This is a genomic window from Streptomyces sp. NPDC025793 (genome assembly GCF_055558375.1).
Map to the genome: position 1 here is coordinate 1 of NZ_JBVHMR010000001.1, position 55,529 is coordinate 55,529.

General features: G+C 71.0%; 54 protein-coding genes, 3 tRNA genes and 1 pseudogene (1 of these 58 running past the window's edge). 35 read left to right on the forward strand and 23 right to left on the reverse strand.

The genetic code is table 11. From position 1 onward, the window contains the following. Positions 1–96: 96 nt before the first annotated feature. Both ACZ4MF_RS00005 and ACZ4MF_RS00010 read right to left on the reverse strand, forming a co-directional pair. Positions 97–2,037 (reverse strand): amylo-alpha-1,6-glucosidase, encoded by a 1,941-nt coding sequence (locus ACZ4MF_RS00005; RefSeq protein WP_467488220.1) that lies wholly within the window; start codon positions 2,035–2,037, stop codon positions 97–99. Continuing rightward, positions 2,034–3,524 (reverse strand): MGH1-like glycoside hydrolase domain-containing protein, encoded by a 1,491-nt coding sequence (locus tag ACZ4MF_RS00010; protein ID WP_467488223.1) that lies wholly within the window; start codon positions 3,522–3,524, stop codon positions 2,034–2,036. The genes ACZ4MF_RS00005 and ACZ4MF_RS00010 overlap by 4 nt, the downstream gene beginning before the upstream one ends. A 132-nt stretch (positions 3,525–3,656) precedes the next feature. On the opposite strand from ACZ4MF_RS00010, the gene ACZ4MF_RS00015 reads away from it, so the two are divergent. After that, a complete protein-coding gene (locus ACZ4MF_RS00015; RefSeq protein WP_467488226.1) occupies positions 3,657–4,892 on the forward strand; it encodes an ROK family protein in 1,236 nt (411 codons plus the stop codon). A 452-nt stretch (positions 4,893–5,344) separates the two neighbouring features. After that, complete coding sequence (gene ppdK, locus ACZ4MF_RS00020; protein WP_467488229.1) at positions 5,345–8,065, forward strand: pyruvate, phosphate dikinase; 2,721 nt, start codon at positions 5,345–5,347, stop codon at positions 8,063–8,065. 426 nt (positions 8,066–8,491) lie between these two features. Here the strand turns inward: ppdK and ACZ4MF_RS00025 are convergent, their stop codons facing one another. After that, entirely contained in the window at positions 8,492–8,674 is a 183-nt protein-coding gene (locus ACZ4MF_RS00025; RefSeq protein WP_467488233.1) for a hypothetical protein, read from the reverse strand. 912 nt (positions 8,675–9,586) lie between these two features. Between ACZ4MF_RS00025 and ACZ4MF_RS00030 the strand changes: the two genes are divergently transcribed. Further along, positions 9,587–10,033: a winged helix-turn-helix domain-containing protein gene (locus ACZ4MF_RS00030; protein ID WP_467488236.1), complete on the forward strand. Its 447-nt coding sequence runs from the start codon at positions 9,587–9,589 to the stop codon at positions 10,031–10,033. 11 nt (positions 10,034–10,044) lie between these two features. Then, on the forward strand, positions 10,045–10,605 hold the full coding sequence (locus ACZ4MF_RS00035; protein WP_467488238.1) for an HD domain-containing protein: 561 nt from the start codon (positions 10,045–10,047) through the stop codon (positions 10,603–10,605). On the opposite strand, the gene ACZ4MF_RS00040 is transcribed toward ACZ4MF_RS00035, so the two are convergent. Both ACZ4MF_RS00040 and ACZ4MF_RS00045 read right to left on the reverse strand, forming a co-directional pair. Then, positions 10,602–11,075, reverse strand: coding sequence for an NUDIX domain-containing protein (locus ACZ4MF_RS00040; RefSeq protein ID WP_467488240.1), 474 nt, complete (start codon positions 11,073–11,075; stop codon positions 10,602–10,604). The two genes, ACZ4MF_RS00035 and ACZ4MF_RS00040, sit on opposite strands and share 4 nt — an antisense overlap. After that, on the reverse strand, positions 11,075–11,842 hold the full coding sequence (locus ACZ4MF_RS00045; RefSeq protein WP_467488242.1) for a helix-turn-helix domain-containing protein: 768 nt from the start codon (positions 11,840–11,842) through the stop codon (positions 11,075–11,077). The genes ACZ4MF_RS00040 and ACZ4MF_RS00045 overlap by 1 nt, the downstream gene beginning before the upstream one ends. Before the next feature lie 517 nt (positions 11,843–12,359). Here ACZ4MF_RS00045 and ACZ4MF_RS00050 point away from each other — a divergent pair. From ACZ4MF_RS00050 to ACZ4MF_RS00135, 18 genes are all read left to right on the forward strand, one after another. Continuing rightward, positions 12,360–12,524 carry a hypothetical protein gene (locus ACZ4MF_RS00050; RefSeq protein ID WP_467488245.1) on the forward strand — a complete coding sequence of 55 codons (165 nt, stop codon included), beginning with the start codon at positions 12,360–12,362 and terminating at the stop codon, positions 12,522–12,524. A gap of 19 nt (positions 12,525–12,543) precedes the next feature. Then, the gene (locus tag ACZ4MF_RS00055) at positions 12,544–13,002 is read left to right on the forward strand and encodes a protein kilB (protein WP_467488247.1); all 459 of its coding nucleotides are present in this window, start codon (positions 12,544–12,546) and stop codon (positions 13,000–13,002) included. 105 nt (positions 13,003–13,107) lie between these two features. Next, a complete protein-coding gene (locus ACZ4MF_RS00060) occupies positions 13,108–13,377 on the forward strand; it encodes a DUF6284 family protein (protein ID WP_467488250.1) in 270 nt (89 codons plus the stop codon). Beyond that, positions 13,374–13,640, forward strand: coding sequence for a hypothetical protein (locus ACZ4MF_RS00065; protein WP_467488253.1), 267 nt, complete (start codon positions 13,374–13,376; stop codon positions 13,638–13,640). Before ACZ4MF_RS00060 ends, ACZ4MF_RS00065 begins: the two co-directional genes overlap by 4 nt. Then, complete coding sequence (locus ACZ4MF_RS00070) at positions 13,640–13,879, forward strand: hypothetical protein (RefSeq protein WP_467488256.1); 240 nt, start codon at positions 13,640–13,642, stop codon at positions 13,877–13,879. Before ACZ4MF_RS00065 ends, ACZ4MF_RS00070 begins: the two co-directional genes overlap by 1 nt. Next, on the forward strand, positions 13,867–14,523 hold the full coding sequence (locus tag ACZ4MF_RS00075) for a GGDEF domain-containing protein (protein WP_467488258.1): 657 nt from the start codon (positions 13,867–13,869) through the stop codon (positions 14,521–14,523). The genes ACZ4MF_RS00070 and ACZ4MF_RS00075 overlap by 13 nt, the downstream gene beginning before the upstream one ends. Continuing rightward, positions 14,520–15,494 carry a DUF2637 domain-containing protein gene (locus ACZ4MF_RS00080; protein ID WP_467488261.1) on the forward strand — a complete coding sequence of 325 codons (975 nt, stop codon included), beginning with the start codon at positions 14,520–14,522 and terminating at the stop codon, positions 15,492–15,494. The genes ACZ4MF_RS00075 and ACZ4MF_RS00080 overlap by 4 nt, the downstream gene beginning before the upstream one ends. Then, positions 15,494–15,841, forward strand: coding sequence for an RRQRL motif-containing zinc-binding protein (locus tag ACZ4MF_RS00085; RefSeq protein ID WP_467488265.1), 348 nt, complete (start codon positions 15,494–15,496; stop codon positions 15,839–15,841). The genes ACZ4MF_RS00080 and ACZ4MF_RS00085 overlap by 1 nt, the downstream gene beginning before the upstream one ends. Beyond that, positions 15,825–16,202, forward strand: coding sequence for a DUF6251 family protein (locus ACZ4MF_RS00090; RefSeq protein WP_467488268.1), 378 nt, complete (start codon positions 15,825–15,827; stop codon positions 16,200–16,202). The genes ACZ4MF_RS00085 and ACZ4MF_RS00090 overlap by 17 nt, the downstream gene beginning before the upstream one ends. A 78-nt stretch (positions 16,203–16,280) precedes the next feature. Beyond that, positions 16,281–16,478: a DUF6257 family protein gene (locus ACZ4MF_RS00095; protein WP_402072270.1), complete on the forward strand. Its 198-nt coding sequence runs from the start codon at positions 16,281–16,283 to the stop codon at positions 16,476–16,478. Positions 16,479–16,567: 89 nt separating this feature from the next. After that, positions 16,568–18,649 (forward strand): cell division protein FtsK, encoded by a 2,082-nt coding sequence (locus tag ACZ4MF_RS00100; protein WP_467488270.1) that lies wholly within the window; start codon positions 16,568–16,570, stop codon positions 18,647–18,649. Positions 18,650–18,799: 150 nt separating this feature from the next. Then, complete coding sequence (locus ACZ4MF_RS00105; RefSeq protein WP_467488273.1) at positions 18,800–19,072, forward strand: hypothetical protein; 273 nt, start codon at positions 18,800–18,802, stop codon at positions 19,070–19,072. Then, on the forward strand, positions 19,063–19,251 hold the full coding sequence (locus ACZ4MF_RS00110) for a hypothetical protein (RefSeq protein ID WP_467488275.1): 189 nt from the start codon (positions 19,063–19,065) through the stop codon (positions 19,249–19,251). The genes ACZ4MF_RS00105 and ACZ4MF_RS00110 overlap by 10 nt, the downstream gene beginning before the upstream one ends. A gap of 28 nt (positions 19,252–19,279) precedes the next feature. After that, positions 19,280–19,444, forward strand: a complete 165-nt coding sequence (locus tag ACZ4MF_RS00115) for a hypothetical protein (protein WP_467488278.1) — start codon at positions 19,280–19,282, stop codon at positions 19,442–19,444. An 85-nt stretch (positions 19,445–19,529) separates the two neighbouring features. Beyond that, entirely contained in the window at positions 19,530–20,396 is an 867-nt protein-coding gene (locus ACZ4MF_RS00120) for a bifunctional DNA primase/polymerase (RefSeq protein WP_467488280.1), read from the forward strand. 2 nt (positions 20,397–20,398) lie between these two features. Beyond that, positions 20,399–21,871 (forward strand): ATP-binding protein, encoded by a 1,473-nt coding sequence (locus ACZ4MF_RS00125; protein ID WP_467488282.1) that lies wholly within the window; start codon positions 20,399–20,401, stop codon positions 21,869–21,871. Between the two features lie 461 nt (positions 21,872–22,332). Then, complete coding sequence (locus tag ACZ4MF_RS00130) at positions 22,333–22,521, forward strand: helix-turn-helix domain-containing protein (RefSeq protein ID WP_467488285.1); 189 nt, start codon at positions 22,333–22,335, stop codon at positions 22,519–22,521. 63 nt (positions 22,522–22,584) lie between these two features. Continuing rightward, positions 22,585–23,820 (forward strand): tyrosine-type recombinase/integrase, encoded by a 1,236-nt coding sequence (locus tag ACZ4MF_RS00135; RefSeq protein ID WP_467488287.1) that lies wholly within the window; start codon positions 22,585–22,587, stop codon positions 23,818–23,820. Between the two features lie 105 nt (positions 23,821–23,925). Here the strand turns inward: ACZ4MF_RS00135 and ACZ4MF_RS00140 are convergent, their stop codons facing one another. Next, entirely contained in the window at positions 23,926–24,480 is a 555-nt protein-coding gene (locus ACZ4MF_RS00140) for a DUF4232 domain-containing protein (protein ID WP_467488289.1), read from the reverse strand. Positions 24,481–24,763: 283 nt separating this feature from the next. Here ACZ4MF_RS00140 and ACZ4MF_RS00145 point away from each other — a divergent pair, with 283 nt between their 5' ends. The 3 genes from ACZ4MF_RS00145 to ACZ4MF_RS00155 are packed head-to-tail and all read left to right on the forward strand — an operon-like array spanning position 24,764 to position 27,742. Further along, positions 24,764–26,017: an ABC transporter substrate-binding protein gene (locus ACZ4MF_RS00145; protein ID WP_467488291.1), complete on the forward strand. Its 1,254-nt coding sequence runs from the start codon at positions 24,764–24,766 to the stop codon at positions 26,015–26,017. Then, positions 26,014–26,916, forward strand: a complete 903-nt coding sequence (locus tag ACZ4MF_RS00150) for a carbohydrate ABC transporter permease (protein ID WP_467488293.1) — start codon at positions 26,014–26,016, stop codon at positions 26,914–26,916. The genes ACZ4MF_RS00145 and ACZ4MF_RS00150 overlap by 4 nt, the downstream gene beginning before the upstream one ends. Beyond that, positions 26,909–27,742 (forward strand): carbohydrate ABC transporter permease, encoded by an 834-nt coding sequence (locus ACZ4MF_RS00155; protein WP_467488295.1) that lies wholly within the window; start codon positions 26,909–26,911, stop codon positions 27,740–27,742. The genes ACZ4MF_RS00150 and ACZ4MF_RS00155 overlap by 8 nt, the downstream gene beginning before the upstream one ends. Positions 27,743–27,971: 229 nt before the next feature. On the opposite strand, the gene ACZ4MF_RS00160 is transcribed toward ACZ4MF_RS00155, so the two are convergent. The 7 genes from ACZ4MF_RS00160 to ACZ4MF_RS00190 all read right to left on the reverse strand — a co-directional run bounded on the left by ACZ4MF_RS00160 (position 27,972) and on the right by ACZ4MF_RS00190 (position 34,806). Further along, entirely contained in the window at positions 27,972–28,739 is a 768-nt protein-coding gene (locus tag ACZ4MF_RS00160; RefSeq protein ID WP_467488297.1) for an SDR family NAD(P)-dependent oxidoreductase, read from the reverse strand. Between the two features lie 83 nt (positions 28,740–28,822). After that, positions 28,823–29,407 carry a TetR/AcrR family transcriptional regulator gene (locus ACZ4MF_RS00165; protein WP_467488299.1) on the reverse strand — a complete coding sequence of 195 codons (585 nt, stop codon included), beginning with the start codon at positions 29,405–29,407 and terminating at the stop codon, positions 28,823–28,825. 61 nt (positions 29,408–29,468) lie between these two features. Then, positions 29,469–29,819, reverse strand: a complete 351-nt coding sequence (gene nirD, locus ACZ4MF_RS00170; RefSeq protein WP_467488302.1) for a nitrite reductase small subunit NirD — start codon at positions 29,817–29,819, stop codon at positions 29,469–29,471. Then, a complete protein-coding gene (gene nirB, locus ACZ4MF_RS00175) occupies positions 29,816–32,431 on the reverse strand; it encodes a nitrite reductase large subunit NirB (RefSeq protein ID WP_467488304.1) in 2,616 nt (871 codons plus the stop codon). The genes nirD and nirB overlap by 4 nt, the downstream gene beginning before the upstream one ends. A gap of 129 nt (positions 32,432–32,560) precedes the next feature. Beyond that, on the reverse strand, positions 32,561–33,238 hold the full coding sequence (locus tag ACZ4MF_RS00180; RefSeq protein WP_467488307.1) for a class F sortase: 678 nt from the start codon (positions 33,236–33,238) through the stop codon (positions 32,561–32,563). A gap of 121 nt (positions 33,239–33,359) precedes the next feature. Continuing rightward, positions 33,360–33,872, reverse strand: coding sequence for a hypothetical protein (locus ACZ4MF_RS00185; protein WP_467488309.1), 513 nt, complete (start codon positions 33,870–33,872; stop codon positions 33,360–33,362). Positions 33,873–34,071: 199 nt separating this feature from the next. Next, positions 34,072–34,806: a TetR/AcrR family transcriptional regulator C-terminal domain-containing protein gene (locus ACZ4MF_RS00190; protein WP_467488311.1), complete on the reverse strand. Its 735-nt coding sequence runs from the start codon at positions 34,804–34,806 to the stop codon at positions 34,072–34,074. A gap of 163 nt (positions 34,807–34,969) precedes the next feature. Here ACZ4MF_RS00190 and ACZ4MF_RS00195 point away from each other — a divergent pair, with 163 nt between their 5' ends. After that, positions 34,970–36,520, forward strand: coding sequence for an MFS transporter (locus tag ACZ4MF_RS00195; RefSeq protein WP_467488313.1), 1,551 nt, complete (start codon positions 34,970–34,972; stop codon positions 36,518–36,520). Positions 36,521–36,656: 136 nt separating this feature from the next. Further along, positions 36,657–37,082, forward strand: coding sequence for a gamma-glutamylcyclotransferase family protein (locus ACZ4MF_RS00200; protein ID WP_467489444.1), 426 nt, complete (start codon positions 36,657–36,659; stop codon positions 37,080–37,082). Here ACZ4MF_RS00200 and ACZ4MF_RS00205 read toward each other — a convergent pair whose 3' ends face one another. From ACZ4MF_RS00205 to ACZ4MF_RS00215, 3 genes are all read right to left on the reverse strand, one after another. Then, complete coding sequence (locus tag ACZ4MF_RS00205; RefSeq protein ID WP_467489446.1) at positions 37,083–37,610, reverse strand: transposase; 528 nt, start codon at positions 37,608–37,610, stop codon at positions 37,083–37,085. A 2-nt stretch (positions 37,611–37,612) separates the two neighbouring features. Further along, the gene (locus tag ACZ4MF_RS00210; RefSeq protein WP_467488316.1) at positions 37,613–38,038 is read right to left on the reverse strand and encodes a helix-turn-helix domain-containing protein; all 426 of its coding nucleotides are present in this window, start codon (positions 38,036–38,038) and stop codon (positions 37,613–37,615) included. Positions 38,039–38,155: 117 nt separating this feature from the next. Continuing rightward, entirely contained in the window at positions 38,156–38,833 is a 678-nt protein-coding gene (locus ACZ4MF_RS00215; RefSeq protein WP_467488318.1) for a SanA/YdcF family protein, read from the reverse strand. 183 nt (positions 38,834–39,016) lie between these two features. Here ACZ4MF_RS00215 and ACZ4MF_RS00220 point away from each other — a divergent pair, with 183 nt between their 5' ends. The 4 genes from ACZ4MF_RS00220 (at position 39,017) to dnaG (ending at position 44,422) form a co-directional block, all read left to right on the forward strand. Further along, the gene (locus ACZ4MF_RS00220; protein WP_467488320.1) at positions 39,017–39,808 is read left to right on the forward strand and encodes a sirohydrochlorin chelatase; all 792 of its coding nucleotides are present in this window, start codon (positions 39,017–39,019) and stop codon (positions 39,806–39,808) included. Between the two features lie 33 nt (positions 39,809–39,841). Continuing rightward, positions 39,842–41,116 carry a deoxyguanosinetriphosphate triphosphohydrolase gene (locus ACZ4MF_RS00225; protein ID WP_467488322.1) on the forward strand — a complete coding sequence of 425 codons (1,275 nt, stop codon included), beginning with the start codon at positions 39,842–39,844 and terminating at the stop codon, positions 41,114–41,116. A 104-nt stretch (positions 41,117–41,220) separates the two neighbouring features. Further along, on the forward strand, positions 41,221–42,486 hold the full coding sequence (locus tag ACZ4MF_RS00230) for an NAD(P)/FAD-dependent oxidoreductase (protein WP_467488324.1): 1,266 nt from the start codon (positions 41,221–41,223) through the stop codon (positions 42,484–42,486). A 37-nt stretch (positions 42,487–42,523) separates the two neighbouring features. Beyond that, positions 42,524–44,422, forward strand: coding sequence for a DNA primase (dnaG, locus tag ACZ4MF_RS00235; protein WP_467488326.1), 1,899 nt, complete (start codon positions 42,524–42,526; stop codon positions 44,420–44,422). A 6-nt stretch (positions 44,423–44,428) separates the two neighbouring features. On the opposite strand, the gene ACZ4MF_RS00240 is transcribed toward dnaG, so the two are convergent. Next, positions 44,429–44,680, reverse strand: a complete 252-nt coding sequence (locus ACZ4MF_RS00240) for a hypothetical protein (protein ID WP_467488328.1) — start codon at positions 44,678–44,680, stop codon at positions 44,429–44,431. A gap of 245 nt (positions 44,681–44,925) precedes the next feature. Here ACZ4MF_RS00240 and ACZ4MF_RS00245 point away from each other — a divergent pair. Beyond that, positions 44,926–46,219 (forward strand): annotated as a pseudogene (locus tag ACZ4MF_RS00245) (RNA polymerase sigma factor). Positions 46,220–46,260: 41 nt separating this feature from the next. Here the strand turns inward: ACZ4MF_RS00245 and ACZ4MF_RS00250 are convergent. The 4 genes from ACZ4MF_RS00250 to ACZ4MF_RS00265 form a co-directional block, all read right to left on the reverse strand. Continuing rightward, a complete protein-coding gene (locus tag ACZ4MF_RS00250) occupies positions 46,261–48,186 on the reverse strand; it encodes an ABC transporter ATP-binding protein (RefSeq protein WP_467488330.1) in 1,926 nt (641 codons plus the stop codon). Next, entirely contained in the window at positions 48,186–49,919 is a 1,734-nt protein-coding gene (locus ACZ4MF_RS00255; RefSeq protein ID WP_467488332.1) for an ABC transporter ATP-binding protein, read from the reverse strand. The genes ACZ4MF_RS00250 and ACZ4MF_RS00255 overlap by 1 nt, the downstream gene beginning before the upstream one ends. 138 nt (positions 49,920–50,057) lie before the next feature. Further along, positions 50,058–51,497 (reverse strand): FGGY family carbohydrate kinase, encoded by a 1,440-nt coding sequence (locus tag ACZ4MF_RS00260; protein WP_467488334.1) that lies wholly within the window; start codon positions 51,495–51,497, stop codon positions 50,058–50,060. A 63-nt stretch (positions 51,498–51,560) separates the two neighbouring features. After that, entirely contained in the window at positions 51,561–51,866 is a 306-nt protein-coding gene (locus ACZ4MF_RS00265; protein WP_467488336.1) for a YtxH domain-containing protein, read from the reverse strand. Between the two features lie 149 nt (positions 51,867–52,015). Between ACZ4MF_RS00265 and ACZ4MF_RS00270 the strand changes: the two genes are divergently transcribed. The 3 genes from ACZ4MF_RS00270 to ACZ4MF_RS00280 all read left to right on the forward strand — a co-directional run bounded on the left by ACZ4MF_RS00270 (position 52,016) and on the right by ACZ4MF_RS00280 (position 52,428). Next, positions 52,016–52,088: transfer RNA gene (locus ACZ4MF_RS00270), tRNA-Asn, on the forward strand. A gap of 6 nt (positions 52,089–52,094) precedes the next feature. After that, positions 52,095–52,167, forward strand: a tRNA-Asn gene (locus ACZ4MF_RS00275). 187 nt (positions 52,168–52,354) lie between these two features. After that, a tRNA-Ile gene (locus tag ACZ4MF_RS00280) sits at positions 52,355–52,428 on the forward strand. Between the two features lie 113 nt (positions 52,429–52,541). Here ACZ4MF_RS00280 and ACZ4MF_RS00285 read toward each other — a convergent pair. Together ACZ4MF_RS00285 and ACZ4MF_RS00290 are read right to left on the reverse strand one after the other, a co-directional pair. Continuing rightward, positions 52,542–54,170: a S53 family peptidase gene (locus ACZ4MF_RS00285; protein WP_467488338.1), complete on the reverse strand. Its 1,629-nt coding sequence runs from the start codon at positions 54,168–54,170 to the stop codon at positions 52,542–52,544. Positions 54,171–54,273: 103 nt separating this feature from the next. Further along, a protein-coding gene (locus ACZ4MF_RS00290; protein ID WP_467488340.1) for a helix-turn-helix transcriptional regulator crosses the window boundary here: on the reverse strand, positions 54,274–55,529 show its 3' portion. The gene runs 1,663 nt beyond the window's last position; 1,256 of the gene's 2,919 nt are visible here — the last part of the coding sequence; the start codon falls outside the window, past its right edge; the stop codon is at positions 54,274–54,276.

Below are 55,529 nucleotides of genomic sequence, written 5' to 3' on the forward strand. Positions count from 1 at the left end.
CCTCCGTGCGGTGAAGATTCGACACCTCCACCACACACGGGGGCCTTCGCCACGATCAAGACCGCCCAGCGTTAACAACGCTCGTGATCAATACACCTAGACCCCGCCCACCGCCGTCAGCAGCGCGAGCGGCGCCGCGGCCGAACGCGACTCCCGCACACACGCGTGCGGGTACGGCACCGGTTCCGGATGCGTGTCCCGCCCGTACCCGGCCAGGACCTCCGGCAGCCGGTGTCCGGCGGTGCTCGCCGCGTCGACCAGCGCGTGCGCCACCGTCCGGGCCTCGTCGTGCAGCCCGTACCGCGCCAGCCCCAGCGTGATCAGCGCGTTGTCGTGCGGCCACACGGAGCCCCGGTGGTACGACAGCGGGTGGTACGCGGCCTGGCCCGCGGCCACCGTGCGCACGCCCCACCCGGAGAAGAAGTCCGGCTCCAGCAGCCGCCGGCCGACCGCCTCGCCGTACTCCTTGTCCAGCAGCCCCGACCACAGCAGATGCCCGGCGTCGGAGGCCAGCGCGTCGACGCGGCGGCCCCGCCCGTCGAGCGCGAGCGCGGGGAAGGAGTGCTCCGGCATCCAGAAGTCCCGCTGGAAACGGTCCCGCAGATCGGCCGCCGCCTGTTCCAGCAGCGCCGCGTACGTCTCGTCGCCCCACACCGTCCGCGCCACCCACGCCGTGCGGCGCAGCGCGTCGTACGCGTACCCCTGCGCGCCCGCCGCCATCACCGCGCCGGTGGGCCGGGTGCCGTCGGCGCAGCAGATCGCGCCGGGGGAGTCCTTCCAGTTCTGGTTGGCGAGGCCGCCCTCGTCGGCGCGGTAGACGAGATAGCCGCGCGAGGTCAGCCCGCCGTGGTCCAGCATCCAGCCGACGGCGGCGCGGGCATGCCGCTCCAGGCCGCGGGCCAGGTCCGTGTCCCCGGTCTGCTCGACGTACGCGCCGAGCAGGACCAGGAACAGCGGGGTCGCGTCGACGGAGCCGTAGTAGCGCCCGAACGGCACCTGCCCGAAGTGCGCCAGCTCGCCGTGCCGGACCTCGTGCACGATCTTGCCGGGCTGGGCGACGCGCGACGGGCCGGCGGAGCCGGTCGCCTGGGTCGTGGCCAGGGCGAGCAGCGTGGCGGCGGCCGGCCGGGGCCGGTACGGCAGCGCGAACAGGGAGGTGAGCAGGGCGTCCCGGCCGATCAGCGTGAGGTACCAGGGGGCCCCGCCGGCCGGGACGCGCAGCTCCTCGCCGCCCGGTCCGCCGGCCGGCACCTGGAGCGCGGCCAGATCGGCGAGGCCGCGCGCGCACGCCTCCGCCAGCTCCGGCCAGCCGGTCGGGAAGGCCACGCCCTCCATGAACTCCGCCTCGCGCGCCTGCAGTTGCTCGTGCACGGCGGCGGGGTCGCGCGGCACCCGGACGGCCCGCTTCTCGCCGTGCGGGCGGGCGATCACGCGCAGCATCAGCTCGCTCGTGCCGTGCGCGGGCAGGTCCAGGGTCCACACCAGGCGGCGGGCGCCGGTGCCGGTCTCCTCCACGGCGTCGGGCGCCGGGTCGGCCGTGATCGCCGTACGGGACGTCCATTCGGCGCGCCGGTAGGTGAACTCGATGCCGTCGCCCGTCACTTCGCGGGAGCGTACGGCGCCGGGCTTGACGTAGGTGCGGTGGTCGGAGCGGAGTTCGAACTGGTCGGTGAAGTCGGCGTCGACGGTGAGGGCGAGCCGGACCGTGGTCGGCACCGGGCGGTTGCTGGTGACCCGCAGCGACTCCACGAACGAGCTGTCGCCGACGGCCTGGTGACGGAAGACGGTGTGCGCCGGGGGTTCCCGGCGGCCGCCGCGCGGGACCAGGACGCAGCGGGCCGCGTCCCCCTCGGTGACCGGGGTGAGCACCTCGGGCACGGCGCCGTCGACGGTGAGCTGCCAGCGGCTGAGGTGCCGGGCGTCCCGTACGAACAACCCGTCCGGGGCGCCGCTGCCCCGCACTCCGCTGATGTCGCCCCGGTCGCCCACGGCGGCGAACGTCGCCCCGTGCACGAGCAGATGATGCCGGTCCGTCATCGCCGGTCTCCTCCTTCGTCACTCGTGTCGAACGTGCCGGTCACCGCGCTGGACACGCCCTCGCGGGCGCCCTTGACAAGCTCTTGGTACGGCTGGGGGCGGGGCTGACCCTGCACGTCGTGATACAGGTCCAGGGCGAGCGCGGCGGTCCAGCCGAAGCCGGTCGCGCCGCAGGCCTCGCCGGTGCGCGGATCGACGTACTCCGCGAAGCCGGTGGCGTCGGCGAGGTGCAGCACGGCCGCCCGCAGGGTGTCGGCCAGTCGCGGCTCCCCGTGCGCGCGCAGGCCCCGCTCCAGCAGCCAGCCGGTGTTGAACCAGGCGGGCCCGCGCCAGTACCGGTGCGGGTCGAAGGCCTCGCCGAGGAGGTCGTAGCTCGGGACCAGCCGGGTGCGGTCGCCGGGCCCGTCCCCGCATCCGAAGTGCGGACCGCGCAGGGTGCGCACGAGCGTGGCGGCGATCTCGGGCGGCAGGCCGGGGAGCATGAGCGGGATCAGCCCGGAGACACTGCGCTCGCGGACGAGTCCCTGCCCGCCCATGAGGTCCCGGCACAGGAACATGCCGGCCGCCGGGTCCCACAGCCGCTCCACCAGCGCCGCCGTCAGCCGTTCGGCCCGCGCGCGGCGGGCGGTGCCGGCCGCGCCCAGCTCGTCGGCGATCCGGGCGAGCGCGTGCTCGGAGGCGATGAGCAGGGCGTTGAACGCGGGGTCCTCGACGGCGAACTCGCCCTCCCCGTCGGCATACCGGCCGTCCCGGTAGTCCGCGGCCAGCCGCACGTACCGCCCGTAGTCCAGATCCGTCGGCCGGTCCTCGGCCGCCCCGTGGTCGAGGTCGGCCCGGCGGAAGGTGCGGGCCGGGGCCGGGGTGATCCGGGCCAGCGGGGCGTCCCAGCAGGGGCTGTTGTCCATGCCCTGTTCCCAGGGGTGGACCACCGACGCGAGCCCTGCGCCGCCCCGGTCGCGCCGGTGCGTCAGATAGCGGTGCCAGGCGGCCAGGCGCGGGTACACCCGGGCCAGGAAGCCGCGGGAGCGCGAGAGCACCGGGTCGGCGCGGTGCACCAGCCAGGCCGCGAGCGCGTGCACCGGTGGCTGCACGATCCCGGAGGTCTGTACGGTGCGCGGGGCGCCCGCGGTGCGCCCGGCGGTGGCGGAGCGCCAGAAGTCGGGGCTCGGGAAGTAGGCGTCGAGCGGGACGGAGGGGTTGAAGACGATGTGCGGCACGCGCCCGTCGCCCCACTGGGCGGCCAGCAGCGTCTCCAGCTCGGTCTGGGCCCGCAGCGGCGAGACGTGCCGCAGGCCGATGGCGATGAACGCCGAGTCCCAGGACCACTGGTGCGGATACAGGCTCCGGGACGGGACCGTCGCGTTGCCGGTCCAGTTCGCCGCCAGTACCCGGGCCGCCCTGACGTGCAGACCGCCGCCGGAGGCCGGGGGATCGTATGCGATCGCGTGCTCCGTGGCGCGGGTGGTGAGCTGGGCAGTGCGATCCACTCGGGGCTCCCCGAAGACGAAGAACGCCCGGCCGGGCCGGCCGGGTTCGGTTGTGGCTACCGTAGGGTTACGTCTACTTAACAAGCAAAACCCACTATGTAATGCAGGGTTGAGGAACACAAGGGGGTGCGCATGACCGGACGTCCGGGAAGAGCCGTCAGGACGAACGGCGGCCAGGCCGGCGCCGGCGACCTGCTCGAACTGGTGCGCAGCGGACGGGCGGTGACGCGGGGCGCGCTCCAGCAGGTCACCGGGCTGTCCCGGGCCACGGTCGGCCAGCGCCTGGACCGGCTGTTCCGGGCGGGCTGGCTGCGCGAGGGCGCCGGCGGCCCGGTCGGCTCACCCCTCGGCGGGCGCCCTTCCATCACCCTGGAGTTCGACGGCTCCCACGCCGTCGTCCTCGCCGCCGACCTCGACACCCGGCACGCCCGCGCGGCCGTGCTGTCCCTGACCGGCGAGCTGCTCGCCGAGCACGCGGGCACGGTGGTGGTGGAGGACGGGCCGGAGGCCGTGCTCGGTGAACTCGGCCGCTGGTTCGGCGCGTTGCTGGAGAAGGCGGGGCACGCGGCGACGGAGGTCGCCGGCATCGGGCTGGCGGTACCCGGTCCGGTGGACAGCGAGACCGGCCGGGTGGTGCAGCCGCCGATGATGCCGGGCTGGGACGGCTACGACATACGGGGCCGTCTCTCGCGCGCCTTCGCGGAGCACACCGGCCACACCGGCGCCCCGGCCGCCGTCCCGGTCCTGGTCGACAACGACGCCAACCTCATGGCGTACGGCGAGCAGCGCGCCGGACACCCCGACTGCGGGGCGTTCGTCCTGGTCAAGGTGTCCACCGGGATCGGCGCCGGGGTCGTGGTCGACGGCTCGATCTACCGGGGCATCGACGGCGGCGCCGGGGACATCGGGCACATCCGGGTCGGCGCGGACGCGCTGTGCCGGTGCGGCTCCCACGGCTGTCTCGCCGCCGTCGCGAGCGGGGGTGCCGTGGCGCGGCGGCTGGCGGAGTCCGGCGTCCCGGCCGCGTCCGGCTCGGACGTACGGGACCTGCTGGCCGCCGGGCACCCGGAGGCGGCGGCGCTGGCCCGGGAGGCCGGGCGCCTGGTCGGTGACGTGCTGGCGACGGTGGTGACCCTGCTCAACCCCGGGGTGCTGATGATCGCGGGCGACCTGGCGGGCACGCCCTTCCTCACCGGCGTGCGCGAGCTGCTCTACCAGCGGGCGCTGCCCCGCTCCACGGCCCACCTGGACGTGGTCACCTCGGCGCTCGGGGACCAGGCCGCGCTCATCGGAGCGGGGGCACTGGTCGTGGAACACCTCTACGCGCCGGAGCGGGTGGAGGAGCGGCTGCTGGCGCTGGGGGTGTGAGGCCGCTGCCGGCGGGTGCGTGACGAGGGGTTTCGAGGGGTTTCCGGGCGCGTTTCGGGTCTCGGACGACGGTCCGCATGGTGAAATCCCGACCGCTGTGGCAGCGTGATTCTCGCCACCCTTGATAAGGGTTGCGCTCAGATGAGCGAATCATGGGCGACTGCACTTCTCCAAGGGGTGGCACTCGGTGCCACCCCTTGATCATTCATCGATCGAAATCAGACGTGCAGGATCCCTGCTCATCTGAGCGATAAACCCGGTGTTGAGGGGTTCTTGCCTTCAAGAAGTGAACACATCGGGCCGTGCTGGCTTGCCAAGCTTTGACTTTCGATCCGGTGGCGGACGGGTGGTTACAGGCGCATGACGCGCAAGTAGACGTACCCATGAACCTTCGATCTGGGTATGTTCCTCGCCGTCAGGGCAGCCACCGTGGCCTCAAGGAGTCGAGACCCGTGTCGGAAAACAAAGAACCCCACGTAGCGAAGTTCGTTTACGACTTCACCGAGGGCAACAAGGACCTCAAGGACCTCCTCGGCGGCAAGGGCGCCAACCTGGCCGAGATGACCAACCTCGGTCTGCCGGTCCCTCCCGGCTTCACCATCACCACGGAGGCCTGCAAGGTCTACCTGGAGAGCGGCGAGGAGCCCGCGGCACTGCGTGACGAGGTGAGTGCGCACCTCGACGCCCTTGAGCGGAACATGGGCAAGAAGCTCGGCCAGCCGGACAACCCGCTGCTGGTCTCCGTCCGCTCGGGCGCCAAGTTCTCCATGCCCGGCATGATGGACACGGTCCTGAACATCGGCCTGTCCGACAAGTCGGTGCAGGGCCTGGCCAAGCAGGCCGGCGACGACCGCTTCGCCTGGGACTCCTACCGCCGCCTGATCCAGATGTTCGGCAAGACCGTCCTCGGCGTCGACGGCGAGCTCTTCGAGGAGGCCCTCGAGGCGGCCAAGGAGGCCAAGAAGGTCACGGTCGACACCGACCTGGAGGCCGCCGACCTGAAGAAGCTGGTCACCACCTTCAAGAAGATCGTCAAGAAGGAGGCCGGCCGGGACTTCCCGCAGGACCCGCGCGAGCAGATGGACCTCGCCATCGAGGCGGTCTTCAACTCGTGGAACACCGACCGCGCCAAGCTCTACCGCCGCCAGGAGCGCATCCCCGGCGACCTCGGCACGGCCGTCAACGTCTGCTCGATGGTCTTCGGCAACCTCGGCCCCGACTCCGGCACCGGCGTCGCCTTCACCCGCGACCCCGCCTCCGGCCACCAGGGCGTCTACGGCGACTACCTCCAGAACGCCCAGGGCGAGGACGTCGTCGCGGGCATCCGCAACACGGTCCCGCTCGCCGAGCTGGAGTCGATCGACAAGAAGTCGTACGACCAGCTCATGCAGATCATGGAGACCCTGGAGAACCACTACAAGGACCTCTGCGACATCGAGTTCACCATCGAGCGCGGTCAGCTGTGGATGCTCCAGACGCGCGTGGGCAAGCGCACGGCGGGCGCGGCGTTCCGCATCGCGACGCAGCTGGTGGACCAGGGCCTGATCGACGAGACCGAGGCGCTCCAGCGCGTCACCGGCGCCCAGCTGGCCCAGCTGATGTTCCCGCGCTTCGACGAGCAGGCGAAGGTCGCCCAGGTCGCGCGCGGCATCGCCGCCTCCCCCGGTGCGGCGGTCGGCAAGGCCGTCTTCGACTCGTACACCGCCGTGAAGTGGTCGCGCTCGGGCGAGAAGGTCATCCTGGTCCGCCGGGAGACCAACCCCGACGACCTCGACGGCATGATCGCGGCCGAGGGCATCCTCACCTCCCGCGGCGGCAAGACCTCGCACGCGGCCGTGGTCGCCCGCGGCATGGGCAAGACCTGTGTCTGCGGCGCCGAGGAGCTGGAGGTCGACACCAAGCGCCGCCGGATGACGGTGCCGGGCGGGCAGGTCGTGGAGGAGGGCGACCTCATCTCCATCGACGGTTCGAGCGGCAAGGTGTACCTCGGCGAGGTCCCGGTCGTCCCCTCCCCGGTCGTGGAGTACTTCGAGGGCCGCATGCACGCGGGTGCCCACGACGCCGACGAGCTGGTCGAGGCCGTGCACCGCATCATGGCCTTCGCCGACCGCAAGCGCCGGCTGCGGGTGCGCGCCAACGCGGACAACGCCGAGGACGCGCTGCGCGCCCGCCGCTTCGGCGCCCAGGGCATCGGCCTGTGCCGCACGGAGCACATGTTCCTCGGCGACCGCCGTGAGCTGGTCGAGCGCCTGATCCTGGCCGACACGGAGGCCGAGCGCGAGGAGAGCCTGAAGGCCCTTCTCCCGCTGCAGAAGCAGGACTTCGTCGAGCTGTTCTCGGCGATGGACGGCCTGCCGGTGACGGTCCGCCTCCTGGACCCGCCGCTGCACGAGTTCCTCCCGGACATCACCGAGCTGTCGGTCCGGGTGGCCCTGGCCGAGTCCCGCCAGGAGCCCCACGAGAACGAACTGCGCCTGCTCCAGGCCGTCCACCGCCTGCACGAGCAGAACCCGATGCTGGGCCTGCGCGGCGTACGCCTCGGCCTGGTCATCCCCGGCCTGTTCACGATGCAGGTCCGCGCGATCGCGGAAGCGGCGGCCGAGCGCAAGAACGCCAAGGGCGACCCGCGCGCCGAGATCATGATCCCGCTGGTCGGCACGGTCCAGGAGCTGGAGATCGTCCGCGAGGAGGCCGACCAGGTCATCGCCGAGGTCGAGGCGGCGACGGGCACCGAGCTGAAGCTCGCGATCGGCACCATGATCGAGCTGCCGCGTGCCGCGCTCACCGCAGGCCAGATCGCCGAGGCGGCCGAGTTCTTCTCCTTCGGCACGAACGACCTGACGCAGACGGTGTGGGGCTTCTCCCGCGACGACGTCGAGGCCTCGTTCTTCACGGCCTACCTGGAGAAGGGCATCTTCGGCGTCTCCCCGTTCGAGACGATCGACAAGGACGGCGTGGGCTCCCTGGTGAAGCTGGCGGCCGAAGCGGGCCGGCGCACCCGCCCCGACCTCAAGCTCGGCGTCTGCGGCGAGCACGGCGGTGACCCGGAGTCGGTCCACTTCTTCCACGAGGTCGGCCTGGACTACGTCTCCTGCTCCCCGTTCCGCATCCCGGTCGCCCGCCTGGAGGCGGGCCGCGCGGCGACGCAGTCGGCGGGCAGCGACCACCGCTGACCCCTCCGGGGCCGTATGAACCCCGGAGCCGCCGTCGGTCCCCGACCCTCACCGATCGGCGGCGGCCCCGGCGCACGAGAAGGAGAGGCGACACCCTGTGCGGGGGTGTCGCCTCTCCGTGCATCATCTGCGGGGACTGTCAAGCTAAGTCGCTGACCAGGACAAATGGCGTTTGCTCGCGTTGGTTGCCGTTGAACCCGCCCGAAGCCGTTGTGCCCTCGTTGTGCCCTGCAAGTGCGGTCGGGTCCCTTCACACGCCGGCCCGGCAGCGACAAAGGATGTGCTCCTCGCGAACGTCGCCGCCGTGAGCGAGGGCAGCAGCGCCCGGGAGACCACGACTGCGCTGGCCATCGACCTCGTCAAGGACCGAGTAGATCATGGGTCCCGGGACACGTGAGCGTCCCGGGACGCATGGTCAGATCGCCTTTACTTGAGTGCGGGGGCGGAGCCGGCCTCCTTCGGGCCCATGACGATCGCCTCGGGGGTCGGGCGGTGGAGGACGTACGCGACGGTGGCGACCGTGGCGGCCGCGATGCTGCCGATGGCCGTTCCCTCCTCGGGCTCGATCACGTGGGTGAGGACACCGGCGACAAGGAGCGCACCGATCACGACGGCTGTGGAAGCGATCAGAACCCGTCGCATTCCGTACCTGACGGGACTGCCAGTGAGCGGGGTCACTGTGCGTGTGCTAGTCCACCGACTACGTTGGGACATGGGTATCGACCCTTTCGAGGTTCGACGCACTACCCGGCGGCCCCCTGTTGCACCAGGGGGCCGCAGTCATTCCCGGGGGTCTGACTGCGGCCGAAGGCCTGTGGGTGCACCCGCGTCGGGTGCCGATCCAACCGATACCGGGAGCGGGTTCACATCTTCAAGAAACGTGTGCTGCGCCACAGTTGCGCAATCGAGTCCGCAAATCCCGGGCGTGTCGCCCTTTATTGACGCCGTAACGGGCATTCCGGACGCACCCCGGAGGGGTATTCACGTGCAGACATGCGCGTGGTGTCCGATTTGTGCTCGACCTACTAGGCGCAGCGATGCGTGTACAAGCCCGATATTTGAAGGCTGTTGTGAGCGTGGCGAGGATCACAGAATGCGTGCGACTTGGCAGGTCAGAAGCATCCTGTCGAAGTTCAATATGCCCGTTTTGGGCGATCCTCTCCGGACCTCCTTTCACTTCCGTGTGATAGGGCCTTTCGGGGTCGCTATCACATGGCTTAACAACGGCTATCGCAATGGGCCGAGTTGTTGGTGAGTGATGAGGCGACAGGCGAGTTTGAGGACCGCTTCGTGGATGCCGGACCGGTGTTCTCTGTGAATGCGTTGGCGGCGGAGGCCATGCAGCCGGGCGAATGGTCCGCTCGACCACGCACCGTTCGCGGTAGATGTGGTGGTCGTAGCCTCGGTCGGCGAAGATGGACTCGGGGCCATGACCTGCGGTGGTAATGCCTTGGACGCGCATGACTGCAAGGGGGTGGGACCCTTGGTAGTGCGCTGTAGAGCGACGCGAGAGGAGTCGAAGTGCCGGAGGCCAGTCCGCGCGGAACCTACCTGATCATTGCGGAGGCGCTGCGTGGCGAGATTCAGGCGGATCGGGGCGACGACGCCTTGCCGTCAGAGGCCGACCTGATGGATTCGCATGGTGTCTCTCGGAACACGATCCGCCGAGCACTCAAGGTTCTCGAAGCCGAGGGAGTTGTCGAGTCCGCTCCCGGGATCGGGTGGCGCGTGGTCCGGGAAGGTGACCGGCGGTCCCTCGCTGAGCGCATGGCTGACATGATCGCGGAGGACTCGCTTTCGGTGGGGGATCCGTACCCGTCCGAAGCGAAGCTGTGCGAGCGGTTGGGCGCGTCCCGTACCGCCGTGCGCCGCGTCCTTGCCCAGATGGAGGGAAACGGCCTGCTCGCCACCGTTCACGGCAAGGGGCGAACCGTACGCGCTCTCCCGACTCCCACGGTCCGGCCGTAACCTTGGCCGCCATGGGACTGACTGAGTGGGCGTACTCGCTCTCCGAATCGCTGCTGTCCGATCCGCTTCCGCGTCGGTGGGCGCACTCGCTGGGTGTCGCCAAGCGTGCTCGCTCCTTGGGCCCGATCCTGGGCGGTGATGCCGAGTTGCTGGAAGCTGCCGCGGTGCTGCATGACATCGGGTACGCGCCGGCCATCGCCACGACCGGCTTTCACCCGCTGGACGGCGCACGCTTCCTCCGCGACCAGGAAAAGGCTGACGAGCGGGTTGTTCGTCTCGTGGCTCACCACTCCTGCGCCCTGCTGGAAGCCGAGGAACGCGGACTGAGGCAGGAGCTGGAGGAGGAGTTCGAGCTAGAGCGTCCGGACCTGGTCGATGCCCTGCTGTACTGCGACATGACCACGACGCCGGACGGGACGCAGACCACGCCGGTCGAGCGGCTGGACGAGATCGTGCAGCGGTATGGCCCGGACACGATCGTCGGACGGTTCATTCAGCGCGCGGCCCCCGAGATCCACGCGGCGGCGAGGCGCGTTGAGGGTCGGTTGGCGCAGGTCTCTGCTGAGGGTTAGCCGATGTAGGGCTCGCGCCGCGAGTCGTCGAGACCGTGGCGAATACGCAGCATCATCGACGGATGGATGTCCAGCCCGTCAAGGTCCGCTGGGTCAACCCAGCGGACCTCTTTCGACTCGCTACTCGTGCGCAGGGAACCGCCGACAGGGTGAGCCCGGAAGCAGATGGAGAACTGCTGTCGGACCTCTCCGTCGTCGTACGCCAGCACGTGTTCAGGGTCGGTGTAGAGACCGACGATGCTGTCTACCTCAACGTCGATGCCGGTCTCTTCCGAGACCTCACGGACGGCGGTGTCACCGATGCGCTCGCCGATGTCGTGCCCACCGCCGGGCAGTGCCCACAGATCGTTGTCTGTCTTGTGGATGAGCAGCAACCGCCCCGAGTCGTCCCGGACGACCGCAGTGACCGAGGGCACTACCGAGTTGGCCTGAGGGGCGTTCGGGTCGCGGAAGTAGTCGATGCGGCTCATCAGGCAGTGCCTTCCCAATCGGCGGGTGAGGAGATCGGACGGGCCGATTCCCAGACCTTCTCAACGCTCTCAGCGTAGGCGTCGAAGAGTTCACCGCCGGGCACGCGTCGCAGGTGCAGCACGGGGGCCATGTAGGCACCGACGCCGTAGAGGTGCCCGTTCGCCAGCATCTCGTCATCGGCCCGGTAGATCGAGTTGTAGAGGGTCGTACCGTGCAACCGGAACTCCACTCCGGGGAGGCCGAAGAGCGGGCCGTAGTTGATGAGGGCGTTCCGGATCTTGCCCGCCATCGTCGCGCCGATTCCTTCGTCCTCGCCGCGCACCGCCACGGCCGGCGACGTGGGCTCTCCCAGCATGAAGCGGATGGGCACTCCGTCGGCTGACTTCTCCTTCACGATCCTGTGGAAGGTCGCGTCTTCCGTGAGCCAGAACCCGGAGTACACCAACAGGTCAAACTGACGGGTCGCCTTGGAGTAGAGGTTCGTCCAGAGAGTTTGCATCACCACAGACCGGTGCGGATAGAGCCTGACCAACTCTGCGTTACCAGAGGCAGTGACCTCGGATGATGTGCGTTCGTCGGGCCACAGGTACGACACTTCGCACTTCAAAAGCGAGGCAGTCGCGTACTGGAAGCGACGATATGGCTTGCGCTCAGGCTCGTTGATCCATCGTTCCACCGTCTTGGCGGCAACCCCGAGCCGTTGGGCGACCTCATCGAGCGTCAGGCCCAAGTCCACTATCGCGCCGCGCAGCCGCTCGTTCGCCACATCCAACCTCCGCCTTGTTGGGACGACTTGGTTCGACTTTACGGGAGCTAAGTACGACTTGAGCCGGTCAACCGCGAAGTCGATCGTCGTCGCTGGCGGCGCGAGTCTGTAGGTGCATCGAGCGCGAGGGGCTCGCAGAACTCAAACAGCCGAAGGGCTTGACGGGGCGAACCCCTCTCTGCAAGATGAGGAACACGTAATACATGTTCCTCTCGTTCGGGGCGCGTCAGCGCCCCGAACGAGTGCACGACCAATGGGGGCCACGTTCACGGACGCGGCCTCAAGGGGCCCGGGACAGAGCGGGCCGAGGGCGCACCCGACCCCTGGTCATTCGGGAGGGCTTAGACCGAAAGGTCATGTCTCCATACGCCTTCAACGGGGTCATGCCGCGCTACCTGATACGGGCGCGGCGCCCAAAGGAGACCCACTTCGCCCCGGCATCTCGCCGTGAGGGCGCCGCTTCGAATGCGGCCCGGGGCACGCACCACCAACCCGACCACCTCTGAGAGGACACCACGTGTTCGGTAAGAGCCACAGCATCTTCGTTATGTCCGGCCCGCGCGGCCGTGGCTACCAGTACTGCTGCACCTGCGGGGCCGAGGGCTTCACGGACCCCACCCGCCGCCTCGCGAGGCAGAGGGGCGAGCGGCACATCGCCAAGTTCAAGGCCAACGGCCGCTAGCCGAAGGGAAGCAATCGACATGGATTCGCTGGTGAGCAGCGTGATTGCTGTTGTCGGAACACTGCTGGGTGCGGTGGTCGCGGGACTGCTTCAGCATCGCGCATCCCGCATGGACCGGCAGGAGGCGCAGGATCAGGCACTGCGTCGTGAACGGCTGTCGGCCGTGACGAGTCTGGTCGCCGCGCTGAGCGAGCACCGCCGCGCGATGTGGGTCCGAGAGGACTTACGGCTCTCGGGTGCTCCGTCCGACGCCTACGCGGAAGCGCGGGCGCAGAGTCACATCACCCGCGCCGCGATCACGGCGCCGCTGACGGCCGTGAAAATCCTCGCCCCGTCTCTTTCTGACGCGGCCGAGCACGCGGCGCATGCCAGCTACTCCCTGCGGGCGGTGGCTGACGAAGACATCCTCACCGCTCGCCGTGAAGCAGCGATCGCGGCATCTGACCGCCTGGTCAACGCGGCGGCCGCACTGATTTGACAGGCAAGTCCCACCCCATCCCAACCTGAAACGGCGCGCGGCTCCCGGGGTGCCACCCGGGAGCCGCTGTTCGGGCCGTTCCACCTGTGAGAGGAACCACGACCCATGCAGCACATCGTCACAGTTCAGGACGCTGTTACCGCGTTCGCGGACTGGATGGAACCCACCAGTGCGGAACTGGACGCGATCGAGCAGGAGATGCCGCTGATCCTCGCGGACGTCGACCTGTTGGACGCACAGATCATCACCCTCGACCACGCCCCCACGGAGCTGGACACCCGCCGGATCCGCCGGGCCCGGCGCCGGGTGCTGGCCGAGCGGGCCGCGCTGGCCGAGCGCACGGCCACGGCGAGCCTGCCGGGCGGTGCGGCGTGAACGATGACACCCGCGCGTTCCTGGCCGCCGTCCTGGACGCCATCAACATTCCCGCACCGGCCACCTTCGGCGACAGCGAAGCGTTCAGCCGTCTACTGGAAGACCGTGTGCTGGACGCGGTCGTTGCCCTGACCGGCGCCCTGGGCGAGCCGCCGGCCGCCGACTGGGGGCTTGGCTGGCACACCGCCTATCTGCGTGAGCAGCTCGCGAAGAAGCCGCCGACCACCTACCGCCACTACGGCGCGGACGGGGGTGCGGTGTGATGGGTCGCAGGTTCAAGGACATGCAGACGCCGGAGCAGCAGTACGCCGCTCGGCAGCAGCGTTCCGTGCGGGGCCCGGAGCGGCCTGCCACGCATGAGCAGTGGGTGCGGATGACCACCTACCAGCAGGCCGCGCACCTGGCCCGTCTCGACGGACGCGAGGACGACGCCCGCGAGTGGGAACAGCGTGAGGCCGAGGTGACCGCCCCGGCGCCGAAGAAGCGGTGGTGGTCTCGGTGAACGGTCTGCTCACGATGGCGTCGGTGGCCGGGCCGCTGGCCGGCGGGTGGGGCGTCCACGGTCTGTGGATGCGCCGCCGGCTGTCGGCCGCGCGGCGGGATCCGCTGTCGGGGCTGTGGACGAGGGCGCCGTTCGAGCGGCGTGCGGCCCGTCTGCTGGCCCGCCACCATGCGGCGGTCGTGCTGGTCGACCTGGACGGCTTCAAGGCCCTCAACGACACCCTCGGCCACGCCGCCGGTGACGAGGCGATCCGGGTCACCGCCGCGAGCCTGAACGGCGCACTCGCCGAGCATCGCGGGGCTGTTGCGGCCCGGCTGGGTGGGGATGAGTTCGCCGCCGTGGTACCGCTGGAGGAGCCGTTCACGCTGCCCTGGCTGCTGAACGATCTGCACGGCGTACTCACCGCCCCGTTCACCTACCGGGGCCGCACCCTCCGTGTGGGCGCTTCGGTGGGCGCCTGCCTGACCGCCGAACTCCCCTCCCGTTCACTGCCGCTGGCGTTACGGCGGGCGGATGAGGCCATGTACACGGCCAAGCGCGACGGGGGCGGCTGGTGCCTGGCCGACGGCCCCGACCTGACCCACACCAGTCGGGCCGGCCGCCGCTTGGGCCGCCCGGGAACGGGCGGAAGGGAGGCGGCGTGAACGCCGTTCATATCCGTTCAGCCGAGCGCGCCCTGTCCGTCGGTACCTGGCTGATCGTGGCCGGCGCGGTGCTCTACTCGGTCCTCACCGTGACCCCGCTCGCCGCCGCTCACACCCCGGCGAAGTGGTCGTGGACCGCGCCGATTCTCCCGCTCGTCGTGGACGCTGCGGTCGTCATCGTCGTCCGCCTGGACGCCGTTCTCGCCCGGCTGGGCGGGCACGGTGGCCGGTGGCCGGTGGTGCTGCGGTGGATGACCGGGGGCATGACCCTGGCCCTGAACGTCGCCGACTCCGCCCTGAAGAACGACCTGGTGGGCGTCGCCGTCCACGCCGTGGCACCTCTGCTGCTGATCGTGACCGCAGAGACGGGGCTCGCCTACCGGCGGGCGATCGCCGCCGCTGTCACGGCGTTGCAGGAACGGGAGCGGGCCGAGCGCGAGCAGCGTGAGCAGGCTGCTGCCGCCCGGCGGGAGGATGCCGCGCGGCGGGCGCGGGAGGAACGCGAGCACGCCGCGCAGTTGGCCCGTGAACAGCGTGAGCACGAAGCCCTCATGGCCCGGGAGGCGGCCGAGCGGGAAGTCGCCGAACGCCGCGAGGAACGCGAACGGCAAGAGGCCCGTGAACGCGAGCGTGAACAGCGCGAGCGCGACCGTGAACGGGCCGAGCGGGAGGCAGCCGAGCGCCGCGAGCGCGAGCGGCGTGAGCGAGTGGAGCGTGAACGCCGTGAACAGGCCGAGCAGCAGCAGCGGGCCGAGCGTGAACGCGCCGCGCTGCTGGAACGCGGCCCGGCCACCGGCAAGCTCCCGGAGGACGAAGCACGCGCGATCGTAACCGCCGCGTTCACCGCCGGTCTGTCGGTGCGCTCCGCCGCCGAGCTGTGCGGCTGGTCGGTGGGCTGGGTCAACGCCCGCTACGCCGAACACCGGCCGCCGGACGCCGGCGGGGCTGGACTGACCGTCGTCGGCCGCTGATGGCCGCTATACCCGTATATCTCTGGCGCCTGGCCCCGGACGGATACGCCACCCTGCGCCAACTGCGCGCGCAGGGGCTCAGGCCCGGCGGTCAGGACGTGGCTGCGCAGATCGAGCGCCCGCGCCGCCGGCGCGGCCCGCTCATCGCGTACCTGTACCGCGTCGACCTGGCCAAACCGGTCCGGCCGATGACCCCGGCGAAGTGGGCGGCGCTGGCCAAGGCCAACGCCGCCCGCCGCATCTGCCCCGCCTGCGGCCGGGACGCCGGATACGTCATTCCCTCTTCGCTCGGCACGTGCGTGCCGTGCGCGTACCCCGAAGGAACTTCGGATGGAATCGCTGCCTGACGTGCCCAAAGTCGTCCAGCTCCCGGACGGCACCTACGCCTACACCGATCAGCTTCCCGCCCCGCCGCAGTACTACAGCGGCCCGCAGATCATCCACCAGCACGTACACCAGGCCCCGCCGGACCGCACCGTCCAGCGCATCGCCCTCGGCTCCGGCATCGGCGCCGGCACAGTGGCGGCCGGGGTCTACTTCGGCCCGCTGCTGGTCGGCGTGCTCACCGCCATGGCCGCCAACCTCGCCCTGATCGCGTTCCTCGCGGCCGTGTGCGTGTGGGGTGTTGTCACCGTCGTCCGCTCGGTGGGCGGCGAGGACGGCAAGCGCGCCGCCGGCAACGTCCGCCGCGCCCGCCGCCGGCGCTGACGGTTCCCCGCGGTTCCGGGACTCGCGTCCCGGGGCCGTCGGGAGCCGGACAGTCCGGCCCGGAACGGAGACACCGACGTGAGCCGCGAAGAACTCCACCTCACCCGGGGCGAGAAGGCCCGCATCGCGCTGCTGGTCGCCCGGATGGCCAAGCGCGGGCTCGCCGACGACCGCCAGTTCGGCGGCCGGGTCGACCAGCGGGACCTTCAGCGCAAGGTCGAGCGGATCGAGGAGCAGGCCCGCAAGCGCGCCGAGCGCACCAAGAACGGCAAGTAGCCACGCCCCGGGGGCGGTCGTCCCGGCCAAGGAAACCGGCCGCCCCCCGGGCCACCCACAACCCGTTTGAGTAGCAGGGAGTACCCAGCATGACGGAAAGCACGACGGGCCCGCACCTGCGCCCCGTGCCCAGCCTCGACAAGGACGACGACACCCCGGCCGCGCCCGTCGCGGTCGACAACCCGGCGCTGCCGGACCCGAAGGTGACGATCGAGAAGCGCAAGCCTGTTCTCGCCGGATGGCTCACCAACCGGCGTGACTTCCTCGCCACCGCCCGCCACGCCGGCGCCAACCTGGGCTACGCCGCGCTCTACCACGGGGTTCGACTCCCCGTGTATGCCGGACGCCTCGCCCTGATGTCGCCCCGGGGTGCCTGCCGGTTCATCGCGTCAACGAACCGGTGGGTGTGGGACCGCGAGGCCGCCCCGTTGCGGGCGTACGCGGTCCAGACCGAGGACGTCGAGGAGTACATGCGCCTCGCCCGCCTCCGCTCCGGCCGCGTCCGGCTGCGCGGCCTGGTCACCGTAGTCGCAACCATGTTCGGTCTCGGCTTCGCCCTCTACCTGTACGTCCTCGCCCCCGAGTACCTGTACGCGTTCGCGGCCGGCGGCGTGCTGATGCTCGGTATGGGCGGACAGCAGCCGGACGCCCCGGTCGTGGGCCCGGCGGTGCTCAAGACCGAGTTGCAGAAGCTCACCGGCACCATCGTCCTGCGCGGTCTGGAGTCCATCGGCAACCCGAAGATCACCGCCGCCATCAAGAGGGGCGGCGACATGGACGGGATGCGCTTCACCTCGGAGATCGTGCGGGACGGGCCCGGCTACCGCGCCGACCTCGACCTTCCCTACGGCGTCACGCCGGACGACATCATGGAAAAGCGCGAGGCCCTCGCGTCCGGTCTGCGCCGCAAGGTCGGCTGCGTCTGGCCGTCCGGTGACGAGAACGAGCACGAAGGACGTCTCGTGCTGTGGGTCGGCGACCGGCCCATGAACGAGACGACGAAACCGGCCTGGCCGCTGCTCAAGGACGGCCGGGTCGACCTGTTCAAGCCGGTCATCTTCGGCAACGACCAGCGCATGCGCTGGGTCGAGGTCACCCTGATGTTCGCCGCCATCGTCATCGGCTCCATCCCCCGGATGGGAAAGACGTTCCTCTTGCGTCTGCTCCTGCTGATCTGCGCCCTCGACCCCCGCGCGGCCCTGTACGCGTTCGACCTCAAGGGCACCGGCGACCTCGGCCCACTGGAACCCGTCTGCCACCGCTACCGCTCAGGCGAGGAAGACGAGGACGTCGAGTACATCCTGAACGCCCTGCGGGAGATCAAGGAGGAGATCCGCCGCCGGGCCAAGGTGATCCGCAGCCTGCCGCGCTCGCGCTGCCCGGAGTCGAAGGTGACGCCGGACCTGGCCAGCGACAAGAGCCTTGGCCTGCACCCGATCGTCATCGGTATCGACGAGTGCCAGATGGTGTTCGAGCACGAGAAGTACGGCCCGGAGATCGAGTCCATCTGCACCGACATCACCAAGCGCGGCCCGGCCCTCGGCATCGTCGGCATGTTCGCCACCCAGCGGCCCGACGCCAAGTCGCTGCCGCCCGGCATCTCCGCCAACGCAGTCCTGCGGTTCTGCCTGAAGGTGATGAACCACCAGGCCAACGACATGGTGCTCGGCACCGGCACGTACAAGTCCGGTATCCGCGCCACCATGTTCAGCCGCCGCGACCTCGGTATCTGCTGGATGGCCGGTGAGGGCGACGACCCGCGCATCGTCGCGAGCGCGTTCGTGGACGCCCCGAAGGCCGAACTGGTCGTCACCCGGGCCCGGAAGATGCGCGAGGAGTACGGCAACGTCACCGGCCACGCCATCGGCCAGGGCCCGGAGACCACCGGCGCCGGATCCGACATCCTCGCCGACACCCTCGACGTCATCGCCGCCGACGAGAAAGCCGTGTGGTGCGAGCGCATCGCGGTCCGCCTCTCCGACACGCGCCCCGAGACCTACGCCGGATGGCAGGGCGAGAACGTCACCGCCGCGCTCAAGCCGTGGGGCATCAAGCCGGGGCAGGTGTGGGGCACCACCGACGAGGGTGAGGGCGCCAACCGGCGCGGCATCAAGCGCGCCGACATCGTCGCCGCGATTACTCGGCGTAACGCCGATCGGGCCGCCGCCTAGACCGAGCAGAGCTGCTAGACCTAGCGGCCGTCGCCGCTAGGTCTAGCACCTCCACTAGCGCCCTATAGGGCCGCTGATCAGCTTACTAGCGTCTAGCGGCCCACCTGCGGAAACACCCCGAAACCGCCCTGAGAAGGGATGTGAGCCCCCGTGGGCTTCGCTAGCCTCGCCCTCCTGCTGGTCGCCGCTGGTTACGCACTGTTATGTGCGGTTCAGCCGTTCGCCCCATGCCGGAAGTGCTCCGGCATCGGCGTTAGGCAGGCCCGCCGCAAGGTCAAACTCTGCCGCCGCTGCCACGGACAGCGCTACCGGCTCCGCCTCGGCCGCCGGCTGCTCAACACCGGCCGCGACATCCACCGCGCCGGCACCCGCCGCCCCCACTACGACCGCCGCACCGACCGGGAGTTCATCGAATGGCCGTGACCGTCTCGCTCGTCTTCCTGTTCGGACTCGTCCTGTTCTTCCTGCTCCGCAATCACAGCCTGAGTTTCGGCGCCGCGTTCGCCGCCGTCATGTTCGGCTTCTTCCTCGCCTCCACCGGCGCGGCCGGCCCCATCAACTCCCTCGCCACCGCCGTCGTCCACGCCATCCCCAACCCGTGAACCACCAGTGACGGAAGGAATCCCGCACGTGGACGACGAGATCTACTGCGACGACTGCGCCGACTACGGATGCCCCGGACACGAGCTGTGCGAGGAGTGCTCCGGCGACATCTGCAACGAGTGCGGCGGCTGCGACTGCCCCGAGTCCGCCTGCCCCGGCTACGTCGCCCACTACACCGGCAACGACTTCTAGCTACGCCAAGGGCGGCCCCCCTTCCGGCAAGAACCGGGGCCGCCCTCGTTCCACCCATCCAACTGAACAGTGGAGGTCACCCAGCATGACCCATCCGACCGACAACCGGCCAGTAGGCGCCCACCTGCGGACCGCGCTTCACCTCGCGGCGGCCGGCGTCCCGGTCCTGCCCCTGCGGGCGGGGAAGGTGCCGTTCGGGAACTGCCCAGCCTGTGCGCAGAACGCGTGCGGCGGCCGGCCGAACATGAAGATCCCGGGCCCCTGCGCCTGCCCACAGCCGTGCCACGGCTGGGCCGCCGCCACCACCGACCCGCACGTCCTCAACTCCGCCGCCTGGGCATCGGCGTGGCGGCACGCGGCGACGGTCGCCTACCACCCCGGCGGCGCCGGCGTGACCGTGGTCGACCTGGACGACCCCGCCGCCATCCAGTGGGCCCGCACCAACCTGCCCGTCACCCGGACCGTGACCACCACACGGGGCGAGCACTGGATCTACCGGGGCACCATGCCGTCATCGAACGCCGTACGGCCCGGCGTCGACATCAAGTCCCTGATGCAGTACGCCCGTTGGCTCGGAAACGGCACGGGTTCCACGGCCGCTCTCCCGGACGCTGTGCGCGCGCTGACAGCAAAGGACCCGTCGCCCGCCCGCAGGGCGCCACAGAGCCTCACAGTGCGTCTGAGGGGCCATGGGGGCGAGTGCCCACACCGCATGCCCGCCTATCTGGACCGTGGCATCGCCATGGCCGTGCAGCGCATCACCGAGGCCCGCAGCGCCATCCACGCGACTGTGTACCGCACGTTCCTCGCGGTGCTGTCGACGCACGGCCGGTGCGGTTGCCTCACCGACGCCCATGTCGCGCGGCTGTTCACCGCCGCGCAGGCCAAGGGCGAATCCCCCAGGCACTGCACCGACGCGTGGACCAACGCCCTGACCACGTTGGGACTGTGACCATGTCCGACGACGACAAGAACCCGGCCCGCGAGGTCATCACCGACTACGCACAGGCGCACTTCCGGTACTTCCGCACCGCCGACGGGACCGTGTACGCGCAGCGGAACGGCCACCCCGTGGCCCGCCCGATCCGCTCCCAGGGCACGACCGGCAGCCACCGCCAGGAACTCATGGTCGGTCTGTACAGGGACGGGTTGGGCGTGTTCAACGGGACCGCGCTTAAGGAGGCGTTGGACTTGATCGAAGCTCTCGCGCTGTCCGAGGACGTGCAGCCCGTGTACATCCGCGTCGCCCCGGGGTTCGACGGGGCCACATGGTTGGACCTGGGCCGCGCCGACGGGCAGTCCGTCCGCATCCACCCGACCGGATGGGACATCGCCGTTCCCGATCCGCGTGAGGTGTGCTGGCGGCGCACCCAGCTCACCGGCGAACTCCCGATGCCGGTCAAGAACACGGACGGCAAGGGCATCGATCTGCTGATGCGGCTGTGCAACTTCGCCAACGCAGAAACCGAGTGCCTGGCCATCGCGTGGCTGATCGGGTGCCTGGGACCGTCTGTGCCTGTCCCGGCGCCGTTCCTCACCGGCCCCCAGGGCGCGGGCAAGTCCACCGGTGGGCGGATGCTCGTGCGGATCATCGAGGGCATGACCGGTGACCTGCGCCGTGCCCCGAAGGATGAAGAGAACCTGATCGCGGCCGTGGCCGCCGGCTGGGTCACCGCGCTGGACAACCTCTCCCACATGAGCCCGGATCTCTCCGATGCCATGTGCTGCATCGTCACCGGTGCCGAGAACGTCAAGCGCGCTCTGTTCACCGACGGGGACGTGTTCCGTGTTGGCTACCGCCGCCCCCTGCTCCTGACCGGTATCGACGTCGGAGTCATCCGCCCCGACCTCGCCGAACGGCTCCTGCCGCTGCGTCTGGAGCGGCCCCGGCTGCGGCGCACAGAAGATGAGCTGTGGACCGAGTACGCGGAGGTGCTGCCCGTCGTCCTCGGCTCCCTCCTGGACCTCACGGTCAAGGTCCGCGCGGTCGAGGCGGAGACGCCCACTGACCTGCGGATGGCGGACTTCGCCCACCTGTGCGCGCAGCTCGACGCGGCCACCGGCCTCGGAGCGCTCACCGCCTACCGGGCCAGCCTGGACGACCTCAACGACGACGTCATTGAGGGCGACCTCCTGGCGCAGACCGTACTCAGGCACGCCGCAGACCTCGAACCGGGTGGAGATCAGCGGATGACCTCCACCGAGTGGCTGCACTGCCTCACCCGTCTCTACACCGGCGAGGACTTCCGCCCCCTGCCCAAGGGTTGGCCGACCACCGGCAAAGTCCTCTCCGACCGTCTCAAGCGTCTCCAGCCGACCCTGGCCGCCCGGGGCGTCCTCATCGACTCGGGCCGCACCAAAGAGGGCCGCTACATCGAGATGACCCGCTCGCCCGCCGCGCCCCCGCACGAACAGCAGACGTTCTGACCGGCACCGCCCCCGACCGAACAAGCAAGAGGAGCACCAGCGCCGCGGCGTGCTCCTCTTGCTGTTCGGCGGCGGCGCCGCCCTGCGATGGACGCGCCGCGAAGCGGCTCCTTCTTCACGCCCTGAGCCGCACCACACCACCACAGACACCCACCTCTTTTTTCCTAAGTGGGGAACGCTGCGTCACCTGCGTCACCGGGCCTCGGAAAACGGCGGGTGACCTGCGCATACAGCGGTGACGCAGGACGGAGAAGTCTGCGTCACCTCGCGTCACCTGCGTCACCGATGACGGACAGCCTGCGTCACCGATGACGCACCCCCAACGCTCTGCGTCACCCGAAACTCGCAGGTCAGAAGGCCTGAATGACGCAGGTGACGCGGTGACGCAGAAATCCGCACCTCGGACACAGCCAGGAACGACGGGGCGGGACTCGCTCTCCCTTCCCCACAGGAAGGACGTCATGAAGAAGTACCTGACGACTGCGGAAGTCGCCGAGCGCTACCGCACGTCGCCCTCGACCGTCCGCTACTGGCGCTACGCCGAAACCGGCCCGCAGTGCTTCATCAGGCGCGGTCGACATGTCCTGTACGACGCCGAAGCGCTGGACAAGTACGACGCCGAGGAGATCGGAGGCCGACTCGCAGCATGACCCGAAACAGAAACCGACCCCACCTCATAACTGACTCGGCTTGCTTTGAAGGGAGGGGAACTGATGGCTGAGGTGTACGACCGTTGGCACCTCTCCCGACCGCCGGCCGACGCCGAGCCGTGCGAAGCGCACAGCACCAAGACCCAAAAGGTCTATCCCAGCGCGGACCATGACACAGGGAAGCGCTGGCAGGTGCGCTACCGGGACTTGTCCGGCAAGCAGTGCAAGGAGAACTTCGAGAAGAAGACTGCTGCGGACTCCCGCGCCGCCAAGGTGACGACTGAACTCGACGGCGGCACCTTTGTGAACCGGGAGTTGGGCAAGCAGAAGTTCAGAACTATCGCTGAACGCTGGCAGGAGACGGCCGTACACCGCGAGCGGACGGAGACGAACGTCGAGCGAGCCCTGCGGCTGCACATCTACCCGACGTTCGGCAACCGCGAGATCGGCCGTATTCAGCGGGCCGACGGTATGAGGTGGATCAAAGAACGGTCGGCGGTCATCGCGCCGTCGACCTTTGCGACGCCCTGGAACGTCTGCACCAGCATCCTGAAGATGGCCCACCAAGAGGGGATCATCCCGAAGTACCCATGGGAGGGGCTGAAACCGCCAGAGGTCTTCTATCCGGAGATCCACCCGCTTGATCCGGAGGCGGTGAAGGCGCTCATCGTGACCGCGTCTCCCCGATACCGCGCCCTGGTGAGGCAGGCCGCTTCGACGGGCCTACGGCAAGGCGAACTGTTCGGGCTGGAGGACGGAGACCCTGCCGAGACTGTGACCGTCAAGCAACAGATGATCGGTCCCGACAAGGGGGTGCCGTACCTCGGGGAACCGAAGACCAGACAGAGCTATCGGTCTGTTCCTCAGGGACGTTCGGTCGTAGACGAGATCGCACGGCACCGTGCGAAGTTCCCGCCGCAGGTCGTGTACATCGAGGATCGGACGAACCCCAGGAAGCCCGTATGGCGCCATGCTCGGTTGCTGTACACCAGCGAGACTGGCGGAGCGATCCGGCGCGCCAGCTGGGCGAAAGTGTGGAACCGGAACGTCAAGCGGGCGAACGCCCACCTGAAGAAGTCAGGCAGCAAGGTCCGTGTCCCCGAGAGCACGACGCTTCACGATCTGCGGCACTTCTACGCCTCAGTCCTGATCAAGAACGGGGCGACCCCGAAGCAGGTGCAGATGAGACTCGGTCATGCTAAGCCATCGATCACGCTGAACGTCTACACCCACTTGTGGGAGGCGGAGGCGGACCGGACCGCCGACATGATGGAGGCGGTCCTGAGCGATGTGCCCTGACTGTGCCCTCTGACGCCTTGGGATGGCCGACTTCCCAGGTCAGGAAGTCGGCCATCCACCCTGTGCGGGGGTGTCGCCTCTCCGGCGTTTCCGGGTGCCGTCCCTCTAGAACACCTCCTCCGTGTTCACCGGACCCACCTCGAAGAGTCCGGAGCACGTCGTCCACGACGCCGGTATCAGGACGGGGGTGCGGGACGCCGGGAGATAGACGCGCAGGTAGGAACCGGTGCGCAGGCAGGGGCCGCCCACCGGGCCGTTCGTGGTGCGCAGCACCGCCGAGGCCGAGTGGCCCGGGGTGAGGGTGACCGTGCGGTAGGAGGTGCCGCTGCGGGCGGCCGCCGGACCGAGCTGGTGGTGGGCGGTGTCGAGGACGCTGACGCCCGGGTATCCGCGCAGGGCACAGCTGCCCTTACTCGTGTGGGTGAACCGCACCGGCCAGTACAGCGACCCGGCGGCCCCCTCCTTGCGACCCATGGAGAGGTGCAGGTCGCTCGCCGTGCAGGTGCGGAGGGCCTTGGCGGCCGACGGTGCCGCCGCGGGCGCGCTCCAGGCCGCTCCCGCCGCCGTCAGGCCCACGACGGCCGCGGTGAGGACGGCCGCCGCGCCGCGCCTCGGGGACGTCCGGAAGAGCTTCAGAGGGTTCGGACGGTGAACTGACATATCCGCCTCCATCGGGCGAACGGGTGGATGAAGGTCACTGTGTTGGATGCGTCGCGGCCCGGAAAAGTTGTGCCTCGGGCCGGGCGATTTCGGCGGCCGCCGAGCTGGGTGATTTCGGTGGGAATCGGGCTGGGTGACGGCGGCGGGAATCGGCCCCGGATCGTGACGCCGTGCCCCCGCACGGTGACACACGGCCGCAACACCTCTTTCGTAATCATCGCGCAAGGTTGATCGTTGGGCCGTGCATCGATGACCGACACCGAAACGTCAGGGGGTACGGACGATGGCCATGAGTCGCAGGGCACTGCTGGTCGCAGGGGCCGGGGTCGGGGCGGGGGCACTCGCCGCATGCGGATCCGACACCGGGCGCGGGGGCGGGGGTTCGGGGGCGGGGCTGTCCCAGTGGTACCACCAGTACGGTGAGCCGGGCACCCAGCAGGCCGTGCAGCGGTACGCCGCCGCGTACAAGAAGGCGCACGTCACCGTGCAGTGGCGGCCAGGGAACTACGACCAGCAGACCGCCGCCGCGCTGCTGACCGACTCCGGGCCCGACGTGTTCGAGGTCAACGGGCCCACGCTCGACCAGATCCAGGCCGGACAGGTCGTCGACCTCACCGACCTGCTCGACGGCGTCAAGGACGACTTCAACCCCGGCGTGCTCACGCCCAAGACGTACGAGGGGAGGATCTACGGCATCCCGCAGGTCATCGACATGCAGCTCCTCTACTACCGCAAGAGCCTGCTGAAGGCGGCCGGGGTCCAGCCGCCCGCCACGCTCGACGCCCTCGTGGACGCCGCCCGCACGCTCACCACCAGCAAGGTCAAGGGCCTCTTCCTGGGGAACGACGGAGGTGCCGGTGTCCTCGGGGGAACTCCCCTCTACGCCGCCGGACTTCAGCTCGTCACCGAGGAGGGGAAGGCCGGCTTCGACGACCCGGCCGCCGCCCGCACCCTCGGCAAGCTGCGCCGGCTCTACGCCGACAAGTCCCTCCTCCTCGGCGCGCCCGCGGACTGGTCGGACCCGTCCGCCCTCCTCCAGGGACTCACCGCGATGCAGTGGTGCGGGCTGTGGGCGCTGCCCCAGATCAAACAGCAACTGGGCGACGATTTCGGGGTGTTGCCCTTCCCGGCGGACGGCGGGCAGGGCAGGCCCACCGTGCCCGTCGGGGCGTACGGCGCCGCCGTCAGCGCCCGCAGCAGGCACCGGGAGGCCGCCAGGGAGTACGTGAAGTGGCTGTGGGTCGAACGGACCGACTACCAGGAGGACTTCGCCCTCTCCTACGGCTTTCACATCCCCGCCCGGATCTCCCTCGCGAAGAAGGCCACGCAACTCCACAGCGGTCCCGCCGCCGACGCCGTCCGCCTCGCCACCGAACACGGGTACGCCCAGCCCCTGCTGTGGACACCGGCCGCGCAGACCGCCTACCAGGACGCGCTCAGCCGGATCATCAAGAGCGGCGCGGACCCGGAGAGCGAACTGCGGGCCGTCGTACGGAAGGTGTCCGGTGAGCTCGACCGGGTGAAGAGGACGTCGTGAGGCGGCGCCGGGTCCTCTGGTTCTGGGTGTTCGTCGGGCCGTTCGCCGCCGGGCTCGCGCTCTTCACCTACGTCCCGCTGCTGTGGAGCGTGGGCCTCAGCTTCTTCGACGCGCAGAACACCGTCACGCCCACGCACTTCGTCGGTCTGGACAACTACACGGCGATGCTGCGGGACGACGCGTTCACCGGCAGTTTGAAGACGTTCCTCGTCTTCACCGCCTTCATCGTGCCCGTCACCTATCTGCTGTCCCTCTCGCTCGCGCTCATGGTCAACCGGGTCCGGCGGGCGCGCGCGTTCTTCCGGTCCGTCTTCTTCCTCCCGGCCGCGTGCAGCTACGTCGTCGCGGCCCTGGTCTGGAAGATGTCGATCTTCAACGGGGTGCGGTTCGGGCTGGCCAACACCGTGCTGGACTGGTTCGGCGGCGATCCCGTGGCCTGGCTGTCCACCACCGACCCGCCCTGGTACTGGCTGGTCATCGTCACCGTACGGCTGTGGCTCCAGGCCGGCTTCTACATGATCCTCTTCCTGGCCGGGCTGCAGAGGATCGATCCGGTGCTCTACGAGGCGGCCGCCGTGGACGGGGCCCGGCCCGGCTGGCCGGTGCTGCGGCACATCACCCTGCCGCAGCTGCGGGCCACCTCGGTCGCGGTGCTGCTGCTGCTCGTCATCAACGCCTTCCAGGCCTTCGACGAGTTCTACAACCTGCTCTCCGACGCCCGGGGCTATCCGCCGTACGCCCGGCCGCCGCTCGTCTATCTCTACTACACCGCGCTCGGGCAGGGGCAGAACCTCGGGCTCGGCAGCGCGGGAGCGGTGATCCTCGCGCTGATCATCGCGGTCGTCACGGTCGGTCAGGCGCGGTGGCTGCGGCTGGGAAGGACGGACGCCGATGGATGACGCCCTGGTGCGGGCCGGGCGGGCCCTGCGGGCGGTGCTGCTGATCGCGCTCGCCCTGCTCTTCCTCATCCCCTTCTATCTGCTCGTCCGCAACGGGCTGGCGAGCGAGCAGGACATCACCTCGCCTCGATGGACCTTCTTCCCGGGGGAGTTGAGGTGGGGGAACGTCCGGGAGCTGTTCGCCGATCCGTCCGTGCCCTTCGCCCGGTCCCTGCTCAACTCCGCGCTGATCGCCGCGGCCACCACCGCCGGGACGCTCCTGCTCGCCTCCCTCGCCGGGTACGGCCTTGCCCGCATCCCCTACCGGCACGCGAACAAGGTCTTCTACGGCATCCTCGGCACCCTCCTGGTCCCGGCCGCCGTCACCTTCGTACCGAGCTTCGTGCTGGTGTCGTCGCTGGGCTGGATCTCCACGCTCCGCGGGCTCATCGTCCCGACGCTGTTCTCGGCGTTCGCCTGCTTCGTCTTCCGCCAGTACTTCCTGGGCTTCCCGCGGGAGCTGGAGGACGCGGCGCAGGTCGACGGGCTCGGGTACTGGCGGACGTACTGGCTGGTGGTCGTGCCGAACGCGCGGCCGGTGTTCGCGGCCGTCGGGACGATCGTGTTCCTCGGCTCCTGGAACTCCTTCCTGTGGCCGCTGGTCATCGGGCAGGACCAGCGCGCCTGGACGGTGCAGGTCGCGCTGTCGTCCTTCACCACGTCCCAGGTCGTGCGGCTGCACGAGCTGTTCGTCGCCGCCGTGGTGTCCGTCCTGCCGCTGCTGCTCGTCTTCCTGTGCTTCCAGCGGTGGATCGTGGCGGGGGTGGAGCGCTCGGGGATCGACTAGGGCCTGTCGTCGAATTCCCGCCTGCCGTGCGGCGTCTGGCACGCGCTCCCCCAGAGGGGGCATCCCAGCGGCGTTGTCGTCGGTCGCCGGTTCCCCCGCGCTCGGCTTCGCTCGCTCGGGAGGGGCCCCACGCGTCGGCTCCCTCCTCCGCCTTGCAGCCGCGCGCACGAGACGCCGCGCGGCCCGCCCTTCGGGCGGACGACGGGAAGGTGACGACAGGCCCTGGCGCTCACAGCGTGGCGCCGCTGTCCACGACCAGGTCGGTGCCGATGACCGAGGCCGCGTCGTCCGAGGCCAGGTAGAGGACGGCGGCGGCGACCTCCCCGGTGGTGGCGATGCGGCCGAGCGGGAGGGTGTTCCTCGCGCGCTCGGCCCGGCCCGCCTCGGTCTCGCCCGGCCGCAGGGACATGGAGGTCTCGGTGGCGCCGGGGCTGACCACGTTGATCCGGACGCCGTCCCGGACGTGGTCGAGGGCGGCGCCCCGGCTGAGCGCGGTCACGGCGGCCTTGGACGCGGAGTAGGCGGCCGCCCCGGGGGCTGCGGTGTGCCGTCCGAAGGTGGAGGAGATGTTCACGATCGAGCCCCCCGCCGACTGGCCGCGCATCTGGCGGATCTGAGCCCGCAGGGACAGGAACACGCCGGTGACGTTGGTGGCGAGCTGGGTGTGCCAGTCCTCCTCCGGGAGGTCCACGAGGGGCTGCCCGCCCCGGAAGACGCCCGCGTTGTTGACCGCCACGTCCAGTGAGCCGTAGGAGTCGACGGCGGCCTGTACCACCGCGTCGGCGTCGGCCGCGCGCGAGACGTCGGCGGTCACCGCGAGGGCCTTGCCGCCCTGTTCCTCGATGAGCGCGACGGTCTCGTCCAGCGGCTCCCGCCTGCGTCCGGCGACGACGACCCTGGCGCCCTCCGCGGCGAGCGCCAGGGCGACGGCCCGGCCGATGCCGGAGCCCGCGCCCGTGACGAGGGCGGTCCTGCCGGTGAAACGGGTGGTGGTCATGATCTTCTCTTTTCTTGACCGATTTCTTGACTGATCGATCCATTATCGGGTGCGCAAAAACGCCCTCCGGGTGGAGGGCGTGGTCAGTCGAGCAGGGTCAGGGCCTGCTCGGCAGCGTCCCGGACGCGGGCCGGGTCCGCCGACGCCTTGCCGACGACCTGCAGGCCCTGCGTCAGCACCAGCAGCATGCGGGCGAGGGTGAGCGGGTCGCGGTCCTCGGGCAGCTCGCCCTGGGCCTGGGCGCGGGTGAGCGCCGAGTGCAGGGCGGTCTCGACCTGGTCCCAGTTGCGCTCGACGCGCCGGGCGGCGGCCGGATCGCGCGGCGCCAGCTCGGCGGCCGTGTTGGTGACCAGGCAGCCGTTCAGCCGCAGTCGTTCGTCGGCCGCCTCGCTCGCGTAGCGCCGTACGACCGCGCGCACGGCCGGCAGGGCGGGGCCCGGCCCGGACAGCTCCCGCACGATCCGGGCGAGTCCTGTTGCCCCGTAGCGGTCCAGTGCCTTCAGGTACAGCTCGTGCTTGCTGCCGAACGTCGCGTACAGGCTGGCCCGGCCGATGCCCAGGTGCTCGACCAGGTCGGCCATCGACGTCGCCTCGTAGCCGCGCCGCCAGAACAGCTCCAGGGCTGCCTGCAGTGCGGCGTCCGGGTCGAATTCCTTGGTCCTGGCCACAGGTCGGAGCCTAGGCTTTTCCGGAACGATCAGTCAAGATATTCTCCCATGGGGCGAGGGCCTACGCCGCCCGGACCTCGTACGCCGTCACCCGGACCGTCTCGTCGTCCAGGCACTCCCCGCTGGCCAGGTCGAAGCGCTGCTTCAGCAGGGGGGAGGCGACGAACGGGCGGCCCTCGTGGGTGCCGGTCAGACCGCGGGAGAGGACGGCCGCGCCGGTGAACGGGTCGCGGTTGTCGATCGCGTAGAGGCGGCCCGCGCGGTCGCGGAACAGCGCGACCTGGCGGCCGTCCGGCAGCAGGGCGGCGGCCCCGCGGCCCGGGAGCAGCGCGTGCACGTCACAGGCCGTGAACCAGCCCTCGGCGAGCCGGAGTTGGACCTTCAGGGTGGTGGTCTCGACAGCCAGGGTCATCGCGGGGTGCTTCCTTCCAGGACGTCGGCGGCGGGCCGCCTGCCGATGGCGAGCAGCGGCAGGTCGGGCTTGATCTGGTCGCGCTCGGGGACGAAGGCGACGAGCGGGTCGGGGGTGTCGGGGGCGTTCACGAACGACACGAACCGGGTGAGCTTCTCGGGGTCGCTGATGGTCTCGGCCCACTCGTCGCGGTAGCCCGCCACATGCGCCCGCATCAGCGCCTCCAGCTCGTCGCAGATGCCGAGCGAGTCGTGCACCACCACGTCGCGTACGTGGTCCAGGCCGCCCGGGATCCGCTCCAGCCACACGCTCGTGCGCTCCAGGCGGTCGGCGGTGCGGATGTAGAACATCAGGAACCGGTCGATCAGCCGGACCAGTTCGGCGTCCGACAGGTCCTGGGCGAGCAGGTCGGCGTGGCGCGGGGTCGCGCCGCCGTTGCCGCCGACGTACAGGTTCCAGCCGTTCGCCGTGGCGATCACGCCGAAGTCCTTCGACCGGGCCTCGGCGCACTCGCGGGCGCACCCGGAGACCGCCGACTTGAGCTTGTGCGGGGAGCGCAGGCCCCGGTAGCGCAGCTCCAGGTCGATCGCCATGCGGACCGAGTCCTGGACGCCGTAACGGCACCAGGTCGAGCCGACGCAGGACTTCACGGTCCGCAGGGCCTTGCCGTAGGCGTGTCCGGACTCGAAGCCGGCGTCCACCAACCGGGCCCATATCAACGGAAGTTGCTCCGCCCGCGCGCCGAACATGTCGATCCGCTGGCCGCCGGTGATCTTCGTGTAGAGGCCGAAGTCCCGGGCGATCTCGCCGATCACGATCAGCTTCTCGGGCGCGATCTCGCCGCCGGGGATGCGCGGCACGACCGAGTACGAGCCGTTCTTCTGGAGGTTGGCGAGGTGGTGGTCGTTGGTGTCCTGGAGGGCCGCCTGCTCGCCGTCGAGGACGTAGCCGCTCGCGCCGATCGTCGGGGCGAGGGAGGCGATGACCGACGCCACCGCCGGCTTGCAGATCTCGCAGCCCTCGCCGCCGCGGGCGTCCTCGCGGCCGTGGCGGTCGAGCAGGTCCTGGTACGACGTGATGCGCAGGCTCAGGACGATCTCGTACAGCTCCTCGCGCGTCAGGGCGAAGCAGCCGCACAGCCCCTTGTCGACCTCGACGCCGGACGCCGCCAGCTCGGCGTCGACCAGTTGGCCGAGCACCTTGACGCAACTGCCGCACGTCGTACCGGCCTTGGTGCACTTCTTGACCTCGGGCACGCTGGTGCACCGGTGCTCGGTGACCGCGCCACGGACGGCGCCCTTGGTGACGTTGTTGCAGGAGCAGACGATCGCCTCGTCCGGCAGCGCGGCCGGGCCGAGCTGCGCCCCCGAGTCCGCTCCGGCGGGCAGGACGAGGGACTCGGGGGAGACGGGGGGCACCGAACCGGTCAGCGCGCGCAGGGTGCCGTACGCCTCCGCGTCGCCGACCAGGATGCCGCCGAGCAGCGTGCCGTCCCGGCCGATGACCAGCTTCTTGTACAGGCCCGCGCGGGAGTCGGAGTACACGACGTCGAGACAGTCCTCGGTGGTGCCGTGCGCGTCGCCGAAGGACGCCACGTCGACGCCGAGCAGCTTCAGCTTGGTGGACAGGTCGGCGCCGGTGAACGACGCCTCGGCGGCGGCGATGGTGGCTGCGGCCGTCTCCGCCTGCTCGTACCCCGGCGCGACCAGGCCGTACACCCGGCCGTCCGCCGCCAGCGCGCACTCGCCGATCGCGAACACGTGCGGGTCGGTGACCGTACGGCACTGCTCGTCGACGCTGATGCCGCCGCGCTCGCCGACCGTGAGGCCGCAGTCCCGGCCCAGCTGGTCGCGGGGGCGGACACCGGCGCTGAACACGACCATGTCGACGCCGAGCTCGGAGCCGTCCGACAGCTTCATGCCGCTGACGGCGCCCGCCGCCCCGGTCACGATCTCCTGCGTGCCCACACCCGTGTGCACGGCCAGCCCCATGTCCTCGACGGTGCGCAGCAGCGCCGCGCCCCCGCCGTCGTCGACCTGCACCGGCATCAGGCGCGGCGCGAACTCCACGATGTGCGTGTCGAGTCCGAGCCCCTTGAGCGCGCCGGCCGCCTCCAGACCCAGCAGACCGCCGCCGACCACGGCACCGGTCCGGGCGCCCTTCGCGTACTCCTCGATCGCGAGGAGGTCCTCGATCGTGCGGTAGACGAAGCAGCCGTCGGCGTCCTTGTTCGGCACGGGCGGCACGAACGGGTACGAGCCGGTGGCGAGGACGAGGGTGTCGTACGCGAAGACCCGGCCGGACCGGGCGGTCACCGTCCGCGCCGCACGGTCGATGGCGTCGGCCGGGTCACCGACGTACAGCTCGATGCCGTGGGTGTCGATGAACCCCATGTCGGTCATGGAGAGTTCCTCGGCGCTCCGGCCCGAGAAGTACGAGGTGAGGGCGACCCGGTCGTACGCCGGACGCGGTTCCTCGCACAGGACGACCACGCGGTGCGTGGCGGTCAGGCCGCGCTCGGCGAGCGCTTCCAGGAAGCGCTGGCCGACCATGCCGTGGCCGACGAGCACGATCGTGGGGGTGGCTCCCGGGGTACGTGTATGCGAGGTCATGCCCCTGAGCGTGCGGCGCGGACGTTACCCGGCCGCATCACGTCTGTTTCCCGTGCGGAACGCTGCGCTCAGCCCGCGGCGCTTCGGCGTGTGAGGTCCGGGGGTGCGAGGGCCCCTGCGGGGCGCGGCTCAGGCACGGCTTCCCGTCAGGTGCGCGAACACCACCACGTTGCCCTGGTACCCCGTCGTCGGCGAGTAGCCGCCGCCGCAGGTGATGACGCGCAGTTCCGGGCGGCGGGCCGCGCCGTAGACCTTCTCGTCGGGGAAGTCACGGGCCGCGTACACCTCCACCGCGTCCACGCTGAACACGGCCACGGAGCCGTCGCGGCGGTCCACCTCGATGCGGGCGTCCCGCCTGAGCGCGCCGAGGTTGTAGAAGACGGCGGGCCCCTCGGTGTTGTCGACGTGCCCGGCGACGATCGCGGTGCCCGTCTCGCCGGGCAGGGTGCCGGCCTCGTAGTAGCCGGCCAGGTTGTTGTTCCGTGCGGGCGGCACGTCCAGGCTGCCGGAGGCGGTCAGGGCCAGGCCCATCAGCGGGGCGTTCACGCGGATCGCCGGTATGCGGATGCGGGTGGGCGGCGAGGGGGCCAGGGCGCGGGCCGCGGGGGGCTCGCCGCCCGGGTCGGGGCGCCCCTCCGCGGTGGCGGGCTGCGGCGGCGTGTGCGTCCCGGTGCCGCCGCCGAGCAGCCACACCCCGGTGCCGAGGGCCACGACGGTGACCGTCGCTATCGCGGTGTCGCCGAGCCGGGCGCCGCGGCCGCGGCCGGCGCGGGCGCGGCGCCCGGCACTTCTGGCGCTTGTGCGCATGTCGATCCCTCTCCCGGGGGCGGACCCCCGAAAATCCCCGCCCCCTCCGGGCCGCGAGGGGCATCGGACCCGGAGGGGGCGGGAAGTGCGGTACCGGCGGACGGACAGCGGAGGGTGTCCGTCAGATCCCGTCGCCTCTCGCCCGGCGATGCAGGAGCCAGGTACCGCCCGCGGCGGCGACGGCCAGCGCCGCCACACCCGCCGCGGTGTGCACGGGGTCGGGGCCGAGTGCGCCGCCGACCCCCGTCTTCAGACTTCCGTGCGGCTGCACCTGCTCGTGCGCCGCGGTGAGGGCCACCACGAGGTCGCCCGTCACCCGCCGGTTGCCCTCCGCGCACGTGGCGACGATCTCGTACGTCCCCGGCTGTGCGCTCTCCGGCACCGCGAACTGGCCGATCACGTCGCCCTCGTGTGCGCTGGGCGCCAGCAGGAAGGTGCCGGCGCCGACCGCGCCCGCGTCCCCGGTCGCGCCGCCGCTGTCGCGCCCGCAGGCGGCCGTGTTCACCGTGACGTGGGTGCCCGGCGCCACCGTGCCGGGAGAGACGTCCAGGCTGCCGACGGTGCCGGCCCAGGCGGGCGCCGCGGCCGCCCCGACGAGCGCGATACCGGTCATCAGACGGGCAGTGCGGCGCATGGTGTTCCCCAGACCTTCGTGATTCGGCTGTTCGCTATCGAGGTAAGTCGCAGTCACGGGGTCCCGCCTGCTGATGACCCGTCAGGAATACGGCGAACGGGTGCCGCCCCCCGACCCCCGCACGGCCCAACCCGCGCGGGGTTTCGGCAGGTCACAGGCGTGCGAAGGGTGCACGGAAGCGGCCGGCGCGAAGAGCACCCTAATGCGGGAGCCGTGCGGCCAGGCCGTCCAGGACGACGTCGAGGCCGTACCCGAACTTGGCGTCCCGCTCCTGGGCGGGGTCCCGGACGGCCGTCGCGTCGGTGGCGGCGTAGGCGGCGGAGAGGTTGTCGTGACCGGCCGCGGCCTGCTGGGCGGCGGGCAGCAGGCGGGAGACGAACTCCGCCTCGGTGTGCCCGGAACGGGCGACCGTGGTGAGCCATGCCGCCTCGGTGGTGCTCATGCCCAGCACATAGCCGAGCAGGGTGCTGATCGCCGCGTCGGCCTGGGGGAAGCCGGCCTCGACGAACAGCGCGGCGAGCCGCTCGTTGAACGCCATCAGGTTGGGGCCCAGGTAGACGAGGCCCGCCTGGCCCATCACCGAGGACACCCACGGGTGGCGCAGTGCGGTGGCCCGGAAGGACCGCGCGGCCTCGGTGGCGGCCGCCCGCCAGTCGGCCCCGGCGCCCGCCGGCACCCGGATCTCGGCGGCGACCTCGTCCACGGCCAGCTCCATCAGCTCGTCCTTGGTGGCCACGTGCCGGTAGAGCGAGGTCGCGCCCGCGTTCAGCCGGGCGCCGAGCTTGCGCATGCTGAGCGCCTCGACGCCGTCCGCGTCCAGCATGGCGATCGCCTCGCGCACGATCGCCTCCCGGCTGAGGGACGGCTGGTCGGGCTCGCGCCGCTGTCGGGTCCAGACGGAGGGGATCGGGTTCGGGTCGGTCCGTGCGGCCATCTGCGGACTCCTCTGCGTGCCTGTTTGCGTGCGTACGTCGTTCGCATCCAGCGTACAGAGTTCAAGGGTTGCGCACACTGTTCCGGACTGCGTACAGTGTGCGCACCGAATGGAACGGTGTACGCACAGCGGGCACGCTGTACGCGCCCAGGGAGGGAAATCCATGAAGAGCAGGGAAAGCTCGGCAGGTTCGGCGGGTCCGGCAAGCCCGGAGCACGCGGCAGGCCGCAGCCCGCGCCGCTGGTGGATCCTCATCGTGCTCTGCCTGAGCACCCTCGTCCTGACGATCGACAGCATGGCGCTCACCGTGGCCGTGCCCTCGATGACCGAGGACCTCCACGCGAGCGCCCAGGACATCCAGTGGATCCTCGACTCCTACGTCCTGGTCTTCGCCGGCCTGCTGCTCACCTCCGGCAGCCTCGGAGACCGCTTCGGCCGCCGGAAGGTGATGCTGATCGGGCTGCTGCTCTTCGGAACGGCCTCACTGGCGGGGACGTTCGCCGCCGATCCGGGCCAGGTCGTCGCGCTGCGGATCGCGATGGGTGTCGGCGGGGCGCTGATCATGCCGTCCACCCTCTCGATCCTCATCACGGTCTTCGACGAGGAGGAGCGCGGCCGGGCGATGGCCGCCTGGGGCTCGGTGTCGATGCTCGGCCTGGTGGGCAGCCCCGTGCTGGGCGGGCTGCTGATCGACCACTTCTCCTGGCACGCGATCTTCTTCCTGAACGTCCCCGTCGTCGCCCTGGCCCTGCTCGCCGGTGCGACCCTGATGCCGGAGTCGAAGGCGCCGTGGCAGAAGCCCGACCCGCTGGGCGCGATCCTGTCGGCCACCGGAATGACCGCGCTGGTCTGGTGGATCATCGAGATCCCGCAGCATGGCGCGTTCGCCGCCGGCCAGCTGCCGGTGCTCGCGGCGGCGGTGCTCACGCTGGCGGGCTTCGTGCTCTGGGAGAACGTCACCGCCTCCCCGATGGTCCCGCTGGTCCTCTTCAAGCAGCGCAACTTCAGCGGCGGTTCGCTCTCCCTGGCCCTGGTCCAGATCGGCAACGGCGGTCTGATGCTGGTCCTCACCCAGTACCTGCAGTTCGTCCTCGGCTACTCGCCCATCAAGGCGGGCCTGGCCTTCCTGCCGCTGGCCGTGACCGCGATCATCGGCAACGCGGGAGGCGTGAAGCTGGCCGCGAAGACCGGCAACCGCGTGGTCATCCTCCTCGGCATGCTGATCATGGTCTCGTCCTTCGCGGTCCTCACCACGGTCGACGCCGGCTCCGGCTTCGCCGTCCCGGCGATCGCCCTGGGCCTGCTCGGCCTCGGTGCCGGTGCCGCCATGCCGGCGGCGGTCGGCGCGCTGATGGGCACGATCCCGCCGGAGCAGGCGGGCGTCGGCTCGGCCCTGAACGACACCATCCAGCAGGCCGGTACGGCCCTCGGCATCGCGATCCTCGGCTCACTGCTCGCGAGCGGCTACACCGACCGGATGCCCGCCGACGCCGCCGCCCCGGCCCGCGAGTCCATCGCCGGCGCGGTCGCCACGGCCCGCCCGGCCCTCCTCCACGCGGCCCGCGAGGCCTTCGCCTCCTCGATGACCACCACCTTCTCGGTCAGCGCGGCGGGTGTCCTGGCGGCGGCGGTATTGGCCACGGCCGTGATGCGCGACCGCAAGCCGCAGCAGCCCGCCCAGTCCCAGGAGCAGGAGCCGGAGTTGGCTGTCTGACCGGATGCGACGGGAAAGGCCGGTGCCCGCGGGGCGTCGGCCTTCCGGGCTTCCCGCCGTGAGTCGTCCAGCGGTCCGAAGGCGGTGCCGTCACCGTCGCCGGCGATGCCGTTGCGGGTACAGAATCGTTTCCGTGATCACTTCGGAACCGGGGGCCCAACTGCCCTTCTTCGTCTACGGCACCCTGCGTCCCGGCGAGGCCAACCACGACCTGTTCCTGCGCGGCCGCACCACCGCCGAGGAACCGGCCCGGCTGCCGGGCGCCGTGCTCTACGACGGGCCCGGATACCCCTACGCCGTCGAGCACCAAGGCGCGGAGATACGCGGGGAGTTGGTCACCGCGCACCCCGAGTCGTACGACGGCCTGCTCGCCGCCCTGGACCGGCTGGAGGAGTACACCCCGGGCGACCCGCGCAGCCGCTACGAACGCGTGGCCCGGCCCGTCGTACGCGCCGACGGCAGCACCGCCCCCGCCTGGGTCTACCTCGCCGCCCCGCCCGTCGCCGCCCGCCTGCGCGCCCACGGCATCCGGATCGAGGGCGGCGACTGGTGCAGGCGCTGATCAGTTCGGCTGTACGAGTCCTTGCAAGCGTTGACGCCGAACCAAAGAGGAACAGCGTGTTGTGCTCTTGACGTCCTCACCCGTGTGAGGATGGGTGATTCCCGCCTGCCCCGCCGCGCGCAGCGGTGCTTCGGGTGGGTTCCTGCTTCGTTCGCACTTGGCTTCCAGAGTACGGACGAACCCACCGAGGGATTGATCACGGACGCTCTTGCCGAGCCTGCCGCGCCGGGTCGCCATGCCCCTCACGTTCAGGTCCTCTACATAGACCGCCTGGCTCTCGCGGACGATGCGGTGGTTTCCTGCTCGATAAAGTCGCGTCGCTGGTCGGCGATGCGAGCATGAATCTTCGCGACGACGTGCTGGGCCTTGCGGCGGTTTCGATCCCTTCTGCCGACGGGACACCTTGCGTTGCGCCCGCTTGAGTTTGCGTTCCTGACGGCGGAAGAACTTCGGGGAAGCGATCTTCCGGCCGCTTAGCACTGCATAGGCGGACAGGCCCAGATCGATCCCAGTCTCCGTCTCCTCCATATTCAGTTCCGGCAGAGGGCCGGGCGCGACCTCCACCACGAAGGAGGCGAAGTACCGGCCGACTGGGTCCTTGATGATTGTCGGGCGCTCTTCTTCTGCATTCTTGGCGGACCCGTCGACGGGCCCTTGCGGGCGCTGCCTTTGGAGATGAAGAAGTTGCTGTACGCCGTCTCGAGATCGCGCAGGGACTGCTGGAGCACCACCGCTGAAACCTCGCAGAGCCGGGCTCGTTGCGGAGTCTGCTTGGCTTGCGTGATGACCTGCCGGGACAGCTCGGTCGCGCTTGGATACGGAAGCCCCTTGTCATAGGCGTCGCGCCGTAGACGCAGGGCGTCGTTCCATACGGCGCGGGCGCGCCCGAACGCCCTCGCCAAATGCTCGCGCTGGGAGGCGCTCGGGTACAAGCGGAAGTCGTACCGGAGCTTCACGCTGATCACCGTACGATGGCGGACTTGTGATGGAGGGCGTGTGATCGGAATTGGCAGGTGGACCCGAGCGGGGCGCCATGGCCCGGCCCGCCGTGAGGCGCACGGCGTCGGCGAAGTTCAGCGTCCCGCCGCGAGCGCCCGCGCCACCCCCGGATCCCTCGGTCCGAGGAACTGCGGATCCGGGCGGAACACCGCGTCCAGGACCGCCTTGCCGGCTGCGAACACCTCGCGGGTCCCGCCGTAGTACCAGGTCACGTCGTGCTTCTCGGCGACCCCCACCCCGTACGAGGTCACGCCCGCCGCCTCGCACAGCGCCACCGCCCGCCGGATGTGGAAGTCCTGACTGATCAGCACCGCCCGCTCGACCCCGAAGATCTTCCGGGCCCGCACGCAGGAGTCCCAGGTGTCGAACCCGGCGTAGTCGCGCACGACCCGCCCGGCCGGTACGCCGTGCCTGCTGAGATAGGCGCGCATGGCGTCGGGCTCGTCGTAGTCCTCGCGGCTGTTGTCCCCGGTCACCAGGACGACCTTCACCCGGCCCGCCCGGTACAGCGCCGCCGCCGCGTCCAGCCGGTTCGCGAGGTACGGCGACGGCTCCCCGTTCCACAGCCCGGCCCCGAACACCACGGCGACCTTCGCCGCCGGCGCGTCGGCCACCGTGCGCAGCCGGTCCGCCGTGGACGCGTACAGCCAGGTCACCGGCAGCAGCGCCAGCACACACACGGCCATCACGGCCTGCACCAGCCGCCGCTGCCCGGTACGGGTGCGCGGCAGCCGCGGTCGACGGATCCTCATACGTCACATCCCCCCGACGTCCCCGGTGAGCGGTCCCGAAGCGAGCGGTCCCGACCATGGAGGACGCCGGCGGCCCGGATCCGGTTTCGCCTCACACCGCGCAGGTGTACGACGTGAAGCCGCGGAAAATACCCGTGACGGCCAGGCAACGGCCACGCAACGTGGCCCCGGCAGGATCCCCCCATGACGGCGTCGACCCCTCCCCGCTCCGGGCCCCGCATCCGCCTGGTCCCCCCGCCCCGCCGCCGCCTGGACCGGCCCGCCCTGGTCCTGGTCGCCCACGGCAGCCGGGACCCGCGCGCGCTCGCCACCGTGACGGCCCTCAGGGACCGCGTACGCGAGCTGCGCCCCGGGCTGTCCGTCCGCCTCGGCCACATCGAGCTGAACGCGCCGCTCCTGCCGGACACCCTCGCCGCGCTCGGCGGCGCCCCCGCCGTCCTCGTCCCGCTCCTGCTCAGCCGGGGTTACCACGTCAAACACGACATCCCCGCGATGGCGGCCGAGGCGCGGGCGCACGCACGCGTGGCACCCTCGCTCGGCCCGCACCCGCTCCTGGCGGAGGCCCTGTACGACCGCCTGCTGGAGGCCGGCTGGCCGACGGCCCCGGACGAGGCCGAGCGCCGCTCCGGCGCGGTGGTCCTGGCCGCGGCGGGCTCCCGCGACCCCGACTCGGCCACGGACACCCGCCGAACCGCCCGCCTCCTCGCCGACCGCCTGGGCGTCCCCGTCCTCCCGGCCTACGCCGCGGCGGCCGGCCCGACGGTCCCGACAGCCCTGCGCACCCTGGCGGCGAGGGGCCGTCACCGGGTGGCGGTCGCGTCCTGCTTCACCGCCCCGGGCCGCTTCGCGACCCAGTGCGCGGCCGCGGCGCCCTGGCTCGCCTCGGCCCCGCTGGGGGACCATCCGGCGATGGCCCGGCTGATCGTGCGGCGTTACGAGCAGAGCCTGGTGACGCCGTCGGCGCAAGCCGCCTGAGGGGGAGCGGCCTGCCTGGCTTACTGTCGAGCCATGGAAGGCACCGCACCGAACGGAATCTACGGCTCCACCTCGGCCGAGCGCTACGCCCCCGAACCCGACAAACGCCCGGGCCGCACCGCCTTCCAACGGGACCGGGCCCGCATCCTGCACTCGGCCGCCCTGCGCCGCCTCGCCGGCAAGACACAGGTGGTCACCCCCGGCACCCGCAGCCAGGCCTGGGACGCCAGCCCCCGCACCCGGCTCACCCACTCCCTGGAATGCGCCCAGGTGGGCCGCGAGCTGGGCGCGGCCCTCGGCTGCGATCCCGACCTGGTCGAGGCGGCCTGCCTCGCCCACGACCTCGGCCACCCGCCCTTCGGCCACAACGGCGAGCAGGCCCTGAACGACTTCGCGGCCGACTGCGGCGGCTTCGAGGGCAACGCCCAGTCCCTGCGGCTCCTCACCCGCATCGAGCCCAAACGGTTCGTAGCGGAACGTTCCGTCGGCCTCAACCTCACCCGCGCCACCCTCGACGCCGCCACCAAGTACCCCTGGCCGCGCGGCGCCCACCCCACCGACCCCGCGTCGCGGAAGTTCGGCGTGTACGAGGACGACCGCCCGGTGTTCGACTGGGTCAGAGGCCCGGCGCCGGGCACCCGCACCTGCTTCGAGGCCCAGGTCATGGACTGGTCGGACGACGTGGCGTACTCGGTGCACGACGTCGAGGACGGTCTGCACGCCGGTCACATCGACCCCAACTGCCTGTACGCCGAGTCCGAACGGCAGGCGGTGTTCGAGGTCGCCGTCGGCCGCTACGTCCCGGCGGACACCGACCCCGCCGAGCTCTCCGCCGCCCTCGACCGCCTCCAGGACGCGGAGTGGTGGCCGCACGGCTACGACGGCACCGCGGTCGCCCAGGCCCGGCTGAAGGACGCCACCAGCCAGCTCATCGGCCGGTTCTGCCTGGCCGCCGAGGGCGCCACGCGGGCCGCGTACGGCACCGGCCGGCTCACCCGCTACGGCGCCGAACTCGTCGTGCCCCGCGAGGCCCGGATGGAGTGCGCGGTGCTCAAGGCGGTCGCGGACCGTTACGTCATGCAGCGCGCCGAGCAGGAGCGGGAGCGCGCGGACCAGCGGGTGATCGTGGCCGAGCTGGCGCAGGCGCTCACGGTCCGCGCGCCGGACGGTCTTGATCCGCAGTTTCGGGCCCTGTTCGACGGGGCAGGCGACGACCACGCGCGCAAGCGGGTGATCGTCGACCAGATCGCCTCCCTCACGGACGTGTCCGCGCGGTCCCTGCACGCGAGACTGACGGGGCATATGTGAGAGGAAAGTGACCCGCGGTGGCCTGATCGGGTCACTCCCTCTTCCCGCAGGACGCTCCGTGCGGGACGCTCACACATGGCGACATCCTTACGAGGAGGCATCAAGTGGTCGACGCGGATCAGACATTCGTCATCGTCGGGGGCGGTCTCGCCGGAGCGAAGGCGGCCGAGACGCTCCGGGCGGAGGGCTTCACCGGCCGGGTGATACTGATCAGCGACGAGCGCGACCACCCGTACGAACGCCCGCCGCTGTCCAAGGGCTACCTGCTCGGCAAGGAGGAGCGCGACAGCGTCTTCGTGCACGAACCCGCCTGGTACGCGCGAAACGACGTCGAGCTGCACCTCGGCCAGTTCGTCGACCGCATCGACCGCGCGGCGAAGACGGTCCGCTTCGGCGACGACGGCACCCTCGTCCGCTACGACAAGCTGCTGCTGGTCACCGGCGCCGAGCCGCGCCGCCTCGACATCCCGGGCACCGGCCTCGCGGGCGTGCACCACCTGCGCCGGCTCGCGCACGCCGAGCGGCTCAAGGGCGTGCTGGCCTCGCTCGGCCGGGACAACGGGCACCTGGTGATCGCGGGCGCCGGCTGGATCGGCCTGGAGGTCGCGGCGGCGGCCCGCGAGTACGGCGCGGAGGTCACGGTGATCGAACCGTCGCCGACCCCGCTGCACCACGTGCTCGGCCCCGAACTGGGCAACGTCTTCGCCGAGCTGCATCGCGAGCACGGCGTCCGCTTCCACTTCGGGCGCCAGCTCACCGAGATCGTCGGCCAGGACGGCATGGTGCTCGCGGCCCGCACCGACGACGGCGAGGAGCACCCGGCGCACGACGTCCTCGCGGCGATCGGCGCGGCGCCCCGGACCGGTCTCGCGGAGGCGGCCGGGCTGGAGATCGCCGACCGGGCGCACGGCGGCGGCATCGTCGTGGACGAGCGGCTGCGCACCTCCGACCCCGACATCTACGCGGCGGGCGACGTGGCGAACTTCCCGCTCCCCCTGTTCGGCACCCGGCTGCGGGTGGAGCACTGGGCGTGCGCCCTCAACGGCGGCCCGGCCGCCGCCCGCGCGATGCTCGGCCAGGAGATCAGCTACGACCGGGTGCCGTACTTCTTCACCGACCAGTACGACCTGGGGATGGAGTACAGCGGCTGGGCGCCGCCGGGGTCGTACGACGAGGTGGTGATCCGGGGCGACGCCGGCAAGCGGGAGTTCATCGCGTTCTGGGTGAAGGAGGGGCGCGTGCTGGCCGGCATGAACGTGAACGTGTGGGATGTCACAGACCCCATCCAGAAACTGATCCGCTCCCGGGCCCAGGTGGACACGGACGCCCTGGCCGACCCGCACGTACCCCTGGAGGGCCTCGCCTCCTGACCATCGGGAGTGTCCCGGGGGCCCGTAGAATTCACGCGTGGCAGGACGGATCAACGACGAGGACGTGAAGGCGGTACGGGACGCGGTCCCGATCGACGCCGTGGTCTCCGAGTACCTCCAGTTGCGCAGCGCGGGCGGCGGCAATCTCAAGGGCCTGTGCCCGTTCCACGACGAGAAGTCACCGTCCTTCCAGGTCAGTCCGAGCAAGGGACTCTTCCACTGCTTCGGCTGCCAGGAGGGCGGCGACACCATCACCTTCGTGATGAAGGTGGACCACCTCTCCTTCTCGGAGGCGGTCGAGCGCCTCGCAGCCCAGGCGGGCATCACGCTGCGCTACGAGGAGGGCGGGTACAACCCGGCCCACCAGCGCGGCGAGCGGATCCGCCTGGTCGAGGCGCACAAGATCGCCGCGCAGTGGTACGCCGAGCAGCTGGCCACCAGCCCCGAGGCCGAGACCGGCCGGCTCTTCCTCGCCGATCGCGGCTTCGACCAGGCCGCCGCCGTCCACTTCGGCGTCGGCTACAGCCCCCAGGGCTGGGACCACCTCACCCGCTATCTGCGCGGCAAGGGCTTCACGGACAAGGAACTGGTCCTGTCCGGGCTGGCGCAGGAGGGCCGCCGCGGTCCCATCGACCGCTTCCGCGGCCGCCTGATGTGGCCCATCCGGGACATCGGCGGCGAGGTCGTCGGCTTCGGCGCCCGCAAGCTGTACGAGGCGGACAACGGCCCCAAGTACCTCAACACCCCCGAGACGGCGATCTACAAGAAGTCCCAGGTCCTCTACGGAGTCGACCTGGCCAAGCAGCACATCGCCAAGGCCAGCCGGGCCGTCGTCGTCGAGGGCTACACCGACGTCATGGCCTGCCACCTCGCCGGAGTGACGACCGCGATCGCCACCTGCGGCACGGCCTTCGGCGGCGAGCACATCAAGATCCTGCGCCGGCTGCTGCTGGACAACGGCTCGGCCCGGGTGATCTTCACCTTCGACGGCGACGCGGCCGGCCAGAAGGCCGCGCTGCGCGCCTTCGAGGACGACCAGAAGTTCGCCGCCGAGACGTACATCGCGATCGCGCCGGACGGCATGGACCCCTGCGAGCTGCGCCTCGCGAAGGGCGACGAGGCGGTGGCCGACCTGGCCGAACCGCGCACCCCGCTCTTCGAGTTCGCGCTGCGCCAGATCGTGAACCGCTACGACCTGGACACCCCGGCGGGCCGCGCCGGCGCCCTGGACGAGGCGGCCCCCATCGTCGCCCGGATCAAGAACAGCGGCGCCCAGCACGAGGTCGCCGTCCAGCTGGCCGGCATGCTCGGCATCCTCGACACCCAGTTCGTGGTCAAGCGCGTGGCCCAGCTGGCCCGCTGGGCGCGCGAGCGCGGCGGCCAGGGCCCGGCCCCGGCGGGCCCGCGGTCGTACGAGGCGGCCGCCCGCCGCCCCGCCACGGCGGGCCCCGCCCTCCAGCTCCGCAACCCGATCTACGCCACCGAACGCGAGCTGCTCAAACTCGCCCTCCAGCGCCCGGAGCTGGTCTCCCCGGCCTTCGACGCGTACGGCGTGGACGAGTTCACCGCCGCCCCCTACACCGCCGTACGCCAGGCGATCCTGGACGCGGGCGGCGCCGAGTCCGGCATGCAGGACAGCCAGGAGTACCTGGTCCGGGTCCGCGAGGCGGCCCCTGACGACACGGTCCGGGCCATGGTCACGGAGCTGGCCGTGGAGGCGATCATGCGCCGCACGGTCGACGAGAACTACGCGGGCGAACAGCTCGTGACCGTCCGCCGCCGCGCCGTGGAGCGCCGCGTCCAGGAACTCCAGATCACCGCCCGCCGCCTGGAAGCCGGTGGCGACCCGGCCCAACTGGCCTCCGTGCACAACGAGTTGTGGGTCCTGCAGCAGTACGACCAGTCCCTGAAGACCCGGGGCGCGGAGGCGCTGTAAAGGGGGCTAGCCCTCTTCCTGGGGCTGCTCGGGCGGTGCGATGCCGAGGTGGTCGGTGATCGCGCCGACTTGTGTGGTGAGCGTTCCGATCCGTTCCATCACCGCCACCTGGCCGGACACCAGGGCGCCGAGCAGTTTGCCGTGCTCCGCCAGCGTCTTGGTGTGGGCCTCCAGCGTCTTGCCGTGCTCAAGCTGCGTCTGCCGGAGTGCCCGCATCAGTTGCACGTCCGCCCTGCGCTGCTCCTGAAGCGCGGCCACGTCACGATCGGAGTTCACAGCGAGGTGTCGTGTGGAGGCGTGCTCCTCCCGCATTCGTGCACCTCGGCCTCCAGCGCCTCCAGACGCCGCCGCAGCTCCTCGAACTCGCTCATGCCTTCCATCCTGCCTCACGTCGGTGCGACCCAGTCCTGGCCGCATATGTCATTCGGATAGTCCAACGAGCTGAGTAACCACCCGGTCACGAGGCGAACGCAAAAAGTCACCGCACGCCCCTCGTGGCGGGGATGTGTCGTACTCCACACTGGGGGCGGTGCCCGAGTCCTCGGAGCGCAGGCCGTCGACTCTCCGCTCCCGAAGTACCGCTGCCGCACTCGGCCGGCAGCGATCATCCTGGAGGTCGCCCCCGTGCAGACCCAGACCCTCACCCAGACCGACAGCGCCACCCGTGCCACCCGCACCACCCTCGCCACCGCCACCGCGGACGAGCCGGACGCGGAGCCGGACGTCCTCGGGGCCGTGCCCCCGCAGAGCCGCGGCGACCGGCACCCGCAGGGCACGCCCGCCGAGCCGGCCGAACCGCCGGCGGACGCGCTCACGGACGAGCCCCAAGAGTCCGAGGAACCCGACGAACCCGCCGTCGCACCGGTCGCACGGGCCGAGTCCGCTGGCCCCTCCGCCGATCTGTTCCGCCAGTACCTGCGCGAGATCGGGCGCATCCCGCTGCTCACCGCCGCCGAGGAGGTCGAACTCGCCCGCCGGGTCGAGGCCGGCCTGTTCGCCGAGGAGAAGCTGGGCAGCACCCCCGACCTGGACACCGGTCTGGCGCTCGACCTGGACCGGCTCGTCGTCATGGGACGGATGGCCAAGCGGCGGCTCATCGAGGCCAACCTGCGGCTCGTCGTCTCGGTCGCCAAGCGGTACGTCGGCCGCGGGCTGACCATGCTCGACCTCGTCCAGGAGGGCAACCTCGGGCTGATCCGCGCGGTGGAGAAGTTCGACTACGCGCGCGGCTACAAGTTCTCGACGTACGCCACCTGGTGGATCCGTCAGGCCATGTCCCGGGCGCTGGCCGATCAGGCCCGCACCATCCGCGTCCCGGTGCACGTGGTCGAGCTGATCAACCGGGTCGTGCGCGTGCAGCGCCGGATGCTCCAGGAGCGGGGGTACGAGCCGACGCCCGACGAGGTCGCCGCCCACCTCGACCTGCCGCCCGAGCGGGTCAGCGAGGTGCTGCGGCTCGCCCAGGAGCCGGTCTCCCTGCACGCCCCGGTCGGCGAGGAGGAGGACGTGGCCCTCGGCGACCTCATCGAGGACGGCGACGCCGCGAGCCCGGTCGAATCGGCCGCGTTCCTGCTGCTGCGGGAGCACCTGGAGGCGGTCCTGTCCACGCTGGGGGAGCGGGAGCGCAAGGTCGTCCAGCTCCGCTACGGCCTCGCTGACGGCCGGCCCCGCACGCTGGAGGAGATAGGCCGCATCTTCGGCGTCACGCGGGAGCGGATACGGCAGATCGAGTCCAAGACCCTCAACAAGCTCCGGGACCACGCGTTCGCGGACCAGCTGCGGGGCTATCTGGACTGAAGCGGGGGGGCCGCCCGGGACGGGCGGCCCCCCCCGCGCTGTCAGTCCACCTCGGCCACCGCCTGCGCGAACTGCGCCTTGTACAGCCGCGCGTACGCCCCGTCGGCCGTCAACAGCTCGGCGTGCGCGCCCTGTTCCACGATCGAGCCGTTCTCCATCACGAGGATGGTGTCGGCGTCGCGGATCGTGGAGAGCCGGTGGGCGATCACGAACGACGTGCGGCCGTGCGCCAGTTTGGCCATGGCCTTCTGGATCAGGACCTCCGTGCGGGTGTCCACGGAACTCGTCGCCTCGTCCAGGACCAGGATCACCGGGTCGGACAGGAACGCCCGTGCGATGGTGATGAGCTGCTTCTCACCCGCGCTGACCCCCGCGCCCTCGTCGTCGATCACCGTGTCGTAGCCCTCGGGCAGGGTGCGGATGAACCGGTCGGCGTGGGCCGCGCGGGCCGCCTCCTCGATCTCTCCGCGCGTGACCTCGCGCGTGGCGCCGTACGCGATGTTCTCCGCGATCGTGCCGCCGAACAGCCAGGTGTCCTGGAGCACCATGCCGATCCCGGACCGCAGTTCGTCGCGGGTCATCCGCCGGACGTCGACGCCGTCCAGGGTGATCCGGCCGCCCGAGACGTCGTAGAACCGCATCAGGAGGTTGACCAGCGTGGTCTTGCCCGCGCCGGTCGGGCCGACGATCGCGACCGTGTGACCGGGCTCCACCGTGAGCGAGAGGTCCTCGATCAGCGGCTTCTCCGGGTCGTACCGGAAGGACACGTGCTCCAGGCGGACCCGTCCGCGCAGCTCCTCGGGCCGCTCGCCCGGTACCGGATCGGCCTCCTGCTCCTCGGCGTCGAGGAGTTCGAAGACCCGCTCGGCCGACGCGACGCCGGACTGCACCAGGTTCGCCATCGAGGCGACCTGCGTCAGCGGCATCGAGAACTGCCGCGAGTACTGGATGAAGGCCTGGACGTCACCGATGGAGAGCGAGCCGGAGGCGACCCGCAGCCCGCCGACCACCGCGACCAGCACGTAGTTCAGGTTCGACACGAACATCATCAGCGGCTGCATCACTCCGCTGTTGAACTGCGCCTTGAACCCGGCCTCGTACAGCGCCTCGTTCTGCTCGGCGAACTGCCGCGCCGACTGCTCCTGCCGGCCGAACACCTTCACCAGGGTGTGCCCGGTGTACATCTCCTCGATGTGGGCGTTCAGTTTGCCCGTCGTGCGCCACTGCTGCACGAAGTGCGGCTGGGACCGCTTGCCGACCCGGGTCGCCACCAGGGCCGACAGCGGCACCGTGACGAGGGCGACCAGCGCCAGGATCCAGGAGACCCAGAACATCATCACCAGCACGCCGACGATGGTGAGCAGGGAGTTGATCAGCTGGCCCATCGACTGCTGGAGCGTCTGGCCGATGTTGTCGATGTCGTTGGTCGCACGCGAGAGCACCTCACCGCGCTGGCGCTTGTCGAAGTACGACAGCGGCAGCCGGGACAGCTTCGTCTGCACCTGCTCGCGCAGCCGGAGCATGGTGAGGTTCACGGTCCGGTTGACCAGCCGCGTCGCGACCGCCATCAGCAGGCCGGAGGCCATGAACGTGCCGAGCGCGAGCAGCAGGACGTTGCCGACGGCCCCGAAGTCGATGCCCTTGCCGGGGGTGAACGCGGTGCTCCCCAGCATGTCCGCCACCGCGCCCTGGCCGTGGGCCCGCATCTGGTCGAGGACCTGCTGCTTGGTGGCACCGGCGGGCATCTGCCGGCCGATGATGCCGGAGAAGACCAGGTCGGTGGCCCGGCCGAGGATCTTCGGGCCGATCACGCTCAGGGCCACGCTGACGACCGTGCACAGCAGCAGGAGGCCGATCGTGACCCGTTCGGGTCTGAACTGGGCGAGGAGCCGTTTGCTCGACCCCTTGAAGTCCATGGAACGCTGGTCGGGACCGCGCCCGGCCATCATGCGCATGGGCCCGGCCATCAGGCAGCCTCCGCTTCCGTCAGCTGGGAGAGCACGATCTCCCGGTAGGTCTCGTTGCCCGCCATCAGCTCCTGGTGCCGGCCGGTGCCGACGACCCGGCCCTCGTCCAGCACGATGATGCGGTCGGCGTCCCGGATGGTCGCCACGCGCTGGGCGACGATGACGACGGTGGCCTCGGCGGTCTCCCGGCCGAGCGCCGCGCGCAGCGCCGCGTCGGTGGCGTAGTCGAGCGCGGAGAAGGAGTCGTCGAAGAGGTAGATCTCCGGGCGCTGGACGAGGGTGCGGGCGATGGCGAGGCGCTGGCGCTGACCGCCCGACACGTTCGTGCCGCCCTGCGCGATGGGCGCGTCGAGCCCGCCCTCCAGCTTGCTGACGAAGTCCTTGGCCTGCGCCACCGTCAGCGCCTGCCACAGCTCCTCGTCGGTGGCGTCGGGATTGCCGTAGCGCAGGTTGGTCGCGACCGTGCCCGCGAACAGGTACGGCTTCTGCGGGACCAGGCCGACCGTCCTCGCCAGCAGCTGCGGGTCGACCCGCTGCACGTCCACGCCGTTGACCAGGACCTCGCCCTCGGTCGCGTCGAACAGCCGCGGGACCAGCCCGAGCAGCGTGGACTTGCCGCTGCCGGTGGAGCCGATCACGGCGGTCGTCTCACCCGGCCGGGCGACCAGGTCGACGCCCTTCAGCACCGGCTCCTCGGCCCCCGGATAGCGGAAGCCGGCCGCGCGGATCTCCAGATGGCCGTGCGCGCGCAGCTCGGTGACGGGCGCCGTGGGCGGCACCACGCTGGAGTCGGTCCCGAGGACGTCCTGGATGCGCTCGGCGCAGACCTCCGCGCGCGGCACCATCATGAACATGAAGGTGGCCATCATCACGGACATCACGATCTGCATCAGATAGGCGAGGAACGCGGTCAGGTCGCCGATCCGCATCCCGCCGCTGTCGATGCGGTGTGCGCCGAACCACACGACCGCGATCGACGACACGTTCACCACGGTCATGACGATGGGGAACATCAGCGCGAGCATCCGGCCGGTGGCCAGCTGCATCTCGGTGAGGTCGCCGTTCGCCCTCCCGAACCGCTCCTGCTCGTAACCGTCCCGCACGAAGGCGCGGATCACCCGGTTGCCGGTGATCTGCTCGCGCAGCACCCGGTTCACCGTGTCGAGGCGCTCCTGCATCGACCGGAACAGCGGCCGCAGCCGGCGCACGATCAACGTGACGCAGATCGCGAGCACCGGGACCACGGCCACCAGCACCCCGGACAGCGGAACGTCGAGTCCGAGGGCCATCACGATGCCGCCGACGCACATGATGGGCGCCGACACCATCAGAGTGAACGTCATCAGGGCCAGCATCTGGACCTGCTGTACGTCGTTCGTCGTACGGGTGATGAGGGAGGGGGCACCGAAGTGACCCACCTCACGCGAGGAGAACGACTGCACCCGGTCGAAGACGGCACCGCGCACGTCCCGGCCGAGCGCGGAGGCGGTCCGCGCACCGAAGTAGACGGCGCCGATGTTGCACACCACCTGGGCCAGCGAGATGCCGATCATCAGGGCGCCGAAGGACAGGATGTAACCCGTGTCGCCCTTCACGACACCGTTGTCGATGATGTGCGCGTTGAGAGTGGGCAGGTAGAGGGTGGCGCAGGTCTGGAGGAACTGGAGCAGCACCAGCAGGGCGATGGGTTTTTTGTAGGGCCTGAGACAGGCCCGCAGGAGTCGTATGAGCACGCTGCGTCTCTCGGGGTCGGCGAAGGGGCGGTTCGGTTGCCCTTGGCCCCTATCGTCCGACACTCCACCCGCGTTACCTCAAGTGATTAACCGGCGGAGAAGCGCGTACGGCCACGCGCGCGGAAGCTCGTACGACACTTACGAGTGAAACGCCCCCGGGTGGGTCTGCTCCCGCACGGCCGTGAACTGCTGCCGCACCGCCTGACCCACCGCCAGCTCGTCGCCCGGCTCCAGCACCTGGGCCGCCGCGCCCTGCCAGGCCGGCGCGGTGCGCGGATCGAGAGTGCCCTGCGACACACCGAGCGCCCAGGCGGCCTGCCGCGCCGCGCCGATCGCCGCGTAGTCCGCCGGCTGCGGCACGACGACCTGCGCGCCGAACAGCGAGGGCGCCGAGGCCTGCACGGCGGGCAGCTCGGCCGCCTGGCCCAGCAGGAAGATCCGCCGCACGTCCACGCCCCGCCCGCGCAGCACGTCCAGGGCGTCACCGAGCCCGCACAGCATGCCCTCGAACGCGGCCCGCGCCAGATGCTCCGGCTTCATCGACTCCCGCCGCAGCCCCGCGAGCGTCCCGGCGGTGTGCGGCAGGTTCGGCGTCCGCTCACCCTCCAGATAGGGCAGCAGCACCAGCCCGTGCGCCCCCGGCGTCGACTTCATCGCCAGATCGGACAGGGCCTCCAGGTCGGCCGCGCCGAGCAGTTCGGCGGCGCCGCGCAGGGTCCGTACGGCATTCAGGGTGGTGACGACCGGCAGGTGCATCCCGGTGGCGTCGGCGAGGGAGGTGATCATCCCGGACTGGTCGGCGAGCGCTTCCGGGTGGACGGCCATGACCGACCCGGACGCCCCGAGGCTCACCACCGCGTCCCCCAGCCCGATCCCGAGCCCGAACGCGGCGGCCATGGTCTCCCCGGTGCCGGCCGAGATCAGCAGCCCCTCCGGGGTCGTACCGGCCGCCTCGGACGGGCCGATCACCTCCGGGAGCATCGCCTGGTGTCCGAGCGCCAGCTCGACCAGATCGGGCCGGTAGCCGCCGGTGGCGGCCGACCAGTACCCGGTCGAGGAGGCTCCGCCGCGGTCGGTCGTCCGGCGCACGGGGCGGCCGAGCAACTGCCACACCAGCCAGTCGTGCGCCTGGAGCAGCACGGCCGTGCGGCGGGCGTTCTCGGGCTCGTTCTTCGCGAGCCAGCGCAGCTTGGTGACCGGCGCCGCGGCCTGCGGCACGCTCCCCACGGCCTGCGCCCACGCCTCGCGCCCGCCGAGCGCGTCGAGCAGATCGGCCCCCGCGACCTGCGCCCGCTTGTCGCCGCCGACCAGCGCCGGGCGCACGGTGTTGCTCTGGGCGTCCAGCGGGACGAGGGCGTTCTGCTGGGCCGAGACCCCGATGGCCTGCACGCCCTCCAGCAGACCGCCGCCGGCGGCCTCGCCGAGCGAGAGCAGCCAGGCCTGGGGGTCGATGTCGCTGGGGCGGCCCTCCACCGGGTGCGGGGCGTAGCCCTGGCGCAGTACGGCGCCGGTGTCCGCGTCGCAGACGACGATGCGCGTGAAATCTGGCGAGCTGTCCAAGCCGGCGACTATCCCCATGCATCGAATTTTGCAGCATTCCTGAGGATGCTTGGGCCAGGGACGGCCAAAGGGGTGGAAGGGCTAGGTGTTGCTCGTGCCCCAGTCGTCCTCGGGGGTGCCGTTGAGGTTGCGCTCGCGCAGGTTCCGGACCCGCTGGGCCACGGTCTCGGGGACCCGGTCGCCGACCCTGCCGCTGACCGTGTGGAAGGCCTTGCCCGCGTACTGGCGGCCCTGCTGGACGGCCGTCTCGGCGGTGTTCCGGACGGCGGGGTTCTGCGCGATCCGGCGCGCGTACTTCTTCAGCTGCTCGTAGCGCTCGCGTCCGGCCCTCGTGCCGAGTACGTAACCGACGGCCAGTCCCGCGACGAACGTGAGCCGGTAGCGCATGGCTGCCACCCTTCCCTTGCCTGGGTCTGCGGTGCCGTGGGGTATCCGATTGGCGGAGCACCCCCCTGCTTGCGCTAATGTATGTGTCGCAGCGAGCGCCCGCCCCCTGGCGAATACCCAGGTAGGTGCGTTCGATGCAATCGAGGCGATCCTCCGTAGCTCAATTGGCAGAGCAGCCGGCTGTTAACCGGCAGGTTACTGGTTCGAGTCCAGTCGGGGGAGCTTCGGTCCTCCGTAGCTCAATTGGCAGAGCAGCCGGCTGTTAACCGGCAGGTTACTGGTTCGAGTCCAGTCGGGGGAGCGCACTGATCGAGGACCCCTCCGGGGTCCTTTTTCATGCCCGCTTCATGTCCGCGGGAACCGGCGCGGCCGCGGCGGTGTCCTCAGGGTCATGAGCAGCGCAGAAGCCGACCATCCGAAGCAGGAGATCGTATGAGCGGCTATGCTGCGGCAGACGGCGCGCACACGTGTACGCGACACGCCGCTATGGGGCGGTAGCTCAGCCGGTTAGAGCAGCGGACTCATAATCCGTCGGCCGTGGGTTCGAGTCCCACCCGCCCCACCGCGCGTCACCGGCGCAGAAACGATGTGGCCTGTGGTGACGTCAGGTGAACGGCAACGCGGACCGGGAGTGCTCCCGGTCCGCGTCTCGTTCATGAGGGTCGGCCGACGGCGTCAGCCGAGCAGCTTGCTCGCCAGCGTGGCGGCGTTGTACGAGCCCCAGCCGGTGGTGAAGTCCCAGCCGGTGGCCGCGGAGTAGGCGCCGTTGCTGCCGCTGGTGATGTCGTGGAAGCCGGTGCCGCTCGCCGAGTACAGCGCCGGGTCGGCGAAGCCGAGGTTGGCCTTGCCGGCCGCCGCGGCCCGCTGGTTGTAGAGGGCCGCGAACGCCGCCCACTCCGGTGCGGCGGCGCTGGTGCCGCCCACCGAGGACCAGGAGCCCTGCGAGTAGATCGAGACGCCGGGGCTGGGGTTGGCGTGGGCCGAGACGTCCGGCACCTGGCGGTAGCCGCCGCCGGCGCTCTTCTGGACGGCCGTCTGCCAGCTCGGGATCTTGAAGACGGAGGACTTGCCGCCACCGCCGCCGGACCAGGCCACCTCCTTGCTGAAGGCGTTGGACGAGGTGACGGTCAGCTTGGTGCCGCCGACACCGGTGACGTACGGGTCGCTGGCCGGGTAGTCGACGGAGGTGCCGCCGTCGCCCGCGTCGTCGGAGCCGCTGTCGCCGGAGGCCGCGTAGAAGCCGAGGCCCTGGGCGGCGCCCGCCTTGAAGACGGCGTCCACCGCGTTGATGCCCGAGGTGGTGCGGGCGCTCTCGGCGGCGCCCCAGCTGATCGAGGTGGTCGGGATGCCGCTGTCGACGATGGCCTGGTAGGTGTCGACCTCGCCGGCGTCGGAGTTGGGGCCCTCGAAGACGGTGACGTTCGCCTTGGGGGCGATGGCGTGCAGGACCTCGATGTCCAGCTCGACCTCGACCTGCCCGTCACCGAGCGCGCCGGAGCCGCCGTCCACCTTCTGCACGGTCGGGGCCGGCGAACCCAGGCCGTAGTTGTTGTCGTAGGCGGTGATGTTGGACTGCTGGAAGCCGTCGAACTCCAGCAGCGCGATCTTCTGCCCGCTGCCGGTGTACGTGCCGGAGACGTTGTAGCCGCCCTTGAGCTGGGCCGGGGTGTAGCCGCCGCCCGGGCCGTTGTGCGGCCGCACGGTGGAGGGCGCCTGACGGTGCAGCTGGAGGCGGTTGTTGAGGCCGGCCACGTCGCTGACGATCGAGGCGATCGAGGACGGCAGCGTCGGCGCGGTGTCGTTGGCGTAGAACGAGCGGCCGGACGTGGCGTCCTTCCAGGTCGACAGCTTGGTGCCGAAGGCCTTCTCCAACTGGGCGGCCGTACCGCTCGCGTCGACCAGCAGGTTGCCCGAGTGGACCTTGCCGACGGTGACGCCCTGCGACCGCAGGTAGTGCCTGAGCTGTTCCACCTCGGCGTCGGTCCGGCCGAAGCGGGCCGCGAACTGACCCTTCGTCAGATAGTGGCCGTACGAGGCGGAGTGCGGGTCGCTGACCCGGGCGACGAAGGTGTCGAGGGCCTTGCCGTCTCTGGGGGTCAGGCTGATGGCCACCGATATCCGCTTTCCCGCCGCCACGTCGCCGGTCCGGGTCGCGTGCCGGTCGAGGCCCTGGAGGACGTCTCCGGTGACGGCGGCCCGCGCCGCGTGGGGCTGCGCGGTGCCGGCGGCGTAGGCCGCAGGGACGGCGGCGGCGAGCAGGGCCGGCGCGGCGACCAGGCCGAGCAGTTTCAGGCGTGACTTCACTGAGGTCCTCCGGAGAGTGGGGGTGATGTCCCGGAAGCGGAACGGCTTCACCGTAGGAACACGGGCCCCACCCCCATAAGCGGGGGAACCCTTGCTTGATGTGTTAACTGTCGATGTCGTGTGAACGGCGGGTGACGAGCACCCGGGTGGGGCGCGCACGAACGGACTGACTGTCCGTCACCATGTGTCCCGGCCCGCCGTCGTCGCCCGGATCGACGGATGCGCCGGAGGCGATGACCGCGACCGCCATCGCATGGGCGAGCGCGGTGCGCGAGCGGACCCCGAACTTGCGGTAGACCCGTGACAGGGCCCCCTCCACCGTCTTGACGCTGATGAACAGCTCCGCCGCCACCTCCCGGTTGGTGGCGCCGTTGCCGACCAGTTCGGCGATCCGGGCCTCCGTGGGCGTGAGTTCGGGCCCGCCCGGCCCCGCCTCGCCGCCGCGGTCCGAGGCCTCCAGCCGTGCCAGCTCGTCCCCGGCCCGTGCCGCCAGCGGGGCGGCGCCGATCCGCGTCGCGATCCGCAGCGCCTCGCCGAGCGCCAGGCGCGCCGCGTTCCGGCGGCGCGCGCGACGCTCGACCGCGCCGAGCGCGATCAGCGTGCGCACCATGTCCACGGGCAGGTCCAGCCGGCGCAGCAGGTCCACGGCCGTGCGCAGCCGCAGCGCCCCCTCCCGCGCCCGGCCGAGGCCCGCCTCCCGCAGCCCCTCGGCCCGCTCCAGCGCCGCCAGTACGCTGCCGGGCGCGTCGCCGGGCAGCCGCGCGCGAGCCTCGCCGAGCACCGTCCCGGCCGCCTCCGTCTCCCCCAGGACGACCAGCGCCTCGGCCAGATCGCCGTACCAGTGCAGCAACGGCGGGTCCGCGGCGCACATCGACTCGCCGAGCCGCCTGACCCGTTGCAGCACCTCGACCGCGGCCGCCGCCCCGAGCGGGCTGCCGCCGAGCAGCTCCGCCTGCCCGAGCACCGCCAGCGCGCGCAGCAGGAACAGCCGGTCGCCGTCGGCCTCCGAGGCGCGGACCGCCTGCTCGGCGAGGTGCCGGGCCTCCTCGGCGGTGCCGCCCGCGCTCGCCGCGAGGGCTGCCGCGTACAGCGCCGGGGCCACCGGGACGCCCGCCTCGGCCACGGCGCGCGCGCAGCGGTCGGCGGTGCGCAGCGCCTCCCGGCACTCCCCGGCGCGCACCTGGATACGGGCCAGCGCCACCAGGGTCGCCAGCACCTCCTCCACCCCGGCGGACTCGCCGACGACCGTGAGGAGTCCGGAGACCCCCTCCCGGGCCTCGGCCACCCGGTCGGAGTCCAGGGCGAGGATCGCCCGCATCCGGATCAGCCGCCGGCGCTCCGGGCCGCCGTCGGCGGTGC

Excerpts from the sequence above, each read along its gene's own strand:
- ACZ4MF_RS00055 (WP_467488247.1), top strand. The coding sequence starts at position 12,544 with ATGGATTCGCTGGTGAGCAGCGTGATTGCTGTTGTCGGAACACTGCTG.
- nirB (WP_467488304.1), bottom strand. The coding sequence starts at position 32,431 with ATGACCTCGCATACACGTACCCCGGGAGCCACCCCCACGATCGTGCTC.
- ACZ4MF_RS00110 (WP_467488275.1), top strand. The coding sequence starts at position 19,063 with ATGGCCGTGACCGTCTCGCTCGTCTTCCTGTTCGGACTCGTCCTGTTC.
- ACZ4MF_RS00185 (WP_467488309.1), bottom strand. The coding sequence starts at position 33,872 with ATGCGCCGCACTGCCCGTCTGATGACCGGTATCGCGCTCGTCGGGGCG.
- ACZ4MF_RS00085 (WP_467488265.1), top strand. The coding sequence starts at position 15,494 with ATGGCCGCTATACCCGTATATCTCTGGCGCCTGGCCCCGGACGGATAC.
- ACZ4MF_RS00140 (WP_467488289.1), bottom strand. The coding sequence starts at position 24,480 with ATGTCAGTTCACCGTCCGAACCCTCTGAAGCTCTTCCGGACGTCCCCG.
- ACZ4MF_RS00135 (WP_467488287.1), top strand. The coding sequence starts at position 22,585 with ATGGCTGAGGTGTACGACCGTTGGCACCTCTCCCGACCGCCGGCCGAC.
- ACZ4MF_RS00265 (WP_467488336.1), bottom strand. The coding sequence starts at position 51,866 with ATGCGCTACCGGCTCACGTTCGTCGCGGGACTGGCCGTCGGTTACGTA.
- ACZ4MF_RS00220 (WP_467488320.1), top strand. The coding sequence starts at position 39,017 with ATGACGGCGTCGACCCCTCCCCGCTCCGGGCCCCGCATCCGCCTGGTC.
- ACZ4MF_RS00015 (WP_467488226.1), top strand. The coding sequence starts at position 3,657 with ATGACCGGACGTCCGGGAAGAGCCGTCAGGACGAACGGCGGCCAGGCC.
- ACZ4MF_RS00120 (WP_467488280.1), top strand. The coding sequence starts at position 19,530 with ATGACCCATCCGACCGACAACCGGCCAGTAGGCGCCCACCTGCGGACC.
- ACZ4MF_RS00060 (WP_467488250.1), top strand. The coding sequence starts at position 13,108 with ATGCAGCACATCGTCACAGTTCAGGACGCTGTTACCGCGTTCGCGGAC.
- ACZ4MF_RS00160 (WP_467488297.1), bottom strand. The coding sequence starts at position 28,739 with ATGACCACCACCCGTTTCACCGGCAGGACCGCCCTCGTCACGGGCGCG.
- ACZ4MF_RS00005 (WP_467488220.1), bottom strand. The coding sequence starts at position 2,037 with ATGACGGACCGGCATCATCTGCTCGTGCACGGGGCGACGTTCGCCGCC.
- ACZ4MF_RS00155 (WP_467488295.1), top strand. The coding sequence starts at position 26,909 with ATGGATGACGCCCTGGTGCGGGCCGGGCGGGCCCTGCGGGCGGTGCTG.
- ACZ4MF_RS00190 (WP_467488311.1), bottom strand. The coding sequence starts at position 34,806 with ATGGCCGCACGGACCGACCCGAACCCGATCCCCTCCGTCTGGACCCGA.
- ACZ4MF_RS00125 (WP_467488282.1), top strand. The coding sequence starts at position 20,399 with ATGTCCGACGACGACAAGAACCCGGCCCGCGAGGTCATCACCGACTAC.
- ACZ4MF_RS00260 (WP_467488334.1), bottom strand. The coding sequence starts at position 51,497 with ATGGGGATAGTCGCCGGCTTGGACAGCTCGCCAGATTTCACGCGCATC.
- ACZ4MF_RS00130 (WP_467488285.1), top strand. The coding sequence starts at position 22,333 with ATGAAGAAGTACCTGACGACTGCGGAAGTCGCCGAGCGCTACCGCACG.
- ACZ4MF_RS00035 (WP_467488238.1), top strand. The coding sequence starts at position 10,045 with ATGGGACTGACTGAGTGGGCGTACTCGCTCTCCGAATCGCTGCTGTCC.
- ACZ4MF_RS00250 (WP_467488330.1), bottom strand. The coding sequence starts at position 48,186 with ATGGCCGGGCCCATGCGCATGATGGCCGGGCGCGGTCCCGACCAGCGT.
- ACZ4MF_RS00145 (WP_467488291.1), top strand. The coding sequence starts at position 24,764 with ATGGCCATGAGTCGCAGGGCACTGCTGGTCGCAGGGGCCGGGGTCGGG.
- ACZ4MF_RS00090 (WP_467488268.1), top strand. The coding sequence starts at position 15,825 with ATGGAATCGCTGCCTGACGTGCCCAAAGTCGTCCAGCTCCCGGACGGC.
- ACZ4MF_RS00040 (WP_467488240.1), bottom strand. The coding sequence starts at position 11,075 with ATGAGCCGCATCGACTACTTCCGCGACCCGAACGCCCCTCAGGCCAAC.
- nirD (WP_467488302.1), bottom strand. The coding sequence starts at position 29,819 with ATGACCCTGGCTGTCGAGACCACCACCCTGAAGGTCCAACTCCGGCTC.
- ACZ4MF_RS00070 (WP_467488256.1), top strand. The coding sequence starts at position 13,640 with ATGGGTCGCAGGTTCAAGGACATGCAGACGCCGGAGCAGCAGTACGCC.
- ACZ4MF_RS00195 (WP_467488313.1), top strand. The coding sequence starts at position 34,970 with ATGAAGAGCAGGGAAAGCTCGGCAGGTTCGGCGGGTCCGGCAAGCCCG.
- ACZ4MF_RS00215 (WP_467488318.1), bottom strand. The coding sequence starts at position 38,833 with ATGAGGATCCGTCGACCGCGGCTGCCGCGCACCCGTACCGGGCAGCGG.
- ACZ4MF_RS00205 (WP_467489446.1), bottom strand. The coding sequence starts at position 37,610 with ATGGAGGAGACGGAGACTGGGATCGATCTGGGCCTGTCCGCCTATGCA.
- ACZ4MF_RS00180 (WP_467488307.1), bottom strand. The coding sequence starts at position 33,238 with ATGCGCACAAGCGCCAGAAGTGCCGGGCGCCGCGCCCGCGCCGGCCGC.
- ACZ4MF_RS00100 (WP_467488270.1), top strand. The coding sequence starts at position 16,568 with ATGACGGAAAGCACGACGGGCCCGCACCTGCGCCCCGTGCCCAGCCTC.
- ACZ4MF_RS00225 (WP_467488322.1), top strand. The coding sequence starts at position 39,842 with ATGGAAGGCACCGCACCGAACGGAATCTACGGCTCCACCTCGGCCGAG.